This is a genomic window from Paenibacillus sp. BJ-4, from assembly GCF_020404765.1.
Classification (GTDB): domain Bacteria; phylum Bacillota; class Bacilli; order Paenibacillales; family Paenibacillaceae; genus Paenibacillus.
Map to the genome: position 1 here is coordinate 1 of NZ_JAIVEM010000087.1, position 54,674 is coordinate 54,674.

The window sequence follows — 54,674 nt, forward strand, 5'->3', positions numbered from 1 at the left end:
ATCGAAATTCCCCTGTGCCGCATGCGGCGGCAGGGCTTGTACCCGCTCTGGCAGGGCTTGTACCCGCTCGGTCAGCCCCGTCCATTTTAAGCACCCCGGGGAGTGATCGGACACCAGATACTCCGCCAGTTCCAGCAAGGTCCGGTATTCATAGAACAGCGTCTTGGAAAGCTCCCCAAAGATATCCCCCAGCTTCTGGTTCAGCTGATTGATCATAATCGAGTCAATGCCATAGCTCTCCAGAGACTCTTCCCCATCAATGCTGTACACACGCATTTTGGTAATGTCGCCAAACATAACCTTGAGCTGGTGCAGCGTCTTTTCCTTCAATAGTTCCGTGTCAATAGATGAAGCCGAAACAGCCGGAGCAGCAGGCGCACTTGAAGCGTCCCCTTCCACTGGACGGGGCAAGCGGCCCTTGCAGGTTTCCAGCAGATCGTCTGCCAGGCTGCGGAGGGTCGGATATTCAAGAAAGATGTCATAGGTCCAGTCGAGTCCATACGCTTGGTTCAATTCGTTAACCAGTCCGGTCAGGGCCACCACATCCAGCCCATAGTCATTCCACTCTGCATCAGGGTCAATGTCCTCGGTCCCCGTTTGCAGCAGCCGGGCGACTCTTCTTATGCAATCCTCCCGCACTTGCTCCGGCAAAGCTCCCAGATCGTGATCTTCTGTAAGGCTGGGAGCCTCTGTTTCCGGCCAAGCTGGAGATTCCGGCAGAAATTTTTCCTTTAACCGTACCGGATTCCCCTCCATGACCATGACCCGGTCACTTCCGGAGGCAAAGGCATGGTATAACGCCTGAACGCCGGTCTCTGTCCGCATGGGGGCAATCCCGAAATCCTTCATCATCACCTTCTCGGTCTCTTCATCCACATGCATTCCGCCCTCTTTCCATAAGGGCCAATTGACGGAGAGTGTCCGTCCCTGGCGCTGCTTTAACAGCACCAGGCTGTTCCGGTAGCCTGCATAGGCATCCATGAACGCATTAGCCGTAGCATAATCCGCCTGGCCGACATTGCCGACAGCCCCGGCCATGGATGAGAAGAAAATGAAGAAGTCCAGCGGCAAGTCCCGGCTGGATTCATCCAGGTTGACCAGTCCGCTGACCTTGGGAGCCATCACGGCTTGCAGGTCTTCTTTAGTTTTTCTCAGGATGAAATTATCCCGTATGATTCCTGCGCTGTGAATAATTCCGTGGAGGGCTCCGTAATCGTTCCGAATATCCCGAATTAGAGCCGCCACTTCCTCTTTGTGGACCACATCGACTCTCCGGTATTCCACTCGCGCACCGGCGGCCTCAAGCGCCTTTAACGCAGACTGCTTGTCTTCGTTAAGCGGGGATCTGCCGGTCAGAATCAGCGTCGCATGCTTGGCTTGACCGGCAATTTCGCCGGCAAATATAAGCCCGAGGCCCCCTGCGCCCCCCGTAATCAAATAGATTCCATGGTCCTTCCATAGCGGCTTCACTCTGGATGCTCCCGCGCTGATTTCACTCCAGACAGCCACCCGGCGCTTTCCGTCTATATATTGAACCTGCTTATCCGCCAGGCTGCGGCTATTCTCATTCAGCTTGGCTATAAGACTTCCTGTATCTTCTCCCGGTTCTACTTCAATAAGCTGCCCCATAACCTTGGGATTTTCAAACTGCGCCGTATAAAGGATCCCTGACAGAGCACGGAATAGCTGCTGCTGGCCCCGGGCTGGGGCTACAAGCTGCAGAAGCGCCTTTTCCTTGGGCTTGGCCTTGAGGATACTCTTCACTTCGTCAAATATCTGTGCAGCATACTCCTGGAAGCGTTGGTCCAGTTCTCCTTGCGCGGATTGTAGAACCAGGCATTGGGCTTCCGGCATGTTGCCCTCCAGATCCTCGCGCGAAATACCGCTGATTTCACAGAGTACTACCAGGTGGCGGCTGTAGCCAGAATCTCCAGCTCCCTCTAAGGCCGCTTGCTCTTTCCAGCCGGGCTTTAACATAAGCAGCGCATCGGAAGCCGGGGGAGCTGCTGCCGGTTGGATATCCAATCCGGCTACTCTGATCGAGAACCTTCTTATGCGCACACATACCTTGCCTTGCTCATCACAGATATCAATATCAAATTTCCGTTCTCTTCCTCCTGCTTCATCATTGCCGCTGCACCGGATCAACGCCCACATTGCAGAAGAACAGTTGCCGAAAATCTCAAGCTCCTGAAGCGCATACGGCAGGACATAACCTGCATGAGCTTTGCCGTCATAGGACTTAGCGGTACTTTCCATGAACACGATAGCTGCTTGTAATGCGGAATCGATCAAGCTGGGGTGAAGAATGAACGGATGCTGTGCGCTTGCGGCTGAAGTAGATAACGCCATCTTAACAAGCGCTTGACCGGTTCCCATCCATAATGTCCCGATCCCCCTGGCTTTGGCCTGGTCACGCTGGCCGGATGATAAATCACCTTGCTGACACTGTTTCTGTATGGCCTTAATGTCTAAAGCCGGAGCTTCGGTATCCGAATTCAGGAATGAACTTCCCTGGCAATGCAGAACCGGTTCAGAACCAGGCAGCCCGGGTGCAGTATAAATTTCATAGGCAATCTCGCCATTATCCTCAGGGAAAAGCCCGATATGCACCTGAACGGGTTGTTGTTGAACATCAACAGGTTTGGCCCAAATGACATCCTTTAGCTTGATTCTGCTGTTATCCTCCCTAATACTGCTTGTAGCCTGGTCTACCGCTGCCCTTGCCATTTCCAGGTAAGCCCCGATCAGCAATGTGCTGCTCCCCGCCGTCTGCAAATCCTCCAGAAAAAATTCCTTCCCGGTAAAATTTGAAGTGAAACGCTGTTCAGCAAGATCCGAAGTATTTTGATGCAATAAAGGATGGATCGCCGTTACAGCATTTGAATCTATCGGCGTTCTTACCAGCTTGTCCTCAAGCTCCGGCACCCAAAAACGCTCTCTTGCAAAAGGGTACGTCGGTAAACTGATACGTTGAGGCTTTATTCCGCCATACAGAGACTCCCACTCGATCCTATGTCCAGTAACCCAATGCTCCGCTATTTTCATATAGTCTCTTATGCCGGCCCATTGATTAATTAAGGTTGGATAACTCTGATCGGCATCCGTTACACCTTTGCTCTTCTTCACTTGTCCCTGCAAGTATCCATCCATTTCTTTCCTGCCGTCGATAAAATGCTGTAATTTAATCATCAGCGCGGAAACATCCTGTACTACAAATGCTGCCCGTTCTTCCATATTCTCGCGTCCGACCTGTAAGGTATAAGCCAGGCTGTTTAAGTTGACCTCGCTATACTTCAAGAACTCAAGCAGCTTCTTGGCATACGCTTGCAGACGTTCTTTATTCTTGGCAGAAAGCAGGATAATCACAGGGTCAGAATGGTTATTCACCGCCCCGGTTGTTTGCTGGGGAACTGCTTCAGGAACGTATTCCTCCAAAATAACATGGGCATTCGAACCTGTAGCGCCAAAAGAACTTAATCCGGCTCTTCTGGGATAAGCTGCTTCTTTTCCGTTTTTGTTCAATACAGGCTGCTTCCACTCTTCATTTCTACGCTGTATGTAAAACGGAGACTGTTCAAAATGAATATGTGTATTTACTTCTTCAGCATGCAAGGACGGTACCAGCGTCTTGTGGTAAAGCTGAAGAGCAACCTTGATCAAACCGCTAATCCCGGCTGCGGATTCACTGTGCCCGATATTTGACTTCACCGATCCGATCGCACAATACTGCGTTTCCTCCGTATATCGCCGGTAAGCCTTCATCAGACCTTGAATCTCAATGGGGTCCCCCAGAGAAGTGCCTGTCCCATGGGCCTCTACATAGCTGATAGTTCTGGGATGGATACCCGTTTTCTTCAAGCATTCCGTGACGACATCTGCCTGAGCGACCGGACTTGGAACGGTAATTCCGCTCACCGTACCGCCATGATTAACAGCGCTGCCCTTAATGACGGCATAAATATGATCTCTTGCCTGTATTGCTTTGCTCAGCGGCTTTAATATAACCGCACCGATACCTTCTCCTGAAACATAGCCGTCCCCCTCATTTCCGAAAGTACGGCAATAACCGTCACTGGAATGGAAATCCATCATTCCATAAGCTATATATTTATTAGGATGAAGTAACAAGTTTACTCCACCCGCCAACGCAACTTCACATTCGCCGCGCTGGATGCTTTCCAGGGCCAGATGTACAGCAGTAAGTGAAGAAGAGCACAAAGTATCTACTGCCATGCTTGGCCCGTGAAAATTACAGAAATAAGAAACCCGGTTCGCGATTTGTCCATAGTTTAACGACAATGGAAATACGCTCCCCCGCGCCATCGCCTCAGCGCCAATCAAGGAATAATCCTTGTGCATGACCCCGACAAACACCCCTACAGGGTGTCGTTTAACCTCGCCAGGCGTCATCGCTAAAGTGCTCGCAGTATATCCCGAATCCTCAATCGCTTCCCAGCAGGTTTCCAGAAACAACCGTTCCTGCGGATCTAACGTTTTCGCCTCCCGCGGCGTTACTCTAAAGAACTGGTGATCAAAGCAATCCGGCTCATCAATAAATCCGCCCCATTTGGAGATGTTTTTACCTGAAGGCGATTTTAGCTCCTTGAATTCCTCCCAATTCCAGCGGGATTTCGGGATTTCACGGATGCAATCCTTTCCCTCTTTCAAGTTATCCCAGAATTCTTCAATATTCCTTGATTGGGGAAAGCGTCCTGCCATGCCTATAATCGCAATATCTTCCTCGGCCTGCCCCTGATTCATCTCCTGTATTCCGCTATTAAATTGGCCTATGGGCGCGGCGCCCTTCTCTGTAAAGTATGCAGCCAGTTCCGCAATTGTCGTGTACTCAAACAATACGGTCGGGGCTAATGCCAGCCCAAAAGCCTCTTCAAGGTCTTTAACAACAGCCAGCAATTGCGCAGATTCCAGCCCCAACTCATAGAACCCTATGTTTACGTCAATCTCAGACGCTTCCCATGCAAGGTATTTGGAAAAAATCTGACTTAACCGCTCCTGCACTGATCCTTGATTTCTATTGATCTCTTTTGGCATGGATGGATTGATTTGGCCGTCAAATCTTACCCGCTTGGTAGTTAAGCCGCGCAGTTCGCCAATTTGTGTTCCTTCCGCATTGAAGAACAGAATATCCATCACGCGGATCTCTTTGCCTGAATGGCCGGAAGATAAATGAACCGTAGCATAGCAGCGGGTGCGTAAAGGTTCTTTGCAATAAAAAGCTTCATAATATAAAGGGATATATAACTCTTCCGCAGCGCTATTTCCGTCTTTCTCGATTAATGCTTCCGATGCCAGTCCGGTACCGTCAATGAGTGTAGGGTGAAAAAGATAATGTTCTGCTTCGCTACGGTAGTCCGCACCTACATCCACTATTACAAAACACCCCGGATTGGTCAGATAAATTTCAGCATCGGCTTTGATCATCCCCGTATGGACCAATCCTTGCGCTCTGGCCTGCTCGTATAGGGTTTCAATGTTTAAATACCGTACAGCCGTTCGCTGCATTGCTTCTATATTTATATAGTTATCAAGCTTTACTTCTTCCTCATGCAATTCGGCCGTAATATACAATTTCTCTTGAAGCGGATTCCCGTGTAGATCCGTCTCTGTTCCGTTAACCGACACATCCCAGTAGCTTGCATTCTTGTTAAAAGAAATCTTCAGTTCTACCGGCTGGTCTTCACGTACAATCAAGGGATTGAAAATCGACAGCTTTTTTAAGCAATGCCTTTGATAATCCAAGCCCAGCGATTGCTTCGCCAGTTGGTATAACATATCAATATAGGCTAAGCCAGGCAGTAACGGCTGTCCCTTAACCAAATGATGCTTAATAATCGGATGCGCAATCGTGATCAACGTATTCAGTGTTTTATTCATAGTAGTCGCCCCACACATTTGTTATATTTCGCTCCTTTCGTTGGCTTGCATCCTGCGGTTTGCCGGCTATTACCAGTTCCTTCAAAGAAGTTCTGCCATTGCTTATCGGAAAATATTTCTTATCCATTGTTGGAGCCGTCTTAGGGAAAAGGTATTGTCTGTAATCGGCATGAGGCACAAATTCCTCTATAATCACATGGCAGTTTGTACCGCCGTCGGGAAAGGAATTGAGCGCCGCAATCCGTTTCTTTCCGGCATCCGCCCGCCAATCTATAGTCTCCCGGTTAAAGCAGATACGGGAAGCGGAAAAATCATAGTAATCGAAAGGCGTTAAAGCAGATAAGAACGGTGGAATTTTTTTATGATGCACACTTAATACACAACGGATAAATCCGGCTAACCCGGATGCTAATAACAAATGCCCGATATTCGGCTTAACCGATCCGATACAGCATAGCGGCAAATCCCGTCTGTTAAGGCTGTAGACTTCAGACACGGCTTTAATTTCGATTGAATCAACGACAGGCGAGCCGCCCCCGTTGACTTCGATGTACCCGATGTCCCTGGCTTGCACTCCGCTTAATTCCAGCGCGTCCTGCATGACTTGCTTTTGAGTAAGGATATTCGGTGAACCGGGACCAAGTGTTTTGCCGTCATTATTAACGGAGATTGCCTTGATAACGCCGTACACATGATTGCCGTCCCTTATGGCATCATCAAGCCGCTTGAGCAGGACAACCCCTGCGCCTTCTCCCAGCACCTCTCCTTCAGATTGCTTGTCAAATATATGAAACTCGCCATTTTTGCTTAAAATATTCCGGGCCGCAAGCATGTCATGGGCAAGGGAATCCGTCTGTACGCTGACCGCTCCGACTAGAGCCATATCCATTCTCTTGGCCCGCAAAGCATCGGCGGCAAGGAGCAGACCGGATATTCCTGATGAACAAGCCGTATCAACGATCATGCTGGGTCCTTTGAAATTGAAAAATTTCGAAATATTGGCCGCAATATAGTTTTGGCCGATTCCCAAAATGGGGTTCGGAGCCTCAAGCACCGTCTCCAGGTCCGCTACAGGCTGCGACCGTCCTCCAATATAAACCCCTGTCTTGTGTCCTGATAATTGCTTGTGATCGTATCCCGCATCATAAACGGCCTTTAAGCTTTCTTCCAAAATAATCCGGGCTTGCACATCCATAATGGCCGCATCATGTTCATTAATATTGAAAAATTTCGGATCAAACCGCTCCGCATCTTGAATCCATCCGCCGTAATATACAGGGCTGTCCTCAGATTGCCAGCGTCTCTCGGTTAATGGCCGGATCGCGCATTTCCCTTGCGCCAGCAAGTTCCAATAGTCCTCCTTCGTGGGAGAATCCGGAAACCGGCAGGATATTCCGATCACGGCGATATCCTCCGTTGTATTGGCCTGATCCGTTACGAAAGGACTCTTTATGCCCGTATCCGCTTCGGATGTTTCGGTTTGAGAATAGGCGATATTTGGCGTAATGCGGGTTTCTCCAAGACTGTTTTGTAAAGCTTCGGAGTGGTTGGAAACAAAGTAATCCGCCAATGCCGCTATTGTGCTATGTTCCAGCAGTAAGGACGGCGTAATCGGCTTATCCACCTTTTGCTGCATCGCTTGCGTTAATTGGGCCAATGTAATCGACTCGACCCCATAATCACTGAATGGCTTATCTTCATTAAGCTGATCTTCCTTTAGCTTTAATTCCGATGCCAAAACAGACCGCAGCCACTTAACAACAGGCTCTCGCAAACCACCTATTCCCCCTGTAGGGGGACTTTCTGATTTTCCCTTCCGATCATGCTGAGGCAAGCGATCTTCTTCTTTCGCAGATTTGATCTCAGCTTTCAGCATCAAGCCGCTTGCGAATGTGCTCGAATCCGCTTTACAGGGAATGCTGACAGGATACGGACTGCTCTGCAAATAATCCAGAAACCTTATTCCGTCTGCCGTTCCTAAGGCCGAGATTCCCGTTCGGGTGTAAGCGGGTGTGCGCATTACCCCTGAAGCCATTCCCGTCTCACTCCAGGCAGGCCATTGAATGGATTGGAAATATGCCTTGCCCTCTCCGTGTTGATTCAGCACATAATAATCCATATATGCATTTGCTGCGGCATAATCACTTTGGCCGGCTGCCAGCGCCGGTACAACCCCGGATATGGATGAAAATAAAACAAAGAATTTTAACGGCTCGTTTTCAACAGCTTGGTGCAAGGTAACAAGCCCTTTTATTTTCGGCTCGCACACGGCTGCAATATCGCTCAGCTCTTTTTTATAGAAGGCAGGATTGTTGCTTGCAAGCCCGGCACAATGGAACACGCCCGTTACAGGGCCTAAATCTCTATGAACCTTCCGTAACAGGAGGCGGAGACCCTCCAGATTAGTTAAAGAGGTATGATCATAGAGAACCTTTATCCCCTGGTCCATCAAATATTGCATGGCCTTTAGCTTTTCTTTCAGCTCAGACTTTTCTTGACTTTCCAGCACCGCTTTCCACCGGGACGGCTCAGGCAGCTCTTCTCTGCCCATAATTACCAGATTTTTAACTCCCTGCGAAGCGATATGTCTGGCAACAGCCGCGCCAATTCCCCGCGATCCGCCTGTAACGACAACAACATCTTGGTCTTCAACCTTTGCAGTGGCATTAATCCTTTCCCATGCAGCATCCTCCACAGGGTGAGATTTCAGCACAGGCATATACCGCTTATCGTTACGATAGCAACATTCTGTCACGTTCTCCGTATTCTTATTTAAAAACTCCATTTGAATTTGTAGGGCAAGCCGATGATTCTCTTGAATTGAACAATCCGTATCCATCGTCATACTTTGAATTTGACTGTACTCGGCACTCAGCATGCGGTAGAATCCTGCCAGGCGTGCGCCGTTCATGGTCGTTATTTTAGTGTCCAGGTCATTTAAATTATAAGTAATTTGTAAAAACTTACAGTGGTCATTCCTGTGATTCTCAATGATTTGTTGCAGGAATTTGATCTTGCCGAGTTCTACATCCAAAGATCGCTCATATTCACTATCCAAGGCCGAAATATCAATTACACCCAGTATTCTTTGATCAGGAATGGCTTCCTTTACCTGTTGATAAAGGCGTTCGCCTGCCGAACCGGAATAGAAGTCGGTAGTTATTCCTCGCAAATACGGATTTCCGCCATGGATAACCTGTACGATCCGAATGTCCCGATGATCTTTAAACAACGTAAAAGCCAGTTTCTCCGTAGCCGATGTTCCTGCTACAATAATGATCCCTTCACTCGCATCCCTGTGCGGTTCAGCACTTTGGGGACTCCAATCTTTCACCAGAACCATGTTCTCCGTATATGCGGACGGCGCAGCCTCAGAAGCAACCGGGTCTTGTATTCCGCCGGGAACAGGCTTCACTGTAGGCATCCAATAACGTTCCCGGGCAAAAGGGTAGGTTGGCAGGCTTATGCGTTTAGGTCTAACGGCAGCATATAATTTATTCCAATCAAAATCGACTCCGTTAACCCAAAGCTCCGCAATTCTTTCATATTTTTTGCGCTGGACCCATTTATCCATAGCCTCCTGTAATTCTTCATCTGCTGCGAAAATGGATAAAGCCGCTTTATTGCGTTTAATCTGCCCTTTATATACCGCCTCAACCTCATTCTGATTTTCAATGAATGCCCTCAGCTTGCTCTGAAGCTCATGAACAGAACCGGCAATAACAGCCATTCTCTCTTCCATTGCTTCACGCCCAACCTGAAGGGTATAAGCGATAGATGTCAGGTCATCATTCGTGAATTGCTGTTCCCCGATAACGGCTAACAATTGCTGAACCCGCTTGGTAAGCTGTTCTTCATTCTTTGCCGACAATACAATAATTACTGGTTGTGTGATTAGAGTCTCCTGCCGGTTTTGTTCTATATATTCTTCTACAATGATATGGGCATTGGCCCCTCCGGCACCGAAGCTGCTTATTCCGGCACGTCTTGGAATTTCCTTTCCGTTAATCACCGGATGCTCCCAATCAGCAAGCTCTTGCTGCACTACAAAGGGTGTATGGATAAAGTCAATATTAGGGTTTAATGTTTTAGAATGCAGCGACGGCGCTAATTTTTGAAATTTAAGTTGAAGCAATACTTTGGTTATTCCTGCGATGCCGGCTGCACTTTCACAATGCCCAATATTTGATTTTAATGATCCAATAGCGCAGAACTGCGTATTATCTGTATATTCCCGGAATGCTTTGCTTAACCCGGAGATTTCAATAGGATCGCCCAAAGAAGTTCCGGTACCATGCGCCTCAATATAGCTGATTGTGCTTGGGTCAATTCCTGCTTTTTTATAAGCCTGATTGACTACTGCTGCTTGCGCGTTCGGATTAGGAACCGTATATCCGTTTGTTTTTCCCCCATGATTAATCGCCGTTCCTTTAATAACCCCATAGATATGATCTCCGGCCTCGATGGCTTTGGAAAGTGGCCTTAGGATTACTGCGCCAACACCTTCACCAGGAACATACCCGTCCCCGCCCTGCCCAAAGCTTTCACATCTGCCCTTGCTGGACGCAAATTTCCCCTGGGCAAGCGCCAGGTATTTGTTGGGATGAATGGAAACATTCACACCTCCTGCAATCGCCAGCTCACATCCGCCGGTTTGTAAGCTCTGGCAGGCTAAATGTATGGCCGTCAAGGAGGAAGAACACATGGTATCGACAGCCATACTTGGACCCTGGAAATTAAAGAAATAAGAAATTCTATTCGCTATTGAGGATATATTCCCCGGAAGAGCAATGGGTCTGCCCTGAAGGGTTTCCTGAACGCCATACAACTGGTATTCTTCATACATGGCTCCGACATAAACTCCGACATTGCCTTTCAAGCCAGAATCCGCAGCTGCATGTAAAGCTTCTCGGGTATACCCCGCATCCTCCAAAGATTCATATACACATTCTAAAAACAAGCGTTCCTGCGGGTCCATCATTTCAGCATCCCGCGGCGATATATTAAAGAACAGGGGATCGAACTTATCTACATCTTCTATAAAGCCTCCCCATTTGCTGTAGGTTTTTCCAGGCTTGTTCTTGTCTTCATCAAAAAACAAACGGTGATCCCACCGGTCCTTTGGTATTTCTGTAATGCAGTCCTTGCCGTCCCTCAAGACTTCCCAAAATTCCTGTACTGTCCTTGCTCCAGGGTAACGTCCCGAAACACCGATAATGGCAATATCCAACGCATCTGTTGTTGTCGCTTGCGGGGATTCAGTATGAATATTGGCAAAACGTTGATGTCTACGGCTTCTAAGAGTCGTTTCCGAAGTCTTCGTCACTGTTTCCAGCCTAGTGGTTTCAGACGGCTTCGAACCGGAATTCTCCGTATTCCCATTTATTTCGAGTAATTCCGCCATTTTATCTGCATAGGATTCAAGGAAATAGTCCGTTAATTCCTGAATGCTCTGATATTCAAAAAATAGTGTTTTTGACAATGAACCGAATGTTTTCTCTAATTCATTTGTCAGCTGCATAATCATAATGGAATCTATGCCATACTTCTCCATTTTGGCATCAGCTTCTATCCGGTATGCAGGCAGCCTGAGTACAGATGAAAGCACGGTTTTAAAGTAGTTTACCGCTTTCTCCTTCGCCACGCTTCCCAGATTGCCCCTATTTTCTATCTGCTGCTCTCCGGTATAAAGCGCTTCTGAGGCGCCGGCACTGATATTATTCCCCTGCAGTGCAGCACGCAGCCGGTTGAGGTCGCCGTGCATGACTACTAGCTGGTCTCTGCCGGAGGCTAGACCCTGATACAACATCCGGATACCCGCTGCCGTATGCATGGGGGCCAAACCCATTCTTTCCAGCATAATCTTCTCGGATTCCTGATCCACCTTCATCCCTCCATCTTTCCATAGAGGCCAAAGAATGGATAATGTCTGTCCAGAGCGCTGCTCTGCCGCCACCAGTTGATTTCGGTATTTCGCATAAGCATCCATAAAAGCATTGGCAGCAGCGTAATCAGCCTGACCAAGATTCCCCATAAGATCAGCCACAGAAGAAAATAGAATGAGGAAATCCATGTCAATGTCTTTACTTGCCTGGTCAATATTAAACAGCCCTGTAACTTTGGGTGCTAATACCTCTTTTAGCTCTTCTTTGGTCTTCTTAATGATGAAGTTATCCCGAATGACCCCTGCACTATGAATGATGCCGTTAATATTTCCAAACTTATCCTGAATACTTCGGATTAATCCGGCAACAGCATCCTTTTGCGTGATATCTGCTTGCCTATATTCTATGAACGCTCCTGATTCCCGCAGCTTTGCAAGTTGGGCTGCCTTGTCCGCACGGAGTGGGGATCTGCCTGTTAATATTAAGTTTGCGCCCTGAACACGCTGGGCAATTTCTTCGGCAAAGATCAAGCCAATGCCTCCTGCGCCGCCAGTAATCAGGTAGGTGCCATTATCCTTCCATGGAATATGGACTTCATCATTTACTGTATCCAATTCTTTCAAGTCTACAGCCCATCTTTTACCGTTTAGATATCGAATAGGATTATCAAAGCTGCCTCTGCTATTCTCAGTCATCTGCTTCACTAATTCTTCCGGTTTGTCCCAGGCTTCAATTTCAATCAACTGACAGGAAATTTTTGGATTTTCCAATTGGGCCGTCTTTAATAATCCGGACAGACCGGATAAGAGCATTTGTTCGTTGTTAAAGGAAATGACGACCTGAATCAATACTCTGCTTGTGTGTTTTGCTTTTAAAATACGTTGTATTTCCTCAAACAGCCGTACCGTGTAGGCTTCAAATCGTTGGTCAATAGCTTGGTCTTCAGAATGCAAGACAATAAGCTGTGCTTGATCCATCCCAGCTTGAACCGTATGAAGGATAGCTTCTTCGGGTTCACAAAGCACCACCACATGCTGGGCGTACTTGATCTTTAGCCCTTCAGGCTCAATAGGCTGCTCTTTCCAGTAAAGCTCAAGCATATGAGTCTCTGCCGGAGCCTCACCATACGCCTGATCTTCTAATACTCTTAACGATAGCCCCTTTATTCGCACACAAACTTTGCCGTCCTCATCCAGCAGGTCGATATCAAGCTTTTGCACCTTCTTCTCAGGCGTTTTACTGCCAATATGACGGATATAACCCCACATATTAGGACGGCATCTTTCGAAAACCTCCACCTCGTCGAGCGCAAAAGGCAAGACGGCCTTCCGATCACCGGAAAGCAAGGTTAAGCCTATCGATGCCTGCAAAGCCGAATCCATTACGCTCGGGTGGATCACAAATTGATCCTTGGTGTCCATTACGCAAGCGGGCAAGGACAGCTTCGCCAGGACTTTACCTTCACCCACGTATAAAGCTTCAATCCCCTGATGTCCCAAGCCATAGTCAATGCCCAGCTCTCTATACGCCTCATAGCATTGCCCGGCGGAAAAGCGGTTCTCACTGCACATAGCCTTCAAGGCCCCAATATCCAGCATTTGAGGGTGTACAGCCGGACTCAGCACTATACTGCCCTGGCTATTTACGCTATACCCGGGATCATCATTAGAAATATTGCTGTATATTTCATAGCCAATCTCCCCATTCTCTTCTGGAAAAAGAGAGATATCTACCTTCACAGGGCTGCTGACTGCAACAACTGGCTGCGCCCAAACCATGTTTTTTATCCGTATTCTATTATGGCTCTCTTCCGAGGCGCCTGTAGCCTGCCTTGCCGCTTCCCGGACCATTTCAATATAGGCAACCCCCGGCAGGATCTTCTGTCCGTTGATTATATGATCGCTAAGGAAGAACTCCTCACCTGTAAAGGCCGAGCTAAACCGCTGCTCCGAAAGATCCGAAGTATTCTGATGCAGGAGAGGATGAATGAACGCTCCAGGTACAGGAGTGATTTGACTGCCACGCTTAACTTCCGCCTCGGGTATCCAATAACGCTCCTTGGCAAAGGGATAGGTTGGAACGTTCATCCGGCGGGGCTTTATCTCGCCGTACAGCTGATTCCAGTCCATGCTCAAACCCTTTGCCCATAATTCAGCAAATTCTTTTTCCTGAGAATCCTCATCCGGTGCAACGCCATAGCAATTTTGAATCTGGTCTTTTCCTTCCGTAAAATCTTTTAATTGTTCAATCAATCCCTGAATGTTATTGGCTACAAATGACACTCTCTCCTCCATTGCCTCGCGTCCGACCTGAAACGTGTAGGCCAAATCTTCGAGATGAATCTCTGTATTAAATTTCATTAGAAATTTAAGCAATCTCAGAGCATAAGCATTTAATTGTTGCTTATTCCTTGCCGACAGCGGAATGATCGCCGCCTTACCTTGAGTTAGACCGGCAGCCGCTCCTTCGACCTTATGATGAGGAATATATTCCTCAACTACCACATGGGCATTTGCGCCGCCAAAGCCAAAAGAGCTGATCCCCGCCCGTCTTGCGATCTCCTGCCCGTCTGAGTTGGTCAGTCTCTTCCACTCTTTCACGCGGTCTACAATATATAAAGGGCTCATACTCAGCGGAATATAGGGATTCAGCTTGTTAAAGTGAACAATACCCGGCAGCATGCCTTTATTCATGGATAGAAGAACCTTTATAAGTCCGGCTATGCCAGAGGCGGATTCGAGATGGCCGATATTGGTTTTAACGGAACCTACGCCACAGTAGGAATTGAGGATATGGGGATTAACCTCTTTAAATGCCTCCTGAATGGCCTGAACCTCGATAGGATCACCCAAGGAAGTTCCTGTCCCATGGGTCTCAATATAACTGACCGTTTCGGGCGGGACGTCGGAATCTTTATACGCCGCCTTAATAAGCTCCTTTTGAGCATTGAGATTTGGCGCTCTTAATGAGCCGGAATGTCCATCATGGTTGATCACCGTTCTTTTAATGATTCCGTAAATGGTATCCTTATCTTCCACGGCCTGGTCGTATGCCTTGAGCAATACGGCGCCATACCCTTCCGCCCTTACAAATCCGTCTGCCTGCTCGTCAAAGGTTTTGCAACGTCCGTCTTTTGCCAGCATTCTTCCTTTATGGCAGGCGCGGTAGACCCGGGACGTCAGGATAAGGTTAATGCCTCCTGCAACGGCCAGACTGCATTCTCCCTTGTGAATCGCTTCTGCGGCATGGTGTACGGCTACTAACGAGCTTGAACAAGCCGTATTGACCACTTCACTTGGACCATGAAAATTGAACCAGCGCGAAACCCTGTTTGCAATCATACTCATATGAAGCCCCGAATCGAGGTAAGCCCCGTAGGTTTCCATAAGCTCAGGCTGTCTTAGAACCAGCTCTGCATAATCGTTATAATGAACACCAATAAAAACGCCAACGTCTTGTCCGGCTAACCGGGCAGGATTGTATCCGCCATCCTCAATGACAGTCCAGGTGAACTCCAGACATTTTCTCTGCTGAGGGTCCATACTCTCCGCTTCCAAAGGCGAAATGTGAAAAAAAGGAGCGTCAAACATCTCCACATCTTTAATAAAGCCCCCCCATTGCGGAAAAGAATCCTCTAAATCTCCGTAATAGGCTTCGAAGTCTTTTAAAATACCCGGACGGCTTTGCTCAATCGGAGTGATGCAATCGGAATTTCCAATGATATTATCCCAAAAATGTTCTAAATCAACAGAGCCCCCCGGAAAATCACAGCATACCCCAATGATCGCAATATCCCCTTGATTGGTGTTTCCGGAAACGGCGACTGGTGAATCGCTTGAAGCCCTAACCTGTGCAATAGCTTGAGCTTCAGATGTCTCTCGAACAGGCAAACCATCTATTTGTGTTAGAATATACTTCGCCAAATCCTCAAAATCTACATGCTCAAACAATCTGACAGTCTCAAATTGAATATTGAAAATTTCTTCTATCTTCCTGGAGATCTGTACGTACTGGACGGAATTCATCCCTAGTTCAAATAACACGGTTGTCTCTTCCAGTGCGGCAGGGTCCAAGTCAAGGATCGGAAGAAATACCTTCTTCTTCAAAGCTTCAATCATTTCGTCAGTCTTGACTGCTGAGACTTCTTGAACCTTTATTGGAGCGGTATGAATCCCCCGCACATATTTATGAATTACTATAAGCTCATGATTCAGATAGAGATTGCGGCAGGCTTTCTTTTGAACTTTGCCGCTGCCTGACTTTGGAATGCTGCCGCTCTGAACCAAATCGATTTCATAGATTTCAACGCCATGGGTTTCAGTCACGACGCGAATAATATCTTTCACTATTTTTTTACACTCGGATTCGCTAACGGGTGCTTCAAGCTCTTGAACGACCACCACTCTTTCCTCCTGCCCGATTTCACAAGAGAAGATTGCTATTGAAGCAGCAAGCTCCGGAAGATTTTTCTTGACCGTCCATTCCAGATCAATGGGGTGATGCTTTTTGCCGCGAATGACCATGACCTCTTTTTCCCGTCCGATGATATAGAGGTGATTGTCTTCAATGAATCCAATATCCCCTGTACGGAAGAATCCGTCCTCCTTCGTATCATCCAAAATTGCAGAAAAGCTTTGTTCCGTTTCCTGCTCTCTGTTGAAATACCCCAATCCCACACCGTCAGATTTGATCCAGACCTCGCCAATCTCTCCAGGCGAGCAGGATACACGGGTTTCAGGGTTGGCAATGACGATCTTTGTAGGCTTCTCAATCTCTCCGCAGCTTGAGACAGACCTGCTCTTGCCCGGATTATCGCTATATTTAACTTTGCCTTGATCCAAACAGTCAACATCCAAATTCAAATAGCGGACAGGTTCGCCTGGCTTGATGCTGACAACAGGACACACTTCTGACAGGCCGAGAAGAGGACAAAAGACGTTCTCCCTAAGTCCTATACTTTTAAACTTCATATTGAAGCTTTGGTAAGCTTCCTCTCTTATGGGCTCCCCCGCACAAATAATCGCCTTGATCGAAGCCAGGGAGAGATTTTTTACAGAATCAAGGTCTATTGATGAGCAGCAATACTCAAAAGCGAAGTTTGGCACAGCGGTATGCGTAGCCTGATAGCGGTCAATGGCTTCAAGCCAGGCTTCGGGGTTTTTAATAAACCGGCTTGGGGACAAAATTACACTGGAAGCTCCATGTAGAAGCGGGACTAATATATTATTGTGAAGTCCAAAGGCATGGAATTGGGGGAGCCAGGAAACCATACGTGTATCCTGGTCTATTCTCCACTGATCTGCTCCGGCTTGAAACATCAGGTTCTTATGACTGATCATAACACCCTTAGGCTGGGATGTAGAACCTGAAGTATAAATCAAAAGGGCAAGATCCCCCGGATTATGGCTTTTTTCCTCGGTAATAGTAAATCCATCCCATGCCGTATCATCAACATTCAACATAAATAATGAACCAAAATTCGGGTTTTCTTTAAGAACCCCCATAAAATATGTATTTGTTATAATGCATGACGCTTGAGAATCTTTTAAGATTAGCGATAGCTTCTCCAGGTCCTGGGCTTTAACAACCGGGTCAGTAATTGGTGCAGGTATCGCTACAACATTGGCATACCAGCATGCCATAATACTATAAATATATTCTAATCCTTGCGGCAATATAAGAATTGCTTTTTCGGCCGGTACCATCTTTGATTGCAAGGCACTGCCTACAGTTCTTATTTTATTTATTAAGGTTTGCCCATCAAGGAAATTAGGAAATTCATTTTTATCTTGATAAATAAACAGCTTTTTATCGGGATATTTATTACATACTTCGAAAATTCGAGAAACGTATGAAGTGTTTTCCGGACCCTTTTTTTGTTCCATAAACTCTCCTCCAATAAAAATTGTTTGGACAACCAGCTTTATAATTCTTTAATGCTAAAAAAGCTGTTGAATTTTTGATTTAACATTTTTGCCGTTTCATTCATTATTTTTTCCCCAATCTCATCCACATGGCGATTTTTCCACACCGAAATGTCCGTACCTTTAACCCACTGATTAAACGCGCCAAGGGCTGATCCGCAATAAACCTGATAATCCACAATATTTTCTTTACTTCCGCTCAAAGCTAATCTATTGCTGTATTCAAAATACCACCTGAAAATTAACGCCATCTTTTGCTTTGGGTTCTGATCTGCCTTATTGATCTTGTGTTCAGGGGAATGAGCTTTTATCTCTTCATATGCCTCATTAAAGCTTCGTTTAAAGTATTTATCCTGAATTTGATTCCTTGTCTTTTCATCAATCTCGTCTAGGGAATGATGCTGGCAATATAAATCATATAATTTTTTTGCTCGCGCAGGAAAAAACACTCCTTTTTTAAGTACTTGAACTTTTACACCTGTTTCAAACATATTGCCATACGGTACGTAATCCGTATCCTGAACATTGATTTGCTGCAACAATTCCTTTACTACGTCATTAGTTCTTGCTTCCACCGTACATTGATTGATTGAACCTGTCAGAATAAAAGCCGCTCCAAGTATAAAAGCCGCTGCTGCTGCTTGCGGTGTTCCAATCCCGCCTGCTGCCCCTACCCGTACATTATTGTGGTAATGATATTTTTCCTTCATTTCATCCCTTAATGACATCATAGCCGGAATTAAAGTATAAGCCGATGCACCATCTGTATAGCCTCCTGAATCCGATTCAGCGCATATGTCATCTGCTATGGGGATATTTTCTGACATGTCCGCTTCTTCCTGAGTAATTTTATTCTCTTGCAGTAATTTATCCAGAATATGTCTAGGAGCAGGACTCAAAAAAGCTTCTGCTACCTCGGGGCGGGATACCTTGGCAATAATCCGGTTTGAACTTACAACCCTTCCATTAGAATCCCTTTTTAAACCTTTGGCATGATATTTTATGAGTGCGGGTGTTACTGTTAAAAAAGCAGACGCCTCAATCACTTTTACTCTAAGCGCTAAATATAGATCAACCAGCTTTTCTTCCCTTTCAGGGTCCGCCGGGTTATGAAATAGATTGACTCCATAGGCTTGCCCCTCATTCAGATTCTTCTGAATTTGCCTGATTGCCTCATCAATTTGCGGAAGCTCCATACCATGTGTTCCTAAGAATCCCATCATTCCAGATTTTCCTATTTTTATTACCATGTCCTCAGATGCAATACCATAGTGCATTCCACCAGTCAAATACGCATATTTCAGATTATATTCATTTTTAAATTCCGGATTGCCAAGTAGAGATGCAGTAATTTCGGAATGACTAGGCTGAGAATGCTTCAATGGTTCTGATGCCGACTTTTCTTCAACTTCTTCGTAAGTGTCGATGATCAACGGTTGTGCTTCTTTTTGAATTCGTTCGACTAGTCCCGTTAAAATTCTTCCCGAGCCAATTTCCTCAAATACTGACTCTCCTATTCCCATCAAATAACGGATACTTTCCGTCCATTTTACAGGACTATTAATTTGTTCAGCTAAAGTCGATTGTAGAAGCTCCCGCTTATAGGGACGCGCATAAACATTGGATATAACCGGAATAGATAATGGATAAAAAGTGTATTTATTCAAAATATTTTCAAATTCCAACCGTGCATCAGTCATGTACCTGGAATGAAAAGCCCCGCTGACATTTAACGGAATGAACAATTGGACATTTGGAGTTGCTTCAAAAATAGGCCTAGCTTTATCAATATCTTCTTTAAGACCGGAAATTGCTACTTGATAAGGTGAATTCACATTTGCAATATCAATCGAATATAAGCCATTTTGTTCTAACACCTCTACAATGTTCTCTTCGGTTATTCCGAGAACCACCGCCATGCTGCCTCCAGTAGCAAGGCTCATCAGTTCTCCTCTTTTTTTGACCAATTTTAATCCAGTCTCAAAATCAAATGCTCCGGCTGCAAATAATGCGTTATACTCTCCCAAGCTGTGTCCGGCAACAAAATCCGGTTTGCGCCCTGTTTCTTTGATCCTTTTAAGATAGCTTAATGCACTAACTACGAACAAAGCAGGTTGAGTGTACTGGGTTTGACCTAAAGTTGAGTTGGGATCTTCCATACATAATTCTTTAATAGAGTATCCTAAAATGTCATCTGCTTGAGCAGTTAGTTCCCTAAACTCATTAAAGAGATTTCCTCCCATTCCTTTAACCTGTGAGCCTTGTCCAGGAAAAATAAATGTCGCCATATTTTTCATCTCCACTTTATAACCATAAATTTGAGTAATCATATATTCAAATTTTCAAATATACAGAGTTAAAGATAGTTCTAGTCCCACTCACAATAAAAAGCAGATAAAGTAAATGAATATGAATCTGCCTAATCTATTGGGATAAGCGTTATATTAAGTTTCCAAACCATTGCTTTCAATCTCAAGGATTTGCGGAAAGAGATAAACAGTGTACCGGATCAAAAAATCGGATGTGACTAAGTAGTCGGTGATGGATGAGGTAGATTTGCCAAACATGTCGGAAACGACAGCATCAAGGGCTACGCATACTTGAGTGAAAAGCTTAACAAAATGGTGGTTCCTTATGAAAGTGACAGAACTTCTACCATAACTTCCTTATCAGAAATTGTTACTGGTATGTATATTTTTTGTGCAAATCCAGACGATGCTGTTGGACTTGATTAGGTAGGGCAAAAGAGCCATTATAGCAATCGCTAAAATGATTCTTATCGCTATTTGCAATAGGCTTGCTACCGGAGAAAGAATGGAATCTAAGTGAATATTTTTCCTAATTATACAAATTTATTCTTGGTTTTGTCAATACTCTCCGAATATTTTAATTCACTCAAAAGGCGACAAAGTTCATTGAATGAATCTACATGTAAAATGGGATACAGTAAGCTGTTATCTTGACGGATTTGGAAATGAAATTATCGGGTGAATTTATTATAAAATCCTGTATATGGAAATTTTTCCACTACAGGCTTTTCACTGTGTACTAAATACAAATTAGTGAGTAAAAATTCTCATCTGCTAGCGTACACCAGCGCCCGGCGGACACGCGATGCCTGAAGCCTCATCTGGAGCACGTCAAGAAGACGCAGGGCAGATCCTGACATTTCACCGCGAAAGCCGGACGGTGACGGAAAGCGGTTATGAGATTCGAACCCGTCACTGCCGAGTGCAGATTGCAGCGAGTGTCCACTGAAAGCCGAAAGCACCAAAGTGAAAGGAAACCGGGAAATTGCGGGCAGCTTGAACTATTGGCGGCAAAAGAAACAGATGCGGGAGCGGCTGCGCAGCGAGGACGGGTATGTGCTTTCGGTACGGCGCATGATCGAGCCAGAGAGTGTGTTTGGGCAAATGAAGAACAACCGGGGATTCCGGCGTTTCCTGCTTCACGGCTTACCCAAAGTAAGCCTGGAGGCCGGGTGGCTTTGCCTTGCCCACAATCTGCTTAAAAAAGCAGCGATGCGGAAAAACGCAAACGGGACAACGTAGGATAGGCCTCTGCGTTGTCCCGTTTGAACGTATCGGTGGTAATGCTCATCACCGATACGATTTTCAGGGGCATTTGAGACAGCCCCTTTATTTTATAGTGCTATTCTTATATATCCACTAATCCGTTCATTAGAACCATTGATGATGGAATACGCCTTCTTTGTCCACACGTTTGAACGTATGTGCGCCGAAGTAGTCACGTTGCGCTTGCAGCAGGTTTGCTGGCAAACGTTCAGTGCGGTAGCTGTCATAATATGCAAGCGCGCTGGAGAATCCAGGCACCGGAATACCTTGAGATACAGCCACAGAAATCACCTGACGCCATGCATTTTGATAATTTTCTACTACGTTTTTGAAATAGGAATCCAGCAACAGGTTTTTCAAGGCAGGATCACGGTCATAGGCATCCTTGATGTTTTGCAGGAATTGTGAACGGATAATGCAACCGCCACGGAAAATCATAGCGATTTTTCCATATTTCAAATCCCAATTGTATTCATCGGAAGCTGCGCGCATTTGAGCAAAACCTTGAGCATAAGACACGATTTTACTTGCAAACAGTGCTTTACGTACGCTTTCGATAAATTCTTTTTTGTCGCCGCTGAAGGATTCAGCAGTAGGACCACTCAGCACTTTGCTTGCGGCAACGCGCTCGTCTTTCATAGCAGACAAGAAGCGGGAGAATACGGACTCGGTAATCATGGACAGTGGTACACCCAGATCGAGCGCACTTTGGCTTGTCCATTTGCCAGTACCTTTTTGACCTGCTGCATCCAGAATAACATCTACCATTGGTTTGCCTGTTTCAGGGTCATATTTGGAGAAGATGTCAGCCGTAATTTCAATCAGATAGCTGTCCAGTTCGCCTTTATTCCATTCCGTAAAGATTTCATGCAGTTCTTCGGCACTCACGTTCAGGACTGATTTCAACAGGTGATAAGCTTCACCAATCAATTGCATGTCGCCATACTCGATACCGTTATGCACCATTTTTACGTAGTGACCAGCACCGTCAGGACCGATATATGTACAGCACGGGTCGCCTTCCACTTTAGCAGAGATTGCTGTCAGAATTGGCTCTACCAGTTTGTAGGCACTTTCTTGTCCACCCGGCATGATAGCAGGACCGTTCAAGGCACCTTCTTCACCACCGGATACGCCTGTACCAATAAAGCGAAGTCCTTTTTCTTCCAGTTCCTTGCTGCGGCGCTGTGTATCAGGGAAGTAGGCATTGCCTCCGTCTATAATAATGTCGCCCTTGTCCAGATGAGGCACAAGCTGTTCAATCGTAGCATCTGTTGCTTTACCCGCTTGAACCATGATCAGGATTTTACGGGGCGATTCCAGTGAGTTCACAAATTCTTCAATGGAGAAAGTACCCGTCAGTTTTTTACCTTCTGCTTCTTTGATAAGATCGTGCGTTTTTTCTGGAGAGCGGTTAAAAACCGAGACAGTGAAGCCTCTGCTCTCAATATTAAGGGCCAAATTCTTACCCATTACCGCCAGGCCGATCACACCAATCTGCTGTTTTGCCATCTGGTTCCTCATCCTTTGCAACATATTTTTTATTCTATATCGCCGCTTTACCGCATTACACTTTATGTGAATCGGAACACGCGCACTTCTATTTTAACGTTTTTGGTGTCAGAAGTGAACCCCTGTCTATTTGCAGAGCAAAACACCCCATTTTCATGAGGTGTTCAGATGTACTACGCTTCCATCATCAGCAGTTGGCGGGATAGCGTTTGCAGGCGCTCTTGGCATTTCCCGGCTTTGACCGTATCTCCCTTAGTCATCGCCATGAACAACTTCTCTAATTCATCGTCCACTTCCATTTTGAGCAACAACAAACGGGTTTCACCTTCATTGGAGGCGTACATATCCTCCATTTCCTGTACTGACAGCACCGGTCCTTTCTGATAAATGACACGCTGCTTAAAGCCAGTTACCTCGACCAGACGAATGACCTCGCCGAACAAAATATTTTCCACTAAAATATGATGGTCCTTGACTCTTTTGACAACGGCATGACCTCGGGTGCTTCCAATCAGCTTCTCCAGCCACTCGGCCAGCTTGGCATCACGGATCACATAATCTCCAGCCAACTTGTAGTGTCCTGTGCGCAATTGTTGAAAACGGAGCTTCACCAGCTTGCGCCCGGTTCTCACCGACAAAACCAGATACGACTCATCCTCGCTCCAGTACAGCGAATACCCTTCCGATATCAAATCCTTGATCAGATTATGGATATGCCGACGGCTAAACCGGAGCTCTAGATTACAATATTCTACCTCACAGCCCTTGTTCACGGCATTCCCTCCTTTTTCAAGTCCGATTCAAGAAGTCCGGCTACAGCAAGCCTGCGGCTTTCCCGCTTGATCTTCCCTTGCTCTATTTTATACTTCATTTTATGTAAGGGTACTTGGTTATTTGACCTATTTTTATGAGTAACTGCGCACAATCCTACTTTCGCCTTATATGCTTGTACCGAGCCTGGTCTAAAGTCGGTCAAGCCCGCTGACATTATGCTATAATCGGACATATTACGCCAAACGATATGGATTAACCCAGATACAGGAGGAAACGGAATGACATTCAGTGGATTTACTGCAAAGGACTTTGAGGTTTTTGAAATACCAGGGCTGGAGCCTCGCATGGAGGTATTAATTCAGCAGGTTCGGCCCAAGCTGGAGGCGATTGGCGAGGAACTAGCCCCGTTCCTGACAGAATTATGTGGCGAGCCTATGCACGTTCACGTTGCTAAGCATGCACGGCGCAAAGTCAATCCCCCTAAGGACACTTGGGTAGCGTGGGCAGCGAACAAACGTGGCTACAAGGCGCTGCCACATTTTGAGGTAGGTATGTTCGCTTCCCATATCTTCGTCATATTCGCAATCATTTATGAAAGTCCGAATAAAACCACGTTTGCCCAGGCGCTTGAAGCCAACCTGAGCGATGTGCGCGCTAACATACCGGGTCATTTTTACTGGTCCATGGATCATATGGCTCCAGAAGGCACAGAACAGCAGCAAATGGACACTAAAGAGTTTCAAAATATCATTAACAAGCTGCAGCAGGTGAAAAAAGCCGAGGTGATGTGTGGGGTCCGTATTGATCGGAATGACCCTCTCGCCAGTGACGGAGCAGCCTTGCTGCAGACGGTATGTTCCACCTTTGAGCAATTGCTGCCACTGTACCGGATGGCTTTTCCGAAAGAGTAGCCTCGCTCGCGCTTTTAAGGCACTGTTTAGGCCCGAACGGTTTTTCTACGTGGATGACGCGCCAGAGCCAAATGGCAGCCAAACATAAGCAGCATCACGACACCACTAATGATAAATGGGGCTGTGTGTCCTGCACGGTCCCATAGGAATCCTGATACGAGCGGACCGATAACCATACCCGAGCCTTGGAGCGTGAGAAAAAAGCCCCATACTGTCGCTCGTTCGCTTTCCGGGATCAATTGGGCTAGAAACGTATTCCAAGCAGGCAAAATGAGAGCATATCCCAAACCAATAAGCGTTACGGCTAAGAACACAAGCGGAATAGATCGGACGGTTGAGAAGAAAAACAACGTAATTCCGGCAAGCAAAAAACCAATGTGCAGGAAATACTCTGTTCCAAGTCGATCAACCAGCTTACCGCACGGGATCAGTGCCAGCACAGTCACGCCACCGCCTGCAATCAAAAGCACGCTGTACAGGTTCGGTGAAATTCCGAGGTCCGTTCGTGCGTACAGCGTCAGTACCGGGCTGATCAGACCGATGACAAACGACTGCAAAAACAGAGCCGGATAAATAAGTGGATTGACGTTTAGCTTGGTTTTGAGCGTGCTGATCGTCTCCTTGATTCCTTTCCATACTTGCTGCTTCCGCTTTATGGCCCCGTCGGAAGACACTACAGCGCTTCGTTCGGGGTTTCTTGCAGCAATTGTTTTGTTCGATCCGGGCAGCATGAGGGCAACCAGCAACAGCACAATGCTGCATCCTATTAAAATCAGAAACACCATTCCGTAAGAATGCCTATAATATGCCATAGCAAAGTTCATAACGAGCGGTCCAAGCCCAGTCCCGCCCATGGACGCAATTTCCAGTGTTCCCATCGCTGCGCCGTTGCTATTATTAGGTCCAGACATTTCGGTCGTTCCGGTCATGACACAAGGCCAGAGCGGAGAGGTGCCCAGTCCAAGCAGCAGGCACGCTAGCACGAGCCACACAGGCTCCGTCAGCAAGCTTAGCATAGTGATTGCTACAAGTGTAAATAACAGCGCGGTCGACATCGTTCCGCGGTAGCCGAGTCGTTCGGCCATCCAGCCCGCCGGCGCCCGAAACGCATTGTCGCCAAAATATTGAAGAGAAAAGGCCAAACCGATAATTCCCGCCGACAGTCCGAGTGTTTCCCCCATATATACCGGCAGGATGGCCACCAGTAGAGAGCCCTTCATAAATTCGACCAGAAATACGAGCACCCATAATTGCGCAAAAAAAGGAGACCACAGCCGTCGCGGAGCGTTTTCGTGTCCAATTTTACTCATCCGTCCCACATCCTCACCTTCGTTTTTTGGGGTTATCCAGTCCAGGTTCTCCCACTACTCCACTATTCCACAAATAAATGCATCCTTAACCGCTTGCATTCCTACTTCAAACTGCTATACTCAATTTTGTTCTATTATCAATTGCACAGGATTGTCGAATCCTGCATGAAAGGTTGTGACAACACTAATGAATCAAAGCAACACCCCGCTTTTTACTGCTTTGAAAAAGCATGCTCAGAGCAATCCGGTTCAATTTCACATCCCAGGTCATAAAAAGGGAGTGGGGGCAGATCCGGAATTTCGCGAATTTATGGGGGATAATGCCTTTTCCATAGATATGATCAACATCGCTCCATTGGACGATCTGCATCAGCCAACAGGCGTGATCGAAGAAGCTCAAAAGCTTGCAGCAGAAGCCTTTGGAGCTGATTATACGTATTACAGTGTACAGGGGACAAGCGGAGCCATCATCACCATGATTATGTCCATTTGCATGCCGGGTGATAAAATTATTGTACCCCGAAATATACACAAATCCATAATGTCTGCCATCATCTTTGCTGGTGCGAAGCCGGTATTCATTTCTCCAGTCAGTGATGAGAATCTCGGTATTCACCACGGGGTTACAACCAAGTCCGTACGCCGGGCATTGGAACGTCACCCTGACGCCAAGGGCGTCCTTGTCATCAACCCGACATATTACGGTGTGTGCGCCGATCTGAAGGAAATCGTAGATCTCGCTCACAGCTATAATGTGCCGGTCCTGGTCGATGAGGCTCACGGTGTATTGATTCATTTTCATGCTGATCTGCCGATGTCCGCCATGGAGGCGGGAGCAGACATGTCAGCTACCAGCATACACAAGCTGGGCGGTTCCCTGACACAAAGCTCGATTCTGAATGTGAACACTAAGAACGGATACATTAATCCGCAGCGTGTACAAACTATTTTTAGTATGCTGACTACGACATCCACTTCGTATATTCTGCTGGCTTCGTTGGACACATCCCGACGTAACCTGGCGCTTAACGGCCATGAAATAGCACAACGCGCTCTGGATTTGGCTGAATATTGCCGTGCAGAGGTCAACAAGATTGAAGGTCTGTATTGCTTTGGAAGTGAAATTCTCGGCACGGAAGCTACCTATGATTATGATCCAACCAAAGTTACGGTTCATATCCGCCATTTGGGCCTTACCGGGTACGACGTGGAAAATTGGCTGAGAGATCACTACAATATCGAGGTTGAGCTTAGCGATATGTACAATATTCTCTGTCTGGTGACCCCAGGGGATACCAAAGAGGATGTTGATATTTTATTGAAGGCTCTGCGTGAGCTGGCTTCTATACATTATTCTACAGGTCAGCAGCATGAGCTGGTTGTAAAAATACCGGATATCCCGCAGCTCTCCCTTATTCCGAGAGACGCTTTCTACGGAGATACGGAAGTCGTTCCATTTAAGGAGTCGGCTGGTCGTATTATTGCAGAGTTTATTTATGTATATCCGCCGGGTATTCCGATCCTGCTGCCGGGCGAAGTAATCTCACAAGACAATATTGATTATATTGTCGATCATGTGGAAGTAGGCCTGCCTGTTAAAGGGCCTGAGGATCGAACGGTACATCAGGTCAAGGTTATCGTCGAAACGGACGCCATTTCATAATGCTGATCTGAGAAGCCCTGCTTGCAATATATATCGATAGTCAACAAAAAAGCCCCCGTTTGGGGGCTTCTTAATGTCTTGAAGAGCATTCTAACAGCTGCTATATCCAATTCTATTCGTATTGGGCAACAAGCTCGCTATATGCAGCTTCTACACGTTTCCATTCATCTTCGTCCTCAATATTGTAAAGCACCATTTCTTCGTTTTCTTCTTCCATACGAAGAATAATGCCATCCGCTTCAGGATTGCCTCGCTCCAGCAGAAGGGCGTAAACGTGATCTTCTACGTCAAAGGTCTCTACCAGCACCATTTCTACATCTTTACCATTTTCATCAGTTAGCGTAAGAACCATTTCTTCATGTTCGTGGTCATGATCGTGGTTGCAGGCTTCACCGTGTTCATGTTTGTGATCACTCATGGAAATACCTACCTTCAAATTGTTTTATTTTCCCTCGTATCGTAACATGATCAAGGATGCAGGTCAATTTGGGGTATGCCTAATTTATCGCTGTAATGACTTTTTCGGACACTAATGTATAGCTGCTGTCCTTGCTTTCTTTAATGTAAAAACCGACACGGTAATTCCCTGCTGTTTTGAAATCATACGTAAAGTCATTGGTACGGAACCAGAAGTTATCCTTTTGTGCTCCTTTGATATCCTGGGACTGAATATCCTTTACATTGCCCGAAGGGTCGGTGATTGCTACCTTCACTCCAGAGATATCCGTTTTCAAGGTATCAATTTGACTGAATACATTGAATTTCACCTTGTTGCCCTTATTCACGTTACCAAACACAGTATCCCCCTTGAATAGGAACATATGCACATTAGGCTGGTCGAAAACAACTTTTCCGCCAGAAGGATCAAAGTTTACTAATCCGTTAAAATCGCGAATAGGCACATACGTTTTTCCATCAATGACCACCGCGCTATCCTTCGACACTTCTCCATTAATAATCAGCTGCACTTGGTCCTTGGCAGATTCCGCCGAAATGACGGTCCCTCCCATTATCGAAAAGGCCATCACTAGGGCCATCACTTTTCTCCATTTCATCACTACATATCCCTCCATCGTTATCTGTTAAAAAACCTTCTGTTGTACATTTATACCTTGCTCAGCCGCACAAGTTGCGCTGTGCTTCACAAATTGTCCAAAGTTTTTGCATAGGAAGCCAAATCCTTTAGTTCCAACAGTATAGATGATAAAATACGACTATAGATGTCCTATACACATAGCCTGGAGGGTGAGCCTAAAATGAGTATGACGATACAAATGCTGGGCACAGGTAGCGCCTTTGCTAAGCATTATTATAATAACAACGCGCTGCTGGACAGCGGAGAAGGCAAACTGCTGATTGATTGCGGAACTACGGCTTCTCTGGCTCTGCACCAAATGGGCGTCCCTTTGCCTGAAATTGACGCCATTTTAATCACCCATATTCACGCGGATCATGTCGGAGGTCTGGAGGAATTCGGCTTTCAAATGAACATTCTCCACCGTCGAAAGCCTAAACTTTATATCGCTGAGCCATTAATCCATCCACTATGGGAGCATACGCTCAAGGGCGGGATGGCGCAGCAAGGCATGATTGAAAAACTCGAAGATGTTTTTGAGGTAAACATACTAATACCTGGTAAATCTGCTACATTAGTATCTGGTATTGAGGTGGAGCTCATCCCTACGCGGCATATTCCCGGTAAAAACAGCTATTCCCTATTCATTAATGGTCGTCTTTTTTATAGTGCGGATATGATTTTTGATCCTGATTTGCTTCATCATCTGGTGTATGAGCGAGGATGTCAGAGTATTTTGCATGAGGTTCAACTGCAAGGTGCAGGAGAAGTCCATACGACACTGGACGAGCTGCTAAGCTTATCAACACCTCTTCAGGAGCGAATTCATCTGATGCATTACAGTGATAATATGGAACAATTCCGGGAGAAGGCTGGAGTCATGTCCTTTCTGGAGCAACAACGCAAGTATCAGCTTGCCGAATTGGAACGTGCAAAACAGTAACACCAAATACAGCCGGAGAAACAAAAAGCCGCCAAGCCTTCCTATAGAGGATGACTGGCGGCTTCCGTATATTCTTGCGTTTGATAATGGGCTTAAATTTTAGTGTTGGAACCAAGGTCAGAACAACGGCAGCTGATCCAAATTATTGGTAGGGTCCCCATCGGCATCGCCGCGAATTCGTTTGCTTCCATCCTTCGCCTTGAACACATTTACGCCTGCAATCGAGCCTGCTTCAATCTCATTCAGCGCCTGGCTGTAATCCAAAATTCGGCCGGTGGACGTCTGAAAAGACGTAAGATCTCCATCCCTGTTTTTGCGTACTGCCGTAATCTGTTCCCGTTCTGTGTTAGCCATGCTGCATCGCTCCTTATCCATAGTATAGTGGAGGAACTTTCACTAGCATGTACCATATACAGAATTATATGCATCTAGCACTATCGTTTACAGCTTTTTACGCATGCGTACGTGCGGTATTCCGGCATCGTCAAAAGGTTCATCGGATATCGTCTCATAACCGAGCTTTTCATAAAACTTTTCAGCTTGACATTGGGCATCCAACAGCGAATATCTTAGCCCCAGCTCACGCGCGCGCTCTTCCAGTGCCAGTAGCAATATGCGCCCATAACCCGCTGCACGATGCTCCTTAAGCACGGCAATACGCTGCATTTTAGCAGTATCGTTCTCATAATACGTCAGCCGACCAGTAGCCACCATTTCACCATCGTCACAAATTAGCAAATGATGGACGGCATCTCCCAGCTTGTCATAATGATCAATCTCCAGCTCTAGAGGCACCTTTTGTTCCTCAACAAATACTTTGGTACGGATAAATATCGCTTCCTGTAGCTGTTCCTCTGTCGTTACACTTATAATTTCTGCGGCCATCCTCTGCTCCCCCTATCACTAATTCAATTGACAATCCCGGTAAATTTGAATTATATATATAAATGATGATGAAGTACAAGTTATCTTTATTTTTCTGCTTTACATATATGGTTAATATATGATATTATCTAGTAACCGCAGGACGGTAGCTCAGCGGGAGAGCATTATCTTGACAGGGTAAGGGTCATGGGTTCGATCCCCATCCGTCCTATACGTCAAAAGCCTTGATGATCAAGGCTTTTTTTGTTTTTCAGAAACCATCGAATAGAAAAATAGTGCCATAATCAGCACCATTTATCTATTCCTCTAACCATCTTAAGAAAAGAAGGGGAAAAGTATATTCTCTTCAGATGAAGCGTTACTTAAGATGCTCTATCTATTCGCGATGGATGGCTAGATGGTCAACTCCCCATGCAAGGGGAATTCCTTATACACGAGTTTACACAGAATTCTTGACAGCCCCTGGTAAATGTCTCTATTTCTTAGTTGCAATAAGCGAGATTAAGTTCATATATTTCCCGTTATCAGCATCTAGCAGTGCGATATTATCACGTGCATAATCGTTGTCGCACTGAAGCCATTCATCCCAAGCTTTCGAGAAGCCATTCATTTCTCTTACCGATTCAACGCAAACATTTGGCGACTGTTGCCATAATTCCCTCCACCAATCGCAAGTATGCCAATGAATATCGTCCTCACTAAGCGATAAGAACGGCTGCAAATCGACAGGTATAGCTCCATTAAACTCCGTCTTTACCCCTGGCATCGCTACAGCCAGTATACCTCCTTTTTTAACTAGTGGAGTCAGATGGCAGTCCAAGTATTGTTCCGCAAAAGGCAAGCTGCAGGCATCTGCATGGATAGAAATAATTTGGTTTTCGAGACCAAACTCTCTGAATCTTCGATAGTTTTCAGTTCCATTAATCCATAAGTCGACAGCAAACACGGTTACGCCAAACTTTTGTGCAAGATAGATGGAAGTAAGTCCGGTCCTACATCCCAAATCCAGCATTCGCATTCCTTTCTGCAAATGCAAATTTCTCGTTAGTTCCTCGATCATGATAATCGAACTAGGCCCCATTAAATTTGCTCTTATAAAATCTATGTCATCAAGATCTCGACCGATCATTTCTATTGACCCCCTCCTATTTCTTCATTTGATATTTCCAATAAAGCAATTCTTCATCTTTGTGATTAAGTTGGAACCCTAATTTCAACAATACATTTCTAGAGCTGACATTGGCAGGTTCACATCTCGCCGTAATGATTTGGACCTCGTCATGCTTTAGGGCCCATTCTACTAATTTTTGAGCCGCTTCAAAGCAATAGCCTTTGCGGCGATGGCTTTCATTCGTTGCAAAACCGATTTCAATCCTACCGTCCTGATCGGGATCTCCTAAAAAACCAATTCCCCCAACAATTTCTTGTGTATCCTTAGCCACAATGATCCATGAATCAAATCCTCTAGTGCCATTATTTTTGATCAGAAGCTCTCGAAAGTACGGTAATGCTTCAAAAAAATCTGTACCTGGCCATTCGCCGTTGGTTTTGTAACCCAAAGCTTCAATAGCACCGGTATCACGCCGAGCTGCTGCTTCGATTAAATCCAGATCAAGTGTTTTTAATATAAGTTGATTCGTTTGAAGTTTCATGTATTGTCCACCTTTCTAATTGAAGAACGCAGACCACTCTTATTTGCTTAGAATCGGTCTTTCATTCAAGATATCCAGTTTAATTTGACCGATTTGCAGCATTTCACTTCCATCCCCCCTTTGATTAAAATAGAAAAGGGCAGGAATGAACATACGTCATCCCTACCCTAATATCACCTGATATTTAAGCCACAAAAAAATCCGCGCTGAACCAGCACGGATGTGGACTCTTTATAACAGGCATCCCTAAGGATCTGGTTATATCCGTTGTTCTCAACTAATTCCGAAGCTTCAAAACCCATCCGTATTACATAAATTGGACAGACGGATAGTGAGTGCATGAAAACTTCTTTTTATGGAATTGGATTAGTTAAGAACGGCTCCAGACAAAAAAATCTCTCCTTAGTGAACTATCCTTATTATACGAAGGAAAATTTTATCTGCCAACCCTTTACCTTGTTATGAAAAAGCTTTATTAAAACTAAACAAGCTCAGCCAGGTTATGGACCGAAGCATCTCTAGGAATCCTTCATTCATCATACTTAGAAGATAAAAAGCCGACCTAAAAATAGGATCGGCTTTTGTGCGTACAGTTTATCATTACAGCTACTCTATATTATAGAAGAAATAAATGTAATAAGGCATAGAAGTACCCTATTCACAGAACCCTAGATTACGATATAAACAGCTCCGCTTTCATGATCAATCTCTGTCGGGAAAGCAGTCACACACCCGGTATCCGGTTCTCGTACCTGACCAGTGGACAGGTCAATTTTCCGGTCATGGAGCGGACAATGGACTGTTGATCCACATACCATTCCTTCGGACAACCGTCCGCCTTTATGCGGACAACGGTTTTCAAGCGCACGAACACTTCCGTCACTCTGCCGAAATAGGGCTATCTCTGTATTATGAATACGGACTGTACGGGCTCCCCATCGATCAATATCGTTCAGATTGGCTACTCTGATTCTGCTGGTTGTCGTCGTGTTGATCTCCATTTTTTTCAGCCTCCTATTCCGTTACTGTGTTAAGCTCCGGTAGCTGCACAAAGTTTTTGAGCAGCTCTTTGTCCTGAATGATTTCCCGCCAAGGATCAGTCGTCGTGCTTAGCGTCTCCTCAATTCTGCCCACCAGTTCCTGTCTCGTCTCCGCATTCGCAAGCGCCTGTTTGATGGATTCCAAGCCGACCCGTTCCACCCAGTGCGCCGTACGTTCGTTCCAATTCGCCTGCTCACGGTAATACTGCAAATAGGCACCAGTCCATTCCATGACCTCATCCTCGGTTTTAACGGTACAAAGCAGTTCAGCCGCCCGTACCTTAATGCCGCCGTTACCGCCAACGTAAATTCCCCAGCCACCATCAATAGCCACGACGCCTAAATCCTTGATCGTCGCTTCTGCACAGTTCCGCGGACAACCGGACACGGCCAGTTTAACCTTGGATGGCGCATTCAGGCGCTCAAATGCCTTTTCCAACCGGATGCCCATTCCCATCGCATCCTGGGTGCCGAAACGACAAAAGGTATTGCCGACGCATGTCTTAACCGTTCGTAGGGTCTTCCCGTAGGCATGCCCGGATGGCATGTCTAACTCGGACCAGATACCCGGCAAATCCTCTTTTTTCACACCAAGCAGATCAAGACGCTGTCCGCCCGTAAATTTTACCAAAGGCACATTGTATTTTTCCGCGATAGCAGCAATTTTCTTCAGGTCGGCAGGTGAAGTAACTCCTCCATAAATGCGGGGCACGACAGAATAGGTGCCGTCTTTCTGGATATTGGCATGGTACCTTTCATTTGTGAATCTGGATTCCTTCTCATCCTCATAATCCAGCGGCCACAGCATACCTAGATAATAATTGAGCGCAGGTCGGCATTTGGTACACCCTTCAGGTTCGTTCCAACCCAGCACGTTCATCACTTCTTTGACGCTCTTCAATCCCATTTTCCGGATGCCGCCAATGATCGCTTCCCGGTCAAGTGTCGTACAACCGCAAATGCCTTCTTTTGTCAGTTCACCTGTTTCTGTGCCTGCATACAGCTGTAAGAGCCCCTCCACTAATGGCTTGCAGCCACCGCAGGATGCGGATGCCTTCGTGCAGGCCTTAATCTCCCCAAGGCTCCGGCAGCCAGCCGCAACCGCGTCCCCGATGTCTCTCTTGGACACACCATTACATCCGCATACAATTTCGTCATCAGACATTTGCTCCAACATGATGGAGCCGCTTGCTTCTGGTTGACCAGGGTTGAAGCCGAGCAACAGCTCTTTCTCACGACCAACCACCGACTCGCCATTTTTGATCAACGAAAACAGCTTGGCTCCGTCAGATGTATCACCGAACAGAACGGCTCCGATCAGTTTATCTTCCCTGATTACGATTTTTTTGTAGACGCCGCTAATTTCATCCTGATATCGAAGGGAACGCGTTCCCGGTTCGTCCTTATAGCACCCTGCGGAAAACACATCTACGCCCGATACCTTCAGTCTCGTCGAAATGACGGAACCACTATAGCCCGGGGTTTCCATTCCCGCTAGCCGTTGTGCCAGCACACCACCCTGTTCATATAATGGAGCTACCAGCCCGTAGGTGATTCCCCGGTGCTCTGCACATTCTCCTACGGCGTATATGCCAGGAATGCCTGTTTCCATGTAATCATTTACGATAATGCCGCGATTTACAGGAATCCCTGCCGACACCGCAAGCTCAATGTCTGGTATGATGCCAACTGCCATAACGATCAGATCCGCTTCCAGCTCGCTGCCGTCGGCAAATTTCACTGCCTCTACACGGCGACGGCCTGTGATAGCTGCTGTTCTCTTATTGACCAGAAAGTTCATTCCCTGCTCCTCCAGCTCGCGCCTTAGCATAAGGGAAGCGGCCTCATCCAGCTGCCGGTCCATAATATGTTCGTGAATATGAATAACCGTAACATCCATCCCCAAGTTGAGTAGTCCCCTGGCAGCCTCCAACCCAAGCAATCCGCCGCCGATGACGGCTGCTTTTTTATGCGTCTTCGCCGTCTCCATCATCGTTTCACAGTCACGAATATCCCGGAAGCCGATAACACCATCTTTGTTTGCTCCCGGAAGCGGCAGGATGAAGGCGTTGGAGCCTGTAGCCAGCAGCAGCACATCATAAGGAACGCATACACCGGAGCGGGACGTCACCCGGCGCTTGTCTGTGTCGATCTCTGTGACAGGATCACCGGTATACAACCGGATATGATTTTCTTCATACCAGCTCCAGTCGTTGATGACTATATCCTGCAAACCAGCCCCTCCAGCCAAAACGGAGGACAACATGATCCGGTTATAATTCGGGTGAGGCTCAGCTCCGAATACCGTAATGTCATAGACGCCCGGAGCGATCTTCAGTAAATGCTCAAGGGTACGTATCCCCGCTATTCCGTTGCCGACCAGCACTAGCTTTTTGATGTGGTTCATCAGACCTCTCCCCTTCTGTTCATATCTTCAAAACACTTCAAAACATAAAAAGCCTGCTTCACATAGGGAGATTCAAAACATCCCTCCACATGTGATAACAGGCTCCATTGCCGTTTCATTGAATACGCCGTTGTATCCATCAAAGTATGGAATTAAAAGTACTGTAGCCAATATATAACGATTCAAGTTCTATGTCAATATTCCTTACGTATTATCTTATGAAAATTATATTTTACCATCATGTAACATGTTTATGACGTATTAAAAATCACTTTTTTAGAAAGTTTGGATTGATTTTCAGACGAAAACACGCCAAAATGGATTAAAAGTCCGTTTTCCCCTCACAATGCTCAAAAAAACGTACACAAATAAAAAAACACATGTCATGTTTGTTATCAAGAAACACATCCTGTCATCCCCATCGCTTACTACCCTTCATGTTACAGAAAGGAGGAGCCCACTTGCGTTCCTTGTTGGTAATTCACTCACATTCAGAACATGTATCCGGGCAGGCACACGCCGCATCCTTAGGGCAGGCAGGACCTGAGCACCTTTTGGAGTCCAACGGATATCTAACGCTATCCTGCCATGATGAATCTGAAATCAAACAGCTGATTCATGAGGCAGATGCGGCGGTATTGAATATACCTGTCGGTACCATCAATATATGGTCCAATAGGCTGGAGCAAGCCAAAGCAATCCCATTGCTCTGGTGGTGCAGCGCGGAATCTGCTCAATCATCGACGGAATCCTGCGAAGCCAATGTTCCTGTCGACGGCATTTTAACTCCCTCTATGGCAGCACATGAGCTGAATTGGGCTCTTCATTTTAGTGCCAAACGTTTTTTCGAACGCCAGCACTGGCTAAGTGAGCGCAAACAACTGACCGCTCGGCTGGAAGAGCGCAAATGGATTGACATGGCCAAAGGAATACTTGGCGAAGTAAACGGCATTCCGGAAGCGGAAGCATACGATCTGTTGCGAAAAAAAGCAATGAATGAGCGCAAACGGATCGTTGATGTGGCCATCTCCATCGTCAAAGCACAGCAAATGCTAAAGGCATAGATTTGAAAGGGGCCCTTAATTATGAACATTATTAAAATATTAAAAGAGGTTGGACGCGGCAAAAGAGGCGCCCGGGATTTGAATTACGCCGAAGCCGCAGCCGCTGCCGAGCTTATTATGACCCGGTCGGCAACGCCTGCACAGATCGGAGCCTTCTTTGCCGCGGAACGCATCAAAATGGAGAGCATCGCCGAGTTGGAAGCATTCGTAAACGTCTGTCGTAAATACGCCCACCGCTTCCCGATGCAGGAAGGTATAGATTTCGCAGGCCCCTACGACGGCAGAAAATCATCATTTATCGCCACCCTTGCCACCGCTTTTCTAGTCGCCGCGCACGGGGTCCCGGTGACGATGCATGGAAGTGCGCCCCTCCCTCCCAAATGGGGGATTACACTCCCCCTTTTGCTGCAGGAAATGGGGGTAACATCTGAAAACATGGCACACGAAACCGCCATTCAGGCCGCAAAGCTGACAGGCGTACTGTTCGCAGCCTCTGAACAGTGGTGCTCACCTCTGAGAGAGCTGCGTACCATCCGAGAAGAGCTAGGACTTCGCACGGTGCTGAACACAGCCGAGAAACTGGTTGATTACGGTGCTTCACCGTATATCGTATTCGGCGTTTTCCACAATACGGTGTTCGACAAGATGGCGAAACTGATGCAACAGCTGAATTACCGCAGAGCTCTGATCGTCCAGGGTAGCGAAGGATCGGAGGATCTGTTCATTGACCGACCAACCCGGACTTACCTGCTTACGAACGGCGAGGTGTCACTGCAGGTTATCGATCCGGAAATGTACGGGTTAGATTCGGTGGTACCCGAGCAGGACTGGACCCCTACTGAACAGCTGCGTACAACGGAGGATGTACTGAAAGGCACGGCTCCTCTAGCCTTTTCGAATCAAGTGCTGCTCAACGGTGCAGTCCGGCTGTTCGTTGCAGGCCGAGTCAACTCTATAGAGGAAGGCTTGTATACCTGCAAACCATTGCTGGAAAACGGGGTTGCCTGGGACTTGTATTGTCGCTGGCGTGAAGCTATGCTCTCAAAAGAAATGAAAACGGGAGCCAACGTCCCCAGTGTATCCGAACCCTGGCTGCATTTATAGTACGAGCATCACACAGTCTACCGATTGTAGACCATAAAAACCGAACAAGTCAAAAGGCCAACTCCTGAATCAGGAACTGGCCTTTTATGCATAAAAGAATTGATGTAGAACTAAAGCCATTCACCACGATCTGCACCGATCGCCACTACAGGCAGGTGGAGGGGGCGGATGTGTACAGCAGCTGTTTTGAAGCCAGGCATTCGGCAGAACGGATCAAGTTCTGCTCGGGTCGCCCGATTTACATTTTGCACACCGCCCCAATGCATGGGTACGAAGAGTGTATCTTCGCGGATATTCGGCTTAATCCGGCTGCGCACGGTGAAGCTTCCTCGCTGTGACGTGATTTCCACCCACTCCCCGTCCCTGATATGCCATCGCCGCGCTGTACGTGGATGTATTTCCACAAAATTTTCAATCTCGCGCGCGGTTAGCGACGGACTTCTGCGCGTTTGTTCGCCTGTCAAATAATGAGCCAGCACGCGGCCGTTCGTCAGAATAAGCTGGTATTCCTCAGATGTCTGCTCTGAGGCTCCACGGCTTTCAACCACCGTAAAAACAGCCTTTTGATCAGAAAGGGCAAAGCTTTCCCGAAACATCGTATCCATACCCGCCTCGTCCAGTGACGGGCATGGCCAATATACACCTTCCTCACGACGCAGCCTGCTATACGTGATCCCGTAATAATCGGCTGGACCGCCTCGACTGGCAAGCCGCAGCTCTTCAAAGATATGCTCAGCATCCTTGTACGAGAAGTAGCCGCCCTTGTCCAGCCTCGCAGCTATTTGACATAAAATACGCCAGTCATCTCTAGCCTCGCCCGGAGCAGGCCGCGCCGCTTCCCGCAACAGAACGCGCCCCTCCAGATTGGTCATCGTCCCGGTGTTCTCCAGATAAGATGTGACAGGCAATACAATGTCGGCCATCCGCGCTGTTTCAGTAAGGAACATATCCGCCACAACCAGCAGATTTAGCTTTTTCAACCCTTCCTCCACCAGTCGAACATTCGGATTGGATACAACAGGGTTAGAGCCCATCACGAACAGCGTCTCAATTTCTCTCTGATGAACGAGTTCCATCATTTCATAGGCCGATACTCCTTTTCCCGGCAGACTGTCTGGCTCAATTCCCCACACCGATGCCACATAGGCACGATCCGCTTCATTCTCAATTGATCTGTAGCCGGGGAGCTGATCCGCCTTCTGGCCGTGTTCCCGCCCCCCTTGTCCGTTACCCTGACCTGTGATGGCCCCGTAACCGCAGCCTTCCCGGCCAATCTTGCCGGTGGCCAGCACCAGATTAACAAAGGCACGTACTGCCATATGTCCATCCGTATGCTGCTCGACCCCTCTGGCCGTAAAAACGATGCCCGTACTTGCAGCGCCAAAAGCGCGCGCGGCCTGTCGAATCACCTCTGGCTCAATTCCGCATAGCGCAGCTGATTCGTTCAGATTTACACGGTTTAAATGAGTCTTCAGTTGCTCATAGCCGTTAGTCCGCTTGCGGATAAACTCTTCATTCACAAATCCCTCATCCACGATGACCTTTAGTATGGCATTAGCCAGTGTTGCATCTGTACCGGGTCTGATTTGTACATGTAGATCAGCAGTTGCCGCCGTTGGAGTCGCACGAGGGTCAATGACAATGATATACGCTCCATTCTCCTTGGCCTGGTGAAAATAAGGCATAAGTGTAGGCTGGCATTCAGCAATATTTGTACCTGCGAGCACAATACACTGAGCTAACGGAATGTCTGCCAGCCTGCAGGTCAGTCCACGGTCAATACCAAACACCTTGCTGCCAGCAGATGCAGCGGCTGACATGCAGAAGCGGCCGTTGTAATCGATATAGCGCGTACCTACAGCCACTCTGGCAAATTTACCAAGTAAATAAGCCGTTTCATTCGATAACGAGCCGCCGCCGTATATGCCAATTGCATCAGGACCCTGTACGGACAGCGTTGAAGAGAGACTGCCGGCGACAGCATCCAGCGCCTCTTCCCATGTGACCGGCACAAGTTCGCCTGATTTACGCATAAGAGGTCGCAGTAGTCTTTCTGGATGGATTGCATGCTGATATGCATTCATCCCCTTGATGCACATCCTGCCCTGCGAGGCTGCGTTAGATTTCCCTTCTGCCCTGTACACCGAGCGGGTGACACCAGCAAGTGTCTCCGTATCTGTGTTAACGGTCATCTTACATTGCACGCTACAAAACGGGCATTGTGTATCGATCACTGTCGGTACGTGTAACGTCCCTTCCAGTTTGCTTTCTCCTGACTGACACATAAAGTCTCCCCCTCTCCATTCTTCACAACTTTATTGTCTGTACACGCAAAAATTAGCGCCACACTTCCCACACTTCCCACACTTCCCACACTTCCTGCTTAACCAGTCCCCCTGTCAGCATTGTAGTCGCGCTGGTTGCCCGCCAATCCACTTCGAAGAGTCGCATCAAGTACGCTCTCCCGCAACACCAAAACGTCAGTCCGTTCAATCCATTCCCACATCTTCTCCCCATACCTTGCGTTATACCGATACATTTGCAAGCAAGCCGTAGCCATCAAGACCGCTTCTTCCGCGTTCTCCTCTACTCCAATCAGCCGTCCCTGGCGAACCGGATGATCCGCATGACCACCAGCATAAACTTCCCACCCAGCTGGCGATCGGGATAGTCCGATGTCGTGGACAAGTACACCTCGGGGATACTCCGGGCCCGGACAAACTGCAACTGCAATTGGCGCCGGCAATGTGCGGCTCCCCCAGACAGCCGACAGCCGTTTTTTCAGCCAGGCTGCTTCTGCAAAAGCCTCGCCACCTATCTGGAAGGACTCAGAAAACAACTGACTCTCACCATTCAGATCCATTAAACCTGTAAAGCGCAGACTCGCAGAGACCCATTCTCCGCTACGCTGCGCGGTGGCCTGGATCGCAACATCTCCAACCAATTGACCTGATGCAGACCTGTCCCGCAATCCGAGGGATTCCAAGTAATAAAGTACAGCCGGACGGCATAATTCACACCCCTGCTGTCTGGTCCAGCCGAGACGGGTCACGACTTCCACTGGAGTCTGACATCGTGCGGTTACCATGGCTGTCTTAAGCGAATCATGATCGTAGTGCGTACATCCGCATACAGGAACAACTTCTTGGACAGCCGGAGCAGCTACAGCTCCTGCAATTGCCGATGGGGAAGAAGCATTTTTGACCAATGCAGCCACCAGCGGCCGACACCCCCCACAGGAAGCGGATGCCTTGGTCCGATTTTTCACCTCTTCCACAGTCTTTAGCTTATCTATAGTGATCGCTCGCAAAATGGCCCCCTTACTCACGCTGTTGCACGCGCATACCGTCTCCTCTTCCGGTAGCTTGGCAGCCTCTTCCTCCGCTCTGCTTACACCTCTATCTTGTGATGTAAGCTCTGCTGTCGGCGCTCCGCGTCGTACCATTCCAAGCAGTGAGTTGCTTTCCGCCGTATCTCCAAACAAAATAGCGCCGGTGACAGCATGGTTTCGCATCATCACTTTTTTGTAAGTCCCCCGTATACCGTCATATTCCATCACTGCTGTCTCGTTTCTCTCTTCGCGAATGTCTCCTGCGGAAAACACATGCATCCCCGCAACCTTGAGCTGCGCATACGGAATCGACCCTTCATAGGGAGCCGTTTCACGGCCACAAATGACTTTTGCCAATACTTTACACTGCTCATACAACGGCGCCACCAGCCCATATGAAATCCCACGGTGCTCAGCACATTCACCAACTGCGTAAATACCGGGAATATTTGTGCGCATATAATCATCTACGACAATAGCATGGTTGACTTTCAGACCGCTATCCTCCGCTAATTCGGTATTCGGCCTTATACCAACCGCCAATACAACCAAATCCGTCTCCAACCTGTTTCCATCCGAAAACACCAGTCCCCGCACCCTGTTCCGCCCCATAATGTTGACTGTTTTCTTTGCCAGATGAAACCGCATCCCCTGTTGCTGCAGCTCCCGTTGCAGAAGAGCAGCCGCCGTTCGGTCAAGCTGACGATTCATAAGATACTGTGCATTATGGACAACTTCGACTTCCATTCCAAGATTCAGCAGACCTTGTGCGGCCTCAAGCCCCAACAGTCCCCCTCCAATGACCGTGGCCTTCTCGTACGTTTTGGCATATTCAGCCATGGTTTCACAATCACTCGCATCTCGAAAAGCGATTACTCCCTGTTTCTGGGCTCCGGGAATGGGCGGTATGAAGGGCAATGAGCCGGTTGCCAGTATGAGTATGTCGTACGGCTCTTTAATGCCCGTTTCCGTTTCCACTGTACGGGCTGCAATATCTATGTTACAGACACGTTCGCCGGCGTATAGCCTGACTCCGTTTTCTTCATACCACGCCCAGTCATGAGTGACGATATGTTCGAATGAACTTTTATCCTGCAGCATTTTGGACAGGAGCACTCGGTTGTACCCAGGACGGGGCTCTGCACCAAAAATCGTAATTTGAAACTGACCCGGCTCCAGTTCGAGTATTTCCTCTACACATTTGATACCTGCCATACCGTTGCCAACGATGACCAGTTTTTTCACCATAACGAACCAGCCCCATTCTTCACATAAAATAAGACAGAAAAAGCCCTTCTCCAATCAAAGGAAAAGGGCACCATTGCCGCAAATGCCGACACATCGTTGTGCCGATATGTACCTAAGATTAATGAATTGTAAGTATCATGTCAATATTCAATACATAAAACCTGTGTTTTTTGTCTCAAATTTATTTATTTCTATCTTTTGTGTTATATATATTGACATTATAGAAATCATTTTTTATAATCTGGATTAAAATCACCCGGACGTGATCATACCTGATTGACGCACAATGAGGTGTGTCAACTACGGCAATGAAGCCGCAAATCATCCCGAGGCACCATGTAGGGAAGATTTGCGGCTTTTCATGTTCAACATTAACTTTTATAGACCAAGAACAAAATAGGAACAGGAGAGATGGAGAATGAACAAAAAAAGTTTCTGGCAAAGCGGACACAAGCCCACGCTATTTGGCGCCTTCCTGTATTTTGATATCAGCTTTATGATATGGGGGATGATTGGCCCGCTGTCCGTTGTCATTGCTTACGACTACCCAATGGACCCTTTACAAAAAGCCAACCTTGTCGCTCTTCCGGTACTGGGCGGTTCCCTGCTCCGGCTCGTACTTGGCTTCATGTCAGATTATATCGGTCCAAAGCGCACCGGACAGATCGGTATGCTTGTGACATTCATTCCTCTCCTGCTCGGCTGGATGTGGGTTGACTCGCTAGAGCAATTGTATATTGTCGCTCTGCTGCTGGGTGTAGCTGGAGCCTCATTTGCAGCTGCGCTACCCTTAGCCAGTCAATGGTATCCGAAAGAGCATCAAGGCTTGGCTATGGGAATTGCTGGTGCTGGTAATAGCGGTACCGTTCTGGCGACCTTGTTTGCCAACCGTCTCGCACAGTATTTTGGCAGTTGGGAGGTCGTTTTCGGATTGGCCATCATTCCAATCTTCATCGTCTTCATTTTATTCAGTATTTTTGCCCGCAACAGTCCTAACCGCCCTGCACCCAAACGTCTGTCGCAGTACGCTTCGGTGCTTAAACAAGGAGATGCATGGGTGTTCTGTGCTTTTTACTGTGTGACGTTCGGCGGATTCGTTGGACTTTCTAATTATTTGACCATTTTCTTTAATACCCAATACGGTCTCTCTGCTGTACATGCTGCTGATTTTGCAACCGTTTGTGTGATTGCCGGGAGCTTCTTTCGTCCTGTGGGCGGCTTTTTGTCAGACCGGATCGGGGGTTCGCGCATGTTAATGGTTTTATATGCTGGAGCCGGGATCATGCTCGCAGGCATTGCATTTCTACCTCCGCTTGCCCTGGTCGTAGTGCTGCTTTTTGTAGGCATGATGTGCCTTGGCGCTGGCAACGGTTCTGTATTCCAGCTCGTGCCACAGCGGTTCGGAAATGAAATAGGGCTCATGACCGGCATTATTGGCGCTGCTGGTGGCATAGGAGGGTACTTTCTTCCTCTAATTCTCGGCAATCTGTACAAATTAACAGGTTCCTATATGCCGGGCTTTATCTGTCTAAGTCTGATCACCTTCTGTGCCTTTGCTCTCGTCATCATCATGCAGATGAAATGGCGCAGCAGCTGGATGAGCCCTCCTGCTCCAGTTAATGATGAAACCAACCGCCGTCTCGGCGAATTAAAGGTTGATGTCCATTAAAGCTACCCTTTTTTAGTTCAACCCATAAGCTTTAACTTCAATGATTTAAAATTGAGGTTAAAGCTTTTTTTATGATTCTTCATCAAATCGTCCTCATTCTACGATCTTAATGACCATATAAAATCATAAAACAATGAAAAAAATCACATTTAATAAAAATTTACCGAAAATATCATGAAAATTAAATGAATATTTCATATGAAAATCAAAGAAAAACGTTTCTATTTTCATAATTTTTCATATGAAAACACTTATATAACCATTTTTCACACAACATACTTCTTCACTTGGTCTAAAATAAGGCGTATACTTGTTCACGCAATGTTCAAGGTTTAACGAAATGTAATTTTTTAGAAAGAAGGAATCAGAATGCGTGCTTTTCATCTTACTGAAGACGGATCTATCGAAACCAAATTAACTGGAAAAGATCTGCTCGCCAATCCGCTGTTGAATAAGGGAGTAGCTTTTACTCTTGAAGAACGGCAACAGCTTGGACTTGACGGTCTGCTCCCTCCTACCATATTAACCATTGAGGAGCAGGTTCAACGGGTATATGAGCAATTCCAGAGCCAACCGGACAATTTACGCAAAAATGTTGCGTTAAATGATCTGTTTAATCGAAATACCGTCCTGTACTATCGTTTGCTCTCCGAGCATCTAAGCGAAATGCTTCCAATTGTTTATACGCCAACGGTTGGTCAGGCTATACAGGAATACAGCCATGAATATCACAAACCCGGGGGTATGTATTTATCGATTGATAATCTCGCAGGAATTAATGAAGCTTTTAAAAACTTGAACCTGGAACCTGATGATATCGATCTCATCGTAGCCACAGATTCCGAAAGTATTTTGGGTATTGGTGACTGGGGAGTCGGGGGAATTAACATATCCATCGGTAAGCTTGCTGTTTATACAGCCGCTGCGGGAATCGACCCTAGCCGGGTACTGGCAGTCGTTCTTGATGCAGGTACAAACAACGAAAAACTGCTGGAAGACCCTCTATATATGGGGAACCGTCATAGACGTGTTCGTGGAGAGCAATATGACCAATTTATTGACACCTATGTTCAAACTGCGCTCTCTTATTTCCCGAATGCTTTGTTGCACTGGGAAGATTTGGGCAATGTTAATGCGCGCAACATTATCAACAAATATGGAAGCCGTATTTTGACATTCAATGATGATATTCAAGGTACTGGCGCAGTTACGCTCGCAGGTGTGATGTCCGGTGTTCAATTGTCTGGAATCCCGCTGAGCAAGCATCGAGTTTTAGTCTTTGGTCCAGGAGCTGCCGGTATCGGTAATGCAGATCAAATTAGTGCAGCCATGATGCTGGAAGGACTGTCGGAAACCGAAGCAAAGCGCAGCTTCTGGGCTTATGATTACCGCGGTCTGCTTACCAATGAAACGGAGGGACTTTTCCCGTTCCAGGTTCCTTATGTACGAGATGCCGAAGAATGCCGCGACTGGGAACATGCTGAAGATGGCAAAATCCCTCTGTTGGAAGTCGTTCGCCGTGTGAAACCGACGATTATGATCGGAACCTCCGGTGTTGCCGGGGCATTTAGTGAGGAAATTGTGAAAGAGATGGCCAAGCATACCGAACGTCCAATTATTATGCCTATGTCCAATCCGACTCCACTGGCTGAAGCAACCCCGCAAGACTTGATCCGTTGGACTGAGGGAAAAGCACTTATTGCCACGGGAAGTCCTTTTGAGCCGGTAATCTATAACAATATCAAGTTTGAAATCGGACAATCCAACAACGCTTTCGTATTCCCGGGTCTTGGTCTTGGCGCAATCGTAGTAAAATCGAAAATGATTACAGACAGCATGTTTGCCGCTGCTGCCCATGCAGTAGCTAGAATGGTTGATTTGTCACAGCCTGGAGCTTCCCTGCTTCCAAAAATCAGCGAACTGCGAGAAGTATCTGAAGCTGTAGCCGTAGCTGTAGCCAATGCAGCAGTTCAGGATGGAGTAGCACGTCATCAGCCGGATGATATTGCACGAGCGGTTCGGGATGCAATGTGGGATTGCAATTATAAACCCATCAAACAGTATGGTCAGGAAGCAGTCTTGGTTTAAAAAATAGCGAACAGCATCAAGTTGTACTTGCATACAAGCAAAGTAATTATTTAACTGATGTCCGCCATTTTTGGCGGACATCTTTATTGGAGGCGACATTATGGCTACAGGTCATATCTTTATTATCTTAATTCCTATTTTTTTTGTCATTTTAATTGGTTATTTGGCAGGATTGTTTAAGGCGTTTAATCCTGCTTCTTCGAAAGGATTAAATACATTAGTGACCAAATTTGCTCTACCTGCACACTTGTTTATTGGTATTACGACGACACCAAGAGAAACGTTGATTCAAAAGTGGCCCTTTCTTGTCGCTCTGCTTCTTGGTATAATCGGTTTTTATATTGTATTGCTCGTAGTATATCGCTTATTCGCCAAAAAAGGCTTGACTGAATCCTCCATGTTCGCATTGAATTCAACACAGCCCTCGTTTGCATTCATGGGGATTCCGGTTCTGGGAAGCTTGTTCGGAAGCGCCGCAGTCGCTATCCCGATTGCAATTACCGGTATCGTCGTTAATGCAATTCTTGATCCGCTTGCAAGTATTTTGGGAACGGTCGGCCAACGCAAAACAACAGAATCAGACGAAACTAAAGGCCACTTATTTAAAGTCACTATGAAGTCAGTCCTTCATGGACTCAGCGAACCGCTTGCCTGTGTGCCTTTGATCGGTGTCGTGCTTACTCTATGCGGATTTCAAGCTCCAAAGCTACTGCAATCGATGTTTGATCAAATCGGCAATATTACTGCCGGTACAGCTCTGTTTGCCATCGGGGTAACCATCGGTATCAAAAAGATTACATTCAGTCCAAAAGCCCTTAGCATCGCTGTGCTGAAAGCCATCGTGATGCCTATTGTTATGTTGGGTATTGCTGTTCTGGTAGGATTAACCCATGAAGATGTAACCAAGGCTGTACTGCTTGTCGCTTTTCCCGGCTCAGCAGTTGCCGCTATGATCGCTACCCGTTATGAAACACTGGAAACGGAAGCAGCATCTTCTTTTGTCATTAGCTCAGTATTATCACTTATTTCACTCCCGCTGCTCATTTCACTTCTTGTATAATGACAGGAACTTTATAACTCTCAGCGAGATACAGGTTAAATATAATGATTTGGGCATCCGTTTGCTCTCATTTATCTTACTTTTTAAATATTGTCCAAACAATAAAGCAATTCAACTATATTTTTACTATATTTATGAGTTGGAAAATAGCATAACACTCCGTTTTACCGACAAGCGGCGGCCTCACAGCTTTATTCCATGGTGGTCGCCGCTTTTTATTTTTATTAATTTTCCCATACGAGTCCGTTCCCCTTATTACCCATTTTTCCCATATTAATTGAACATCTAGCCTTTGTCGTTTTTTGTCATAATCATCATCAATAAGCAGTCAATATACCCCAACTTTAATAAATAGCTAACATTTAGAAAGGAAGTTGACGAAATATATAAGGGATAGATGTACCGAAGCATTAAAATATAAATCAAAGGAGAAGAAACACGTGAAAAATTTGAAGTGGAGCACTATGTCCTTTTTTGGTAAAAATCTATTAATTTCTTTTATCAACATCGTTTTAATAGGTGCTATTCTCATCACATCCAGCTGTATTCTTCAAGAGAATATTCTGACCACCCAGTTGCAAGATCAGGTTAAAGTGCTGACCAAAAAATGGGCAAATGATGTTGACAAAGCAAAAATACAACAAGCATTGAGTGAAAAAGATTATAACGGCTCTGCTCAACAGGATTTACGCAAATTTCTCGATTCTATTCACACGTTTTATCCTAATGTTGCCCAAGCTTACATATTTGGCACAGAATTAAAAGAAGGAAATCAAACCTCCGTTATTAGCATTCCTACTAACTTAGTTCAATCTTTCCAGGACTCGAAGCTGAATATTGGTGATATGTATACCCTTCCTGATGCAAATGTGAAAGCTGTAAATGAAATGCTTCAATCCAAACAATCGGCGTTGAGCAGCTTTTACACTGACGATTTTGGAATATGGACTACCATTGTTTACCCAATTACAGATGATAGCGGTAATATCACAAGTGCCATTTACTTTGACGTAGACGCGAGCTCTGTACCTGCCGGACTTCATAAGTTAATTGTCTATGCTGCATCCCTACTCATTCTGTTCCTTGCTATCTTCTTAACGATTCAATATCTGCTAGTCAAACGTACGCTCTCCCCGATTCGTAGCTTGATGAAGGGCATTGAGGAAGTCAGCGAGGGGAATCTGGATGTAAAAATCAAGACAGGTCTGGACGATCTTGGCATCATCAATCAAAAGTTTAATACCATGATCAAACGCATTAACGATACAATGGTAAAAGTTCAGGATACAACCCAGGAAGTTACGGAATCAGCTCAGGAATTACTAAGTATTAGCGAGCAAAATAGTGCAAATACGAACGTTATTAACAATAATATGAAAGAGATTTCCCAAGGAATTGAAGCGCAAACCCATGCTGCAATTGAAAGCTCCCGGGCCATGAATGAAATGTCTACGGTCGTTCAGACGATTGCTGGAAGCTCCTCCTCTGTGGCAGATGAAGCTTATTCTATGGAGAAACGCTCTGTTGAAGGTAATCAGGTAGTGCAAAGGGTTTCCGCTCAGATGGCTTCCATTTCCAGCTCGATGGAAAAAACCTTTGTCTCCATTAATGCACTGCAAAGCCGTTCCAACGAAATCAGCAACATCGTAAACATCATCACTGGCATCGCCAGCCAAACCAATCTACTTGCACTGAACGCCTCCATTGAAGCTGCCAGAGTTGGTGAAGAAGGTAAAGGCTTTGCTGTCGTCGCGGGAGAAGTACGAAATTTGGCTGAACAATCCCAAGAGTCTGCCAGACAAATCGCCGAGCTGATTGAGGAAATTCAAAAAGAAATTGGGCAAACCGTAGAAGGTGTCAGCCTCGGCTCGAAGGAGGTCCAAATCGGACTGGAGGTAACCAAACAGACGGGTGAAATGTTCTCGGAGATTTTAAATGCCGCCAATAAAGTATCGTCACAAATTCAAGAGGTTTCCAGTGCAACGGAACAGATTTCAGCCAGTACACAGGAAATGACAGCAACCTCGGACGAGTTATCTTCCACGATCGGCAAAACATCGGACAGCAGCAAACAAATTGAACTTACGATCGGAGAACAGGCCCAATCCATGGTTTCCATCGTGAATGCCTCCGACAAGCTATCGTCGATGTCTCGCGAGTTGGAGGAGCTTATTTCATTCTTTAAAGTCGACCGAAAAGCCTAAGCTTGTAGCCTCTATTCATAAGTCATAGATAACAATCAAGAACCTCTATTCTGCATAACATGCGAATTAGAGGTTCTTTGGCATTCTTGTAATTAGTTTAGTTTAAAAATCCTTCCAATGCTGAGGTTGGCTTTCCGTCAGCCTGCCAAGCACCTTTGTTGTAGCCCTTATTGTAACCCGGGGTTGCAGCCGGTTCCCAATAAAATACCCCTGCACCTTTACCGCCCCCGATGTTTCGAACCTTCGTTTTGATAGCGGCAATAAAAGCCTTGGAAGCTGCAGGTTCATTATAATCCATCCCGATTTCACTGATAACAATACCTTTACCGTATTTTGCAATGAGGCTATTGGCATTGGTAATCGTCTGGTCCACCTTACCCTGCCAGTCAGAAGGAGACGGATACAGAGACAGCCCGATGAGGTCAAACTGGGCTCCATTGTCAATCAGCCCACCGATATTCCAGTTTAACGTAGAACCATTATCCCCGTTAGCCAAATGTACGATCGTCTTGGTGCTGCTGCTTACTGATTTTACAGCGTTATTGCCTGTGTTGACGAGCCATGCATAGTTTTTCATATTCACTGAGGCTTTACCGTCATCCCATAGCATTCCATTGTTCGTCTCATTGCCGATCTGCACCCAATCTGGTGTCACGCCCTTGCTTTTCATTGTGTTCATAACATAGACAGTGTGGGACCAGACTGCATCCATAAGTTGTGTAAATGTTAAATTACGCCATGCGTAAGGCTTGTTCTGCTGCCCTGGATCAGCCCAGGAATCGCTATAATGCAAGGTCAGCATAACGCTCATGCCCAATTTCTTGGCCCGCTGCGCCAGTTCTGCCGCCTTTTCAGCATTCATGTATCCGCTTGCATAATCCTTCATGTCAGGGTTTACCCACACGCGGATGCGAACCGAATTGATCTGATAATCGTCCCGTAAAATTTGCAGTACATCCCGGCGAACCCCATTTTTATCCTTCCAGGTCATTCCTTGTGCTTCCATTCCGGCTACCCAGCTGATATCAGCTCCTTTGGCAAAAGCAGGGGCGGCTGAAGCCGTCCCCAACCCTGCGGAGCCGAACGGGTACAAAATACTGGATAACAAAATCAACACCGCAAATAGTATAGTTCGGTTACTTGTTTTCATAAGTCATCTCCTCAACTTGAATTTTGTACTCGCCTTCTTTTTTTGAGTTCTTCCAGTTTATACAACTCCTGATTGTTTTCGGTCTGTCTTGAGAACCTTAACAGCATAGTCATTCAATCGAAGCTTGCCGTCTTCAATCACACGATTTTCCAGCATATCCACATAGATTCGTCCATCCAGTGCAATTTCTTGCGACTCATGAGTAAAATTCAATACAAAAATATAATCGTGAACTCCGTCAGTACGAATCGACGTATTTACTCCATGCGGCAACTTGACATTGAGCGCTTTACTGATTCCTTCACCATCAATCAAGCTTCTGTAAAAATGACTGTTGAACGATCCTGTGTTGCGTGAAGCGATGTAATAAGCTTTTCCCTGTCCCAAACGGTTCACCGTCAAGGCTGGACGTCCCGCATAAAAGTCTGAACCGTATACAGCCAGCACCTCTGCACCTTCGGTATGAATAAGATCGCACAGTTCTACAGCCTCATACTCTCCGCGCAAATCCAACTCATTGCCCTCAATCGGCATAATCCGATTTCGGTCGTGATCGTGCAGCCCGTCGATCTCTTCCGACCAAATTCCCAATGTCTTGCGAAGCGGCCCCGGAAAGCCTCCAAGGAAGCACAAATCATGTTCATCCACAATACCGGACCAATAGGTTGCTACAAAAATGCCACCGCTTTCAACAAACTTTTGAATTCGCTCGCCTACACCGCTGCGTACCATATATAGCATTGGAGCTACCACAAGTTTGTATTTGGAGAAATCTGCATCCATATGAATGACATCTACAGGCACACCCTGCTCCCACAAAGCCAAATAATGTGCTTCGGCAGTCTCCTCATATTTTACACCTTTATTACGTGGCCCTTGTGAGTCGTTGACTGCCCAGCGGTTCTCCCAGTCAAAAATAACTGCAGCCTCCGCAGGCACAGATGTACCGATAACCTCCTCCAATTTTTCCAGTGCACTGCCGACCTCTGTCACATCCCCGAATACCCGAGTGTGCTCATGTCCGACATGATCGACGACTGCACCGTGCAGCTTTTCACTTGAACCGCGACTTTTCCGCCACTGGAAATATTGCACTGTGTCCGACCCGTGTGCCACAGCCTGTAAAGACGATAGCAGATGCATTCCCGGCCGCTTTAGCTTGCTAACATCTTGCCAGTTCGTCAAACTCGGTGTACTTTCCATGAGCATCCAAGGCTTGCCTCCCTTGATTGAACGAATAATATCGTGCATCATGGCCACTCTCGCAGCCTGACGGCTCTCATCACCTCCCCGATCATGCCACGTCGGATAGCTGTCCCAGGATATCACATCCAGTAAATCAGCAAACTTCCAATAATTCAGCCCTTCAAAAAACTCCATTAGATTGGTCGTGACCGGAAGTTCCGGGTTCGCTGCCTTGAGTGGCACAATCTCGTGTTTGATAAAATCTGCGGTCTGATCGGTCACAAACCGTCTCCAGTCCAAATTCATAGCATGAACCTGCGTTTCACCGTGAGGGGCCGGAGACTCGATTTGGCTCCAATCCGTAATTGTATGACTCCAGAAGGTCGTCCACCATGCGTGATTAAGCTTATCCAGTGTGCCGTACTTATCCTTCACCCAAGTACGAAACGCCTCCTGACAATATTCACAGTGACAATCCCCACCAAATTCGTTGGAAATATGCCAACCAATGACAGCCGGATGATTCGCATAGCGCTCGGCCAGCTTTGTATTCATGATGCCTACTTTTTCCCGGTATACAGGCGAGGTAGAACAGTGGTTATGGCGGAACCCGTGCAGGTTGCGAACACGGTTAGCCTCTACACGCAGCACCTCTGGATATTTTTGTGACATCCAGGCCGGTCTAGCTCCACTAGGAGTAGCTAAAAACGCATAAATTCCGTTCTCGGCAAACGAATCCAGGATGCGGTCCAGCCATTCAAACGTAAACACACCTTCCTCAGGCTCCAATGAAACCCATGAAAATATGCCGACGGACATCACGTTACATTTAGCCAGTTTCATCAGCCGAATATCCTCTTTTAACACCTCGGGATAGTGCTGCCATTGCTCCGGATTATAATCCGCTCCATGAAGCATACGCGGAACTCGCTCACTGATTGGCGGGTATTTGAATATGTTTTGATTTGACACTGTAAATCATCTCCTTTAAATTAATAAGGTTTACTCCTTGACAGAACCAAGTGTCATTCCTTTAACAAAATACTTCTGTAAAAATGGATATACAATAAGAATAGGCGCTGCACCAATAAAAATTTGCGCTGCATTCACTGTCGTTTGCGAGAGCAATTCCATCTCTTTGGGACTCATACTCATGGAGCTCATGTCCTTCTGAATGATTACCGTTTGCAGGAATGTCGCCAGTGGATAATCCTTAGCATTGCTCAAATAGAGCAGACCATCAAACCATGAGTTCCAGTGAAATACCATACTAAACAACGCAATCGTCGCAATAGATGGCATGGATATCGGCAAAAATATACTAAACAAAGTCCGAAAATGGCCTGCCCCATCGATCAGTGCGGCCTCCTCCATCTCTTTGGGTATTCCTCTAAAAAAGTTCAACATGAGGATTACCAGAAATGTATTAACCGCGCCCGGCAAAACAAGTACCCAAAAGCTGTCCATGAGATGAATCTTTTGAATAACCATATAGAATGGAACCAGACCACCGTTAAAAATCATACTGAATACGAACAGCCATGAATAGACGTTTCGGCTACGGAATACAGATGCTTCTTTTGAAAGTGGATAAGCCGCCAAGAAGGTAATTAGCAGCGTCAAGCCAGTTCCCAGCACGGTCCGGAGAACAGAAACCCAGATAGAGTGCAGAAAAATAGGATTATTCATCGTCTTTTTGTAGGCTTCTAATGAAAAATGCACCGGCCACAGTCCAACCAGATTGGCGTCTGCTGCTGATTTGGCGCTAAATGATACCGCCAATACATGAATCAGCGGAACGATACACATGATGGATAAAAATACAAGCAAACAAATATTAAACACATTGAAGATGCGATATGCCGTTGTTTTATGATACATGACTCTCCCTCTTTCAGCCTTGTGGAATCAAAATATGCGGTAGCCTGCCCATTTGTATGCAAGTCGATAGGAAATCAGAATGAGAATCATACTGATGACAGATTTAAACAATCCGATGGCAGTAGCAAAACCCATTTCCCCGTTAATTAACGCTGTCCGATAGACAAACGTGTCAATAATATCGCCTTTTTGGTATACAAGTGGGTTGTAAAGGTTGAAAATCTGGTCAAAGCCGGCATTCAGGACATTGCCGAGTGCAAGTGTACCCACAACCACCACCATCGGAATCAGCGAAGGTACAGTAATATGCAGCGTCTGTCTCCAGCGGCTTGCCCCGTCCATCTCTGCTGCTTCATACAACGAAGGATTGATCCCCGCCAGTGCGGCTAGAAAAACAATGGTGTTGTAGCCAAACTCCTTCCATATATCTGATACGATTACGGTAAAGCGAAACCAGTTATTATCTCCCAAAAAAAAGATGGGCTGGATTCCAAAGCTCCCAAGAATACGGTTCATAAAACCATCTGTAGCCAACAGGTCAACCAGAATCCCGCCCAAGATTACCCACGACAGAAAGTGTGGCAGGTAAACCAGTGTCTGAATGGATCGCTGAAGTGCGACCTTGCGAATTTCATTCAATAGAATAGCGAAAACAAACGGAACCAGCAGATTGAAAAACATCTTTAGTACCGCGATAATCAGTGTATTCCAGACGACTTGAAGACTGTCCTCCCGTTGGAACAAAAAGCGGAAATTATCCAATCCAACCCACTCGGAACCGGTTATACCCAGCCAAGGTTTGTAATTTTGAAAGGCCATCACGATGCCGCCCATTGGAATGTAACTAAATACAATTAAAAAAATGATGGCTGGCAGCAGCATGATATGAAATGGCCACGTACGTTGCAGACTTCTCATTGCAGTTCCTCCTGTAACTCTCATGGTATACTTCAATTATAGAAGCGTTCCTACGATCCCAACAGTTCAAAAAACCAACATACATGGCACAAAAGCAATCATTTTTCAGTCTCGCCATGCGAATGAAAGTCTATCTCGCAGTCAAAAGATAACGCATTCATTTCCAATTTATTTCTGATGATCGGTATTAAAAAGGCTGCCCGTTTGGGACAGCCTGGTATTATCCCCTTCAAGTAGACACTCAAAAAAGTCCGCATGGTATCATGAGGATTGAGTGAACTTGAAGGGGATATTTGTATGGCTAAAAAAGGACAGAAA

32 protein-coding genes and 1 tRNA gene are annotated in these 54,674 nt (G+C 46.4%); 12 read left to right on the top strand and 21 right to left on the bottom strand.

All coding sequences use genetic code 11. From position 1 onward, the window contains the following. The 3 genes from LCF57_RS14625 to fabD form a co-directional block, all read right to left on the bottom strand. Window positions 1–5,898 (bottom strand): SDR family NAD(P)-dependent oxidoreductase (locus LCF57_RS14625; protein ID WP_226001345.1); only part of this gene is annotated, 5,898 nt, incomplete at its 3' end. Further along, a complete protein-coding gene (locus LCF57_RS14630) occupies window positions 5,891–17,668 on the bottom strand; it encodes an SDR family NAD(P)-dependent oxidoreductase (protein ID WP_226001346.1) in 11,778 nt (3,925 codons plus the stop codon). The genes LCF57_RS14625 and LCF57_RS14630, both read right to left, overlap by 8 nt. A 38-nt stretch (window positions 17,669–17,706) precedes the next feature. Then, window positions 17,707–19,995 (bottom strand): ACP S-malonyltransferase, encoded by a 2,289-nt coding sequence (fabD, locus tag LCF57_RS14635; protein WP_226001347.1) that lies wholly within the window; start codon window positions 19,993–19,995, stop codon window positions 17,707–17,709. Between the two features lie 826 nt (window positions 19,996–20,821). Between fabD and LCF57_RS14640 the strand changes: the two genes are divergently transcribed. Together LCF57_RS14640 and LCF57_RS14645 are read left to right on the top strand one after the other, a co-directional pair. Then, a complete protein-coding gene (locus LCF57_RS14640) occupies window positions 20,822–20,965 on the top strand; it encodes a hypothetical protein (RefSeq protein WP_226001348.1) in 144 nt (47 codons plus the stop codon). 17 nt (window positions 20,966–20,982) lie between these two features. Beyond that, the gene (locus LCF57_RS14645; protein WP_318840692.1) at window positions 20,983–21,258 is read left to right on the top strand and encodes a transposase; all 276 of its coding nucleotides are present in this window, start codon (window positions 20,983–20,985) and stop codon (window positions 21,256–21,258) included. Window positions 21,259–21,387: 129 nt separating this feature from the next. On the opposite strand, the gene gndA is transcribed toward LCF57_RS14645, so the two are convergent. Together gndA and LCF57_RS14655 are read right to left on the bottom strand one after the other, a co-directional pair. Further along, window positions 21,388–22,794: an NADP-dependent phosphogluconate dehydrogenase gene (gene gndA, locus LCF57_RS14650; RefSeq protein WP_226001349.1), complete on the bottom strand. Its 1,407-nt coding sequence runs from the start codon at window positions 22,792–22,794 to the stop codon at window positions 21,388–21,390. Window positions 22,795–22,967: 173 nt separating this feature from the next. Beyond that, the gene (locus LCF57_RS14655) at window positions 22,968–23,567 is read right to left on the bottom strand and encodes a hypothetical protein (RefSeq protein ID WP_226001350.1); all 600 of its coding nucleotides are present in this window, start codon (window positions 23,565–23,567) and stop codon (window positions 22,968–22,970) included. Between the two features lie 279 nt (window positions 23,568–23,846). On the opposite strand from LCF57_RS14655, the gene LCF57_RS14660 reads away from it, so the two are divergent. Beyond that, window positions 23,847–24,479, top strand: coding sequence for a YktB family protein (locus LCF57_RS14660; protein ID WP_226001351.1), 633 nt, complete (start codon window positions 23,847–23,849; stop codon window positions 24,477–24,479). A gap of 26 nt (window positions 24,480–24,505) precedes the next feature. Here LCF57_RS14660 and LCF57_RS14665 read toward each other — a convergent pair whose 3' ends face one another. Continuing rightward, on the bottom strand, window positions 24,506–25,789 hold the full coding sequence (locus LCF57_RS14665) for an MFS transporter (protein ID WP_226001352.1): 1,284 nt from the start codon (window positions 25,787–25,789) through the stop codon (window positions 24,506–24,508). Window positions 25,790–25,976: 187 nt separating this feature from the next. Here LCF57_RS14665 and LCF57_RS14670 point away from each other — a divergent pair, with 187 nt between their 5' ends. Then, entirely contained in the window at window positions 25,977–27,452 is a 1,476-nt protein-coding gene (locus tag LCF57_RS14670; RefSeq protein ID WP_226001353.1) for an aminotransferase class I/II-fold pyridoxal phosphate-dependent enzyme, read from the top strand. A gap of 112 nt (window positions 27,453–27,564) precedes the next feature. Here LCF57_RS14670 and LCF57_RS14675 read toward each other — a convergent pair whose 3' ends face one another. Beyond that, on the bottom strand, window positions 27,565–27,870 hold the full coding sequence (locus tag LCF57_RS14675; protein WP_007431055.1) for a DUF1292 domain-containing protein: 306 nt from the start codon (window positions 27,868–27,870) through the stop codon (window positions 27,565–27,567). A 79-nt stretch (window positions 27,871–27,949) separates the two neighbouring features. Beyond that, window positions 27,950–28,507 carry a copper amine oxidase gene (locus LCF57_RS14680; RefSeq protein WP_226001375.1) on the bottom strand — a complete coding sequence of 186 codons (558 nt, stop codon included), beginning with the start codon at window positions 28,505–28,507 and terminating at the stop codon, window positions 27,950–27,952. A 201-nt stretch (window positions 28,508–28,708) separates the two neighbouring features. Here LCF57_RS14680 and LCF57_RS14685 point away from each other — a divergent pair, with 201 nt between their 5' ends. After that, window positions 28,709–29,470 (top strand): MBL fold metallo-hydrolase, encoded by a 762-nt coding sequence (locus LCF57_RS14685; RefSeq protein ID WP_226001354.1) that lies wholly within the window; start codon window positions 28,709–28,711, stop codon window positions 29,468–29,470. A 117-nt stretch (window positions 29,471–29,587) separates the two neighbouring features. Here the strand turns inward: LCF57_RS14685 and LCF57_RS14690 are convergent, their stop codons facing one another. Both LCF57_RS14690 and LCF57_RS14695 read right to left on the bottom strand, forming a co-directional pair. Continuing rightward, on the bottom strand, window positions 29,588–29,824 hold the full coding sequence (locus LCF57_RS14690) for a DUF3892 domain-containing protein (protein ID WP_226001355.1): 237 nt from the start codon (window positions 29,822–29,824) through the stop codon (window positions 29,588–29,590). Window positions 29,825–29,911: 87 nt separating this feature from the next. After that, complete coding sequence (locus tag LCF57_RS14695; RefSeq protein WP_226001356.1) at window positions 29,912–30,355, bottom strand: GNAT family N-acetyltransferase; 444 nt, start codon at window positions 30,353–30,355, stop codon at window positions 29,912–29,914. Window positions 30,356–30,494: 139 nt separating this feature from the next. On the opposite strand from LCF57_RS14695, the gene LCF57_RS14700 reads away from it, so the two are divergent. Continuing rightward, a tRNA-Val gene (locus LCF57_RS14700) sits at window positions 30,495–30,566 on the top strand. Window positions 30,567–30,830: 264 nt separating this feature from the next. On the opposite strand, the gene LCF57_RS14705 is transcribed toward LCF57_RS14700, so the two are convergent. The 4 genes from LCF57_RS14705 to nirB (LCF57_RS14720) form a co-directional block, all read right to left on the bottom strand. Further along, the gene (locus LCF57_RS14705) at window positions 30,831–31,436 is read right to left on the bottom strand and encodes an SAM-dependent methyltransferase (protein WP_226001357.1); all 606 of its coding nucleotides are present in this window, start codon (window positions 31,434–31,436) and stop codon (window positions 30,831–30,833) included. A 64-nt stretch (window positions 31,437–31,500) separates the two neighbouring features. Further along, complete coding sequence (locus LCF57_RS14710) at window positions 31,501–32,007, bottom strand: GNAT family N-acetyltransferase (RefSeq protein ID WP_226001358.1); 507 nt, start codon at window positions 32,005–32,007, stop codon at window positions 31,501–31,503. Window positions 32,008–32,675: 668 nt separating this feature from the next. Then, on the bottom strand, window positions 32,676–33,008 hold the full coding sequence (gene nirD, locus LCF57_RS14715; RefSeq protein ID WP_226001359.1) for a nitrite reductase small subunit NirD: 333 nt from the start codon (window positions 33,006–33,008) through the stop codon (window positions 32,676–32,678). Between the two features lie 13 nt (window positions 33,009–33,021). Beyond that, the gene (gene nirB, locus LCF57_RS14720; RefSeq protein WP_226001360.1) at window positions 33,022–35,454 is read right to left on the bottom strand and encodes a nitrite reductase large subunit NirB; all 2,433 of its coding nucleotides are present in this window, start codon (window positions 35,452–35,454) and stop codon (window positions 33,022–33,024) included. Between the two features lie 461 nt (window positions 35,455–35,915). On the opposite strand from nirB (LCF57_RS14720), the gene LCF57_RS14725 reads away from it, so the two are divergent. Further along, window positions 35,916–36,518 (top strand): ANTAR domain-containing response regulator, encoded by a 603-nt coding sequence (locus LCF57_RS14725; protein WP_226001361.1) that lies wholly within the window; start codon window positions 35,916–35,918, stop codon window positions 36,516–36,518. Window positions 36,519–36,539: 21 nt separating this feature from the next. Further along, the gene (locus tag LCF57_RS14730; RefSeq protein WP_226001362.1) at window positions 36,540–37,622 is read left to right on the top strand and encodes an anthranilate phosphoribosyltransferase; all 1,083 of its coding nucleotides are present in this window, start codon (window positions 36,540–36,542) and stop codon (window positions 37,620–37,622) included. A 110-nt stretch (window positions 37,623–37,732) separates the two neighbouring features. Here LCF57_RS14730 and nasC read toward each other — a convergent pair whose 3' ends face one another. Both nasC and nirB (LCF57_RS14740) read right to left on the bottom strand, forming a co-directional pair. Continuing rightward, window positions 37,733–39,907 carry an assimilatory nitrate reductase catalytic subunit NasC gene (nasC, locus tag LCF57_RS14735; RefSeq protein ID WP_226001363.1) on the bottom strand — a complete coding sequence of 725 codons (2,175 nt, stop codon included), beginning with the start codon at window positions 39,905–39,907 and terminating at the stop codon, window positions 37,733–37,735. Between the two features lie 98 nt (window positions 39,908–40,005). Further along, window positions 40,006–42,201, bottom strand: coding sequence for a nitrite reductase large subunit NirB (gene nirB, locus LCF57_RS14740; RefSeq protein WP_226001364.1), 2,196 nt, complete (start codon window positions 42,199–42,201; stop codon window positions 40,006–40,008). 418 nt (window positions 42,202–42,619) lie between these two features. On the opposite strand from nirB (LCF57_RS14740), the gene LCF57_RS14745 reads away from it, so the two are divergent. The 4 genes from LCF57_RS14745 to LCF57_RS14760 all read left to right on the top strand — a co-directional run bounded on the left by LCF57_RS14745 (window position 42,620) and on the right by LCF57_RS14760 (window position 49,222). Beyond that, window positions 42,620–43,870: a nitrate/nitrite transporter gene (locus LCF57_RS14745; RefSeq protein ID WP_226001365.1), complete on the top strand. Its 1,251-nt coding sequence runs from the start codon at window positions 42,620–42,622 to the stop codon at window positions 43,868–43,870. Between the two features lie 369 nt (window positions 43,871–44,239). Further along, window positions 44,240–45,958, top strand: coding sequence for an NAD-dependent malic enzyme (locus tag LCF57_RS14750; RefSeq protein ID WP_226001366.1), 1,719 nt, complete (start codon window positions 44,240–44,242; stop codon window positions 45,956–45,958). A gap of 100 nt (window positions 45,959–46,058) precedes the next feature. Then, on the top strand, window positions 46,059–47,018 hold the full coding sequence (locus LCF57_RS14755) for an AEC family transporter (RefSeq protein WP_226001367.1): 960 nt from the start codon (window positions 46,059–46,061) through the stop codon (window positions 47,016–47,018). A 440-nt stretch (window positions 47,019–47,458) separates the two neighbouring features. Next, window positions 47,459–49,222 carry a methyl-accepting chemotaxis protein gene (locus LCF57_RS14760; protein WP_226001368.1) on the top strand — a complete coding sequence of 588 codons (1,764 nt, stop codon included), beginning with the start codon at window positions 47,459–47,461 and terminating at the stop codon, window positions 49,220–49,222. A gap of 97 nt (window positions 49,223–49,319) precedes the next feature. Here LCF57_RS14760 and LCF57_RS14765 read toward each other — a convergent pair whose 3' ends face one another. The 5 genes from LCF57_RS14765 to LCF57_RS14785 all read right to left on the bottom strand — a co-directional run. Beyond that, entirely contained in the window at window positions 49,320–50,372 is a 1,053-nt protein-coding gene (locus LCF57_RS14765; RefSeq protein WP_226001369.1) for an arabinogalactan endo-beta-1,4-galactanase, read from the bottom strand. Window positions 50,373–50,429: 57 nt separating this feature from the next. Further along, the gene (locus tag LCF57_RS14770; protein ID WP_264083633.1) at window positions 50,430–52,475 is read right to left on the bottom strand and encodes a beta-galactosidase; all 2,046 of its coding nucleotides are present in this window, start codon (window positions 52,473–52,475) and stop codon (window positions 50,430–50,432) included. 84 nt (window positions 52,476–52,559) lie between these two features. Continuing rightward, window positions 52,560–53,438 carry a carbohydrate ABC transporter permease gene (locus LCF57_RS14775; protein ID WP_226001371.1) on the bottom strand — a complete coding sequence of 293 codons (879 nt, stop codon included), beginning with the start codon at window positions 53,436–53,438 and terminating at the stop codon, window positions 52,560–52,562. A gap of 27 nt (window positions 53,439–53,465) precedes the next feature. Continuing rightward, window positions 53,466–54,356 (bottom strand): ABC transporter permease, encoded by an 891-nt coding sequence (locus LCF57_RS14780; protein WP_226001372.1) that lies wholly within the window; start codon window positions 54,354–54,356, stop codon window positions 53,466–53,468. A 98-nt stretch (window positions 54,357–54,454) separates the two neighbouring features. After that, window positions 54,455–54,674: hypothetical protein (locus LCF57_RS14785; RefSeq protein ID WP_226001373.1), on the bottom strand; the 220-nt coding region annotated here is incomplete at its 5' end.

Excerpts from the sequence above, each read along its gene's own strand:
- LCF57_RS14630 (WP_226001346.1), bottom strand. The coding sequence starts at position 17,668 with ATGGAACAAAAAAAGGGTCCGGAAAACACTTCATACGTTTCTCGAATT.
- fabD (WP_226001347.1), bottom strand. The coding sequence starts at position 19,995 with ATGGCGACATTTATTTTTCCTGGACAAGGCTCACAGGTTAAAGGAATG.
- LCF57_RS14640 (WP_226001348.1), top strand. The coding sequence starts at position 20,822 with ATGCCTGAAGCCTCATCTGGAGCACGTCAAGAAGACGCAGGGCAGATC.
- gndA (WP_226001349.1), bottom strand. The coding sequence starts at position 22,794 with ATGGCAAAACAGCAGATTGGTGTGATCGGCCTGGCGGTAATGGGTAAG.
- LCF57_RS14660 (WP_226001351.1), top strand. The coding sequence starts at position 23,847 with ATGACATTCAGTGGATTTACTGCAAAGGACTTTGAGGTTTTTGAAATA.
- LCF57_RS14665 (WP_226001352.1), bottom strand. The coding sequence starts at position 25,789 with ATGAGTAAAATTGGACACGAAAACGCTCCGCGACGGCTGTGGTCTCCT.
- LCF57_RS14670 (WP_226001353.1), top strand. The coding sequence starts at position 25,977 with ATGAATCAAAGCAACACCCCGCTTTTTACTGCTTTGAAAAAGCATGCT.
- LCF57_RS14675 (WP_007431055.1), bottom strand. The coding sequence starts at position 27,870 with ATGAGTGATCACAAACATGAACACGGTGAAGCCTGCAACCACGATCAT.
- LCF57_RS14680 (WP_226001375.1), bottom strand. The coding sequence starts at position 28,507 with ATGAAATGGAGAAAAGTGATGGCCCTAGTGATGGCCTTTTCGATAATG.
- LCF57_RS14685 (WP_226001354.1), top strand. The coding sequence starts at position 28,709 with ATGAGTATGACGATACAAATGCTGGGCACAGGTAGCGCCTTTGCTAAG.
- LCF57_RS14690 (WP_226001355.1), bottom strand. The coding sequence starts at position 29,824 with ATGGCTAACACAGAACGGGAACAGATTACGGCAGTACGCAAAAACAGG.
- LCF57_RS14695 (WP_226001356.1), bottom strand. The coding sequence starts at position 30,355 with ATGGCCGCAGAAATTATAAGTGTAACGACAGAGGAACAGCTACAGGAA.
- LCF57_RS14705 (WP_226001357.1), bottom strand. The coding sequence starts at position 31,436 with ATGGGGCCTAGTTCGATTATCATGATCGAGGAACTAACGAGAAATTTG.
- LCF57_RS14710 (WP_226001358.1), bottom strand. The coding sequence starts at position 32,007 with ATGAAACTTCAAACGAATCAACTTATATTAAAAACACTTGATCTGGAT.
- nirD (WP_226001359.1), bottom strand. The coding sequence starts at position 33,008 with ATGGAGATCAACACGACGACAACCAGCAGAATCAGAGTAGCCAATCTG.
- nirB (WP_226001360.1), bottom strand. The coding sequence starts at position 35,454 with ATGAACCACATCAAAAAGCTAGTGCTGGTCGGCAACGGAATAGCGGGG.
- LCF57_RS14730 (WP_226001362.1), top strand. The coding sequence starts at position 36,540 with ATGAACATTATTAAAATATTAAAAGAGGTTGGACGCGGCAAAAGAGGC.
- nasC (WP_226001363.1), bottom strand. The coding sequence starts at position 39,907 with ATGTGTCAGTCAGGAGAAAGCAAACTGGAAGGGACGTTACACGTACCG.
- nirB (WP_226001364.1), bottom strand. The coding sequence starts at position 42,201 with ATGGTGAAAAAACTGGTCATCGTTGGCAACGGTATGGCAGGTATCAAA.
- LCF57_RS14745 (WP_226001365.1), top strand. The coding sequence starts at position 42,620 with ATGAACAAAAAAAGTTTCTGGCAAAGCGGACACAAGCCCACGCTATTT.
- LCF57_RS14750 (WP_226001366.1), top strand. The coding sequence starts at position 44,240 with ATGCGTGCTTTTCATCTTACTGAAGACGGATCTATCGAAACCAAATTA.
- LCF57_RS14755 (WP_226001367.1), top strand. The coding sequence starts at position 46,059 with ATGGCTACAGGTCATATCTTTATTATCTTAATTCCTATTTTTTTTGTC.
- LCF57_RS14765 (WP_226001369.1), bottom strand. The coding sequence starts at position 50,372 with ATGAAAACAAGTAACCGAACTATACTATTTGCGGTGTTGATTTTGTTA.
- LCF57_RS14770 (WP_264083633.1), bottom strand. The coding sequence starts at position 52,475 with ATGCTTCATGGAGCGGATTATAATCCGGAGCAATGGCAGCACTATCCC.
- LCF57_RS14775 (WP_226001371.1), bottom strand. The coding sequence starts at position 53,438 with ATGTATCATAAAACAACGGCATATCGCATCTTCAATGTGTTTAATATT.
- LCF57_RS14780 (WP_226001372.1), bottom strand. The coding sequence starts at position 54,356 with ATGAGAAGTCTGCAACGTACGTGGCCATTTCATATCATGCTGCTGCCA.